The organism is Pseudomonas sp. NFACC02, from assembly GCF_900110765.1.
GTDB lineage: Bacteria > Pseudomonadota > Gammaproteobacteria > Pseudomonadales > Pseudomonadaceae > Aquipseudomonas.
Genome location: NZ_FOEO01000018.1, coordinates 56,563 through 113,966, shown reverse-complemented (window position 1 = coordinate 113,966; position 57,404 = coordinate 56,563). Strand labels below are relative to the sequence as shown.

At 56.3% G+C, this 57,404-nt stretch carries 51 protein-coding genes and 1 pseudogene (1 of these 52 running past the window's edge); 29 read left to right on the top strand and 23 right to left on the bottom strand.

Annotated elements, in window-relative coordinates; all coding sequences use genetic code 11:
* Together BMY73_RS16370 and BMY73_RS16365 are read right to left on the bottom strand one after the other, a co-directional pair.
* A pseudogene (locus tag BMY73_RS16370) lies at positions 1-314 on the bottom strand (transposase); the annotation flags it as partial.
* 102 nt (positions 315-416) lie between these two features.
* Entirely contained in the window at positions 417-1,313 is an 897-nt protein-coding gene (locus BMY73_RS16365) for an AraC family transcriptional regulator (protein WP_062383919.1), read from the bottom strand.
* Positions 1,314-1,451: 138 nt separating this feature from the next.
* On the opposite strand from BMY73_RS16365, the gene BMY73_RS16360 reads away from it, so the two are divergent.
* The 3 genes from BMY73_RS16360 to BMY73_RS16350 are packed head-to-tail and all read left to right on the top strand — an operon-like array spanning position 1,452 to position 3,605.
* Positions 1,452-2,195, top strand: coding sequence for an SDR family NAD(P)-dependent oxidoreductase (locus tag BMY73_RS16360; RefSeq protein WP_092408375.1), 744 nt, complete (start codon positions 1,452-1,454; stop codon positions 2,193-2,195).
* Between the two features lie 34 nt (positions 2,196-2,229).
* Positions 2,230-2,631 (top strand): VOC family protein, encoded by a 402-nt coding sequence (locus tag BMY73_RS16355; RefSeq protein WP_092408373.1) that lies wholly within the window; start codon positions 2,230-2,232, stop codon positions 2,629-2,631.
* Positions 2,628-3,605, top strand: a complete 978-nt coding sequence (locus tag BMY73_RS16350) for a saccharopine dehydrogenase family protein (protein WP_092408371.1) — start codon at positions 2,628-2,630, stop codon at positions 3,603-3,605. Before BMY73_RS16355 ends, BMY73_RS16350 begins: the two co-directional genes overlap by 4 nt.
* A 20-nt stretch (positions 3,606-3,625) precedes the next feature.
* On the opposite strand, the gene BMY73_RS16345 is transcribed toward BMY73_RS16350, so the two are convergent.
* Positions 3,626-4,492, bottom strand: a complete 867-nt coding sequence (locus tag BMY73_RS16345) for an AraC family transcriptional regulator (RefSeq protein WP_175500198.1) — start codon at positions 4,490-4,492, stop codon at positions 3,626-3,628.
* Between the two features lie 203 nt (positions 4,493-4,695).
* Between BMY73_RS16345 and BMY73_RS16340 the strand changes: the two genes are divergently transcribed.
* Entirely contained in the window at positions 4,696-5,445 is a 750-nt protein-coding gene (locus tag BMY73_RS16340) for a glucose 1-dehydrogenase (RefSeq protein ID WP_092408367.1), read from the top strand.
* Positions 5,446-5,544: 99 nt separating this feature from the next.
* Here BMY73_RS16340 and BMY73_RS16335 read toward each other — a convergent pair whose 3' ends face one another.
* A complete protein-coding gene (locus BMY73_RS16335) occupies positions 5,545-6,138 on the bottom strand; it encodes a TetR/AcrR family transcriptional regulator (protein ID WP_062383904.1) in 594 nt (197 codons plus the stop codon).
* Between the two features lie 175 nt (positions 6,139-6,313).
* Here BMY73_RS16335 and BMY73_RS16330 point away from each other — a divergent pair, with 175 nt between their 5' ends.
* The 3 genes from BMY73_RS16330 to BMY73_RS16320 all read left to right on the top strand — a co-directional run bounded on the left by BMY73_RS16330 (position 6,314) and on the right by BMY73_RS16320 (position 8,625).
* Positions 6,314-7,054 carry an SDR family NAD(P)-dependent oxidoreductase gene (locus tag BMY73_RS16330; RefSeq protein WP_062383901.1) on the top strand — a complete coding sequence of 247 codons (741 nt, stop codon included), beginning with the start codon at positions 6,314-6,316 and terminating at the stop codon, positions 7,052-7,054.
* Positions 7,055-7,270: 216 nt separating this feature from the next.
* Entirely contained in the window at positions 7,271-7,756 is a 486-nt protein-coding gene (locus tag BMY73_RS16325; protein WP_062383899.1) for a nuclear transport factor 2 family protein, read from the top strand.
* Positions 7,757-7,896: 140 nt separating this feature from the next.
* Complete coding sequence (locus BMY73_RS16320) at positions 7,897-8,625, top strand: SDR family oxidoreductase (protein WP_175500196.1); 729 nt, start codon at positions 7,897-7,899, stop codon at positions 8,623-8,625.
* A 149-nt stretch (positions 8,626-8,774) separates the two neighbouring features.
* On the opposite strand, the gene BMY73_RS16315 is transcribed toward BMY73_RS16320, so the two are convergent.
* Genes BMY73_RS16315 through BMY73_RS16300 form a run of 4 tightly spaced genes read right to left on the bottom strand, consistent with a single transcriptional unit; the run spans position 8,775 to position 14,740 of the window.
* Positions 8,775-10,721, bottom strand: a complete 1,947-nt coding sequence (locus tag BMY73_RS16315; RefSeq protein ID WP_256571189.1) for an amidase — start codon at positions 10,719-10,721, stop codon at positions 8,775-8,777.
* A gap of 12 nt (positions 10,722-10,733) precedes the next feature.
* Positions 10,734-12,197 (bottom strand): N-acyl-D-amino-acid deacylase family protein, encoded by a 1,464-nt coding sequence (locus tag BMY73_RS16310; protein WP_062383890.1) that lies wholly within the window; start codon positions 12,195-12,197, stop codon positions 10,734-10,736.
* Complete coding sequence (locus BMY73_RS16305; protein ID WP_062383887.1) at positions 12,190-13,434, bottom strand: MFS transporter; 1,245 nt, start codon at positions 13,432-13,434, stop codon at positions 12,190-12,192. The genes BMY73_RS16310 and BMY73_RS16305 overlap by 8 nt, the downstream gene beginning before the upstream one ends.
* A gap of 58 nt (positions 13,435-13,492) precedes the next feature.
* Positions 13,493-14,740: a D-amino acid dehydrogenase gene (locus tag BMY73_RS16300; RefSeq protein WP_092408363.1), complete on the bottom strand. Its 1,248-nt coding sequence runs from the start codon at positions 14,738-14,740 to the stop codon at positions 13,493-13,495.
* 105 nt (positions 14,741-14,845) lie between these two features.
* Between BMY73_RS16300 and BMY73_RS16295 the strand changes: the two genes are divergently transcribed.
* Positions 14,846-15,754 (top strand): LysR family transcriptional regulator, encoded by a 909-nt coding sequence (locus BMY73_RS16295; RefSeq protein ID WP_062383881.1) that lies wholly within the window; start codon positions 14,846-14,848, stop codon positions 15,752-15,754.
* On the opposite strand, the gene BMY73_RS16290 is transcribed toward BMY73_RS16295, so the two are convergent.
* From BMY73_RS16290 to BMY73_RS16275, 4 genes are read right to left on the bottom strand one after another with little or no spacing between them, the layout of a single operon-like run.
* Positions 15,740-17,107: an amidase gene (locus BMY73_RS16290; RefSeq protein ID WP_092408361.1), complete on the bottom strand. Its 1,368-nt coding sequence runs from the start codon at positions 17,105-17,107 to the stop codon at positions 15,740-15,742. The genes BMY73_RS16295 and BMY73_RS16290 overlap by 15 nt on opposite strands.
* 3 nt (positions 17,108-17,110) lie before the next feature.
* Positions 17,111-18,103, bottom strand: a complete 993-nt coding sequence (locus tag BMY73_RS16285; RefSeq protein WP_062383876.1) for an alpha/beta hydrolase — start codon at positions 18,101-18,103, stop codon at positions 17,111-17,113.
* Positions 18,100-18,444, bottom strand: a complete 345-nt coding sequence (locus BMY73_RS16280) for a RidA family protein (RefSeq protein WP_008054649.1) — start codon at positions 18,442-18,444, stop codon at positions 18,100-18,102. The genes BMY73_RS16285 and BMY73_RS16280 overlap by 4 nt, the downstream gene beginning before the upstream one ends.
* 24 nt (positions 18,445-18,468) lie before the next feature.
* Positions 18,469-19,347, bottom strand: coding sequence for an MBL fold metallo-hydrolase (locus BMY73_RS16275; protein ID WP_092408359.1), 879 nt, complete (start codon positions 19,345-19,347; stop codon positions 18,469-18,471).
* A 68-nt stretch (positions 19,348-19,415) separates the two neighbouring features.
* Between BMY73_RS16275 and BMY73_RS16270 the strand changes: the two genes are divergently transcribed.
* On the top strand, positions 19,416-19,985 hold the full coding sequence (locus BMY73_RS16270; protein WP_046817460.1) for a TetR/AcrR family transcriptional regulator: 570 nt from the start codon (positions 19,416-19,418) through the stop codon (positions 19,983-19,985).
* A 117-nt stretch (positions 19,986-20,102) separates the two neighbouring features.
* Here BMY73_RS16270 and BMY73_RS16265 read toward each other — a convergent pair whose 3' ends face one another.
* From BMY73_RS16265 to BMY73_RS16245, 5 genes are all read right to left on the bottom strand, one after another.
* Positions 20,103-20,453 (bottom strand): RidA family protein, encoded by a 351-nt coding sequence (locus tag BMY73_RS16265; protein WP_062383871.1) that lies wholly within the window; start codon positions 20,451-20,453, stop codon positions 20,103-20,105.
* A 38-nt stretch (positions 20,454-20,491) separates the two neighbouring features.
* Positions 20,492-21,826 carry an MFS transporter gene (locus BMY73_RS16260; protein WP_092408387.1) on the bottom strand — a complete coding sequence of 445 codons (1,335 nt, stop codon included), beginning with the start codon at positions 21,824-21,826 and terminating at the stop codon, positions 20,492-20,494.
* 34 nt (positions 21,827-21,860) lie between these two features.
* Positions 21,861-22,868 (bottom strand): succinylglutamate desuccinylase/aspartoacylase family protein, encoded by a 1,008-nt coding sequence (locus tag BMY73_RS16255; protein WP_092408357.1) that lies wholly within the window; start codon positions 22,866-22,868, stop codon positions 21,861-21,863.
* Positions 22,869-23,018: 150 nt separating this feature from the next.
* Complete coding sequence (locus BMY73_RS16250) at positions 23,019-23,909, bottom strand: LysR family transcriptional regulator (protein WP_092408355.1); 891 nt, start codon at positions 23,907-23,909, stop codon at positions 23,019-23,021.
* A gap of 247 nt (positions 23,910-24,156) precedes the next feature.
* On the bottom strand, positions 24,157-24,900 hold the full coding sequence (locus BMY73_RS16245; protein WP_256571188.1) for a hypothetical protein: 744 nt from the start codon (positions 24,898-24,900) through the stop codon (positions 24,157-24,159).
* A 358-nt stretch (positions 24,901-25,258) separates the two neighbouring features.
* Here BMY73_RS16245 and BMY73_RS16240 point away from each other — a divergent pair, with 358 nt between their 5' ends.
* The 7 genes from BMY73_RS16240 (at position 25,259) to BMY73_RS28000 (ending at position 33,222) form a co-directional block, all read left to right on the top strand.
* Positions 25,259-25,477 carry a hypothetical protein gene (locus BMY73_RS16240; protein WP_092408353.1) on the top strand — a complete coding sequence of 73 codons (219 nt, stop codon included), beginning with the start codon at positions 25,259-25,261 and terminating at the stop codon, positions 25,475-25,477.
* A gap of 307 nt (positions 25,478-25,784) precedes the next feature.
* A complete protein-coding gene (locus tag BMY73_RS16230) occupies positions 25,785-27,221 on the top strand; it encodes a hypothetical protein (protein WP_139214244.1) in 1,437 nt (478 codons plus the stop codon).
* Between the two features lie 191 nt (positions 27,222-27,412).
* Entirely contained in the window at positions 27,413-27,670 is a 258-nt protein-coding gene (locus BMY73_RS28005) for a tetratricopeptide repeat protein (RefSeq protein ID WP_139214243.1), read from the top strand.
* A 1,129-nt stretch (positions 27,671-28,799) separates the two neighbouring features.
* Positions 28,800-29,333, top strand: coding sequence for a hypothetical protein (locus tag BMY73_RS16220; protein ID WP_139214242.1), 534 nt, complete (start codon positions 28,800-28,802; stop codon positions 29,331-29,333).
* 542 nt (positions 29,334-29,875) lie between these two features.
* A complete protein-coding gene (locus tag BMY73_RS16210; RefSeq protein ID WP_175500195.1) occupies positions 29,876-31,618 on the top strand; it encodes a retron Ec67 family RNA-directed DNA polymerase/endonuclease in 1,743 nt (580 codons plus the stop codon).
* Positions 31,619-31,691: 73 nt separating this feature from the next.
* Positions 31,692-32,294 (top strand): hypothetical protein, encoded by a 603-nt coding sequence (locus BMY73_RS16205; RefSeq protein WP_092408341.1) that lies wholly within the window; start codon positions 31,692-31,694, stop codon positions 32,292-32,294.
* 64 nt (positions 32,295-32,358) lie between these two features.
* Positions 32,359-33,222: a hypothetical protein gene (locus BMY73_RS28000; protein ID WP_139214241.1), complete on the top strand. Its 864-nt coding sequence runs from the start codon at positions 32,359-32,361 to the stop codon at positions 33,220-33,222.
* Between the two features lie 452 nt (positions 33,223-33,674).
* Here BMY73_RS28000 and BMY73_RS16200 read toward each other — a convergent pair whose 3' ends face one another.
* Complete coding sequence (locus tag BMY73_RS16200) at positions 33,675-34,448, bottom strand: helix-turn-helix transcriptional regulator (protein ID WP_175500194.1); 774 nt, start codon at positions 34,446-34,448, stop codon at positions 33,675-33,677.
* 103 nt (positions 34,449-34,551) lie between these two features.
* Here BMY73_RS16200 and BMY73_RS16195 point away from each other — a divergent pair, with 103 nt between their 5' ends.
* Positions 34,552-35,631, top strand: a complete 1,080-nt coding sequence (locus BMY73_RS16195) for a quinone oxidoreductase family protein (protein ID WP_092408339.1) — start codon at positions 34,552-34,554, stop codon at positions 35,629-35,631.
* A gap of 389 nt (positions 35,632-36,020) precedes the next feature.
* Here BMY73_RS16195 and BMY73_RS16190 read toward each other — a convergent pair whose 3' ends face one another.
* The gene (locus tag BMY73_RS16190) at positions 36,021-36,521 is read right to left on the bottom strand and encodes a P-loop nucleotide/nucleoside kinase family protein (protein WP_092408381.1); all 501 of its coding nucleotides are present in this window, start codon (positions 36,519-36,521) and stop codon (positions 36,021-36,023) included.
* A gap of 259 nt (positions 36,522-36,780) precedes the next feature.
* Here BMY73_RS16190 and BMY73_RS16185 point away from each other — a divergent pair, with 259 nt between their 5' ends.
* Both BMY73_RS16185 and BMY73_RS16180 read left to right on the top strand, forming a co-directional pair.
* On the top strand, positions 36,781-38,436 hold the full coding sequence (locus tag BMY73_RS16185; RefSeq protein WP_092408337.1) for a GGDEF domain-containing protein: 1,656 nt from the start codon (positions 36,781-36,783) through the stop codon (positions 38,434-38,436).
* A gap of 687 nt (positions 38,437-39,123) precedes the next feature.
* Entirely contained in the window at positions 39,124-40,113 is a 990-nt protein-coding gene (locus BMY73_RS16180; RefSeq protein ID WP_062383857.1) for a protein NO VEIN domain-containing protein, read from the top strand.
* A gap of 275 nt (positions 40,114-40,388) precedes the next feature.
* On the opposite strand, the gene BMY73_RS16170 is transcribed toward BMY73_RS16180, so the two are convergent.
* On the bottom strand, positions 40,389-41,489 hold the full coding sequence (locus BMY73_RS16170; RefSeq protein WP_092408333.1) for a low temperature requirement protein A: 1,101 nt from the start codon (positions 41,487-41,489) through the stop codon (positions 40,389-40,391).
* A gap of 1,108 nt (positions 41,490-42,597) precedes the next feature.
* On the opposite strand from BMY73_RS16170, the gene BMY73_RS16160 reads away from it, so the two are divergent.
* The 5 genes from BMY73_RS16160 to BMY73_RS16140 all read left to right on the top strand — a co-directional run bounded on the left by BMY73_RS16160 (position 42,598) and on the right by BMY73_RS16140 (position 49,871).
* Positions 42,598-44,808 carry an EAL domain-containing protein gene (locus tag BMY73_RS16160; RefSeq protein ID WP_092408330.1) on the top strand — a complete coding sequence of 737 codons (2,211 nt, stop codon included), beginning with the start codon at positions 42,598-42,600 and terminating at the stop codon, positions 44,806-44,808.
* A 265-nt stretch (positions 44,809-45,073) separates the two neighbouring features.
* The gene (locus BMY73_RS16155; protein ID WP_092408328.1) at positions 45,074-45,376 is read left to right on the top strand and encodes a putative quinol monooxygenase; all 303 of its coding nucleotides are present in this window, start codon (positions 45,074-45,076) and stop codon (positions 45,374-45,376) included.
* 362 nt (positions 45,377-45,738) lie between these two features.
* Positions 45,739-46,284: a redoxin domain-containing protein gene (locus tag BMY73_RS16150; protein WP_092408326.1), complete on the top strand. Its 546-nt coding sequence runs from the start codon at positions 45,739-45,741 to the stop codon at positions 46,282-46,284.
* 8 nt (positions 46,285-46,292) lie between these two features.
* The gene (locus BMY73_RS16145) at positions 46,293-46,832 is read left to right on the top strand and encodes a DsbA family protein (RefSeq protein WP_092408324.1); all 540 of its coding nucleotides are present in this window, start codon (positions 46,293-46,295) and stop codon (positions 46,830-46,832) included.
* Between the two features lie 282 nt (positions 46,833-47,114).
* A complete protein-coding gene (locus BMY73_RS16140; protein WP_092408321.1) occupies positions 47,115-49,871 on the top strand; it encodes an ATP-dependent Clp protease ATP-binding subunit in 2,757 nt (918 codons plus the stop codon).
* Positions 49,872-50,231: 360 nt separating this feature from the next.
* Here BMY73_RS16140 and BMY73_RS16130 read toward each other — a convergent pair whose 3' ends face one another.
* Positions 50,232-51,215, bottom strand: a complete 984-nt coding sequence (locus tag BMY73_RS16130) for an LLM class oxidoreductase (protein ID WP_092408317.1) — start codon at positions 51,213-51,215, stop codon at positions 50,232-50,234.
* A gap of 646 nt (positions 51,216-51,861) precedes the next feature.
* Between BMY73_RS16130 and BMY73_RS16125 the strand changes: the two genes are divergently transcribed.
* A complete protein-coding gene (locus BMY73_RS16125) occupies positions 51,862-52,353 on the top strand; it encodes a phosphate-starvation-inducible PsiE family protein (RefSeq protein WP_218190158.1) in 492 nt (163 codons plus the stop codon).
* Between the two features lie 96 nt (positions 52,354-52,449).
* On the opposite strand, the gene BMY73_RS16120 is transcribed toward BMY73_RS16125, so the two are convergent.
* Positions 52,450-53,310 (bottom strand): LysR family transcriptional regulator, encoded by an 861-nt coding sequence (locus BMY73_RS16120; protein ID WP_062383829.1) that lies wholly within the window; start codon positions 53,308-53,310, stop codon positions 52,450-52,452.
* 203 nt (positions 53,311-53,513) lie between these two features.
* On the opposite strand from BMY73_RS16120, the gene gloA reads away from it, so the two are divergent.
* Positions 53,514-53,909, top strand: a complete 396-nt coding sequence (gene gloA / locus BMY73_RS16115; RefSeq protein ID WP_062383826.1) for a lactoylglutathione lyase — start codon at positions 53,514-53,516, stop codon at positions 53,907-53,909.
* 354 nt (positions 53,910-54,263) lie between these two features.
* On the opposite strand, the gene BMY73_RS16110 is transcribed toward gloA, so the two are convergent.
* Positions 54,264-55,151 (bottom strand): LysR family transcriptional regulator, encoded by an 888-nt coding sequence (locus BMY73_RS16110; protein ID WP_082060872.1) that lies wholly within the window; start codon positions 55,149-55,151, stop codon positions 54,264-54,266.
* 102 nt (positions 55,152-55,253) lie between these two features.
* Between BMY73_RS16110 and BMY73_RS16105 the strand changes: the two genes are divergently transcribed.
* The 3 genes from BMY73_RS16105 to BMY73_RS16095 form a co-directional block, all read left to right on the top strand.
* Entirely contained in the window at positions 55,254-56,252 is a 999-nt protein-coding gene (locus BMY73_RS16105) for a zinc-dependent alcohol dehydrogenase family protein (protein ID WP_062383819.1), read from the top strand.
* A gap of 231 nt (positions 56,253-56,483) precedes the next feature.
* Complete coding sequence (locus BMY73_RS16100; RefSeq protein ID WP_062383817.1) at positions 56,484-56,777, top strand: putative quinol monooxygenase; 294 nt, start codon at positions 56,484-56,486, stop codon at positions 56,775-56,777.
* A gap of 10 nt (positions 56,778-56,787) precedes the next feature.
* Positions 56,788-57,404: the 5' portion of a zinc-binding alcohol dehydrogenase family protein gene (locus BMY73_RS16095; protein WP_062383814.1), read on the top strand. Its footprint extends 403 nt past the window's final position; the window shows 617 of its 1,020 coding nt (coding positions 1-617); its start codon is at positions 56,788-56,790; its stop codon lies off the right edge, out of view.

Here is a 57,404-nt window from a genome sequence, read left to right as displayed (position 1 = left end):
GCGGAAGTTGGCGATGGTTTTGAAATCCGGCATCAGGCGCCCGGTCAGCCACATCCGCTCGACATTGCGCTGGGCTTCCCGCTCATGCGGTTGAGATAGCCGTAGATGTAGATTTTCAGCATGACGGCAGGGTGATACCCCGGACGACCCGTTTCAGCCGGTTCGGCGTTTTCAAAGCCCAAGGTGATCAGGTCAAGTTCATCGACGAAGACATCAACAACACGCACCGGGTTGGTGTCGCTGACGTAATCGTCCAGACTTTCGGGAAGTAAGGTGCTCTGACCTCGATGCTCACCTTGGATGAAGCGCTTCATGGGCAATCCTTGCGATGAAATCTTTGGGAATCATAGCAAGGGTTTGGGGGGGGCACACTCTGGGCCGATAGCTGCCAGCCAGAGCTAGCTGCGGCATTCCGCTCAACTTCCTGCTATCACTCTCGCCTGCCCATGGATCCTGCTCGCATCCTGCGACGGAGGCAGGCCAAACACCTTCGCGTAGTCACGGCTGAACTGCGTCGCGCTTTCATAGCCGACCTCGAAAGCAGCCGCCATGACACTCTTCGCATTGGCCACCATCAGTGTTCTGGCCTGGAGCAGGCGCACGCGCTTCTGATACTGCAACGGGCTCAGGTTGGTCACGGCCTTGAAGTGGCGATGGAAGGCCGAGACGCTCATCGACGCCCGCTCGGCCAAGCGCTCGACTCCAATGGGCTGGGCGAAGTCCTGTCGGATCCACTGAACCGCCAGGTTGACACGGGCCATCGCGCTGTCGGGCGCCGCGATCTCTCGCAACATCCAGCCAAGAGGGCCCTGAAGCACGCGGAAAATAATCTCCCGCTCGTACACCGGGGCCAAGGCTGCGATGGCATCGGCGTCACCCATCAGCCTCAACATTCGAACCCAGGCGTCCATGAGTTCAGTGGTCATCGATGCAACCGAAAACCCGGAGTGGGCGTCGACGCGATTGGCAGGTTTGGGCAGCTCGGCGAACAGGGTAGACAACACCGTTGGGTCGAGTGTCAGGCTGACGGCCAGATAGGGCTCCCCAGTTTCGGCGGGGTGCACCGAACCTACGGCAGGCAGGTCGATGGACATGACGAAGTAGGTCGCAGGGTCATAGCGCAGCGTGCGGTCGCCCACGGTCATGCTTTTGCTGCCTTGCAGAATCACGTTGATCATCGGGTCATAGACCGCCGCGAGCATGTGTTCGGGGATCTTGCCCTTGACCATGGCCACGCGAGGAATGCCGGTTTCGGTTCGCCGATTTTCAGCCTTGGCCGCGAGTGACCTGAGTTCGTTCAGTTGATTGTCCATGCCAGGCATGCTGAGGGCAGACGCAAGTGTGCTGCAAGTAAAAAGCAGAAACAGGCAGGTTTTGAACAGAAACGGGTGCGTTCAGTGCCACGGTGATCAGTACGCTGAGTTCCCATTCGAAGCACTGAGGGACAGCACATGAGCGTTATCGTCATTACAGGAGGAAGCCGCGGCATCGGGGCCAGCGCCGCCGAGCATATTGCTCAACGGGGCATGGGCGTCATCCTGACCTACAACAGTCATCCGCAAGCGGCCGCTTCTGTCGTTGAGCGCATTGAGCACGCGGGAGGCAGGGCGGTTGCGCTCAAGCTCGATGTGTCTGACGTTGCAAGCTTCTCCGGGTTTCGCGAGTCGGTGGCACTTGCCCTGCGTGAAACCTGGGACGTCACCACGCTGAATGGCTTGGTCAACAATGCCGGGTTTGGCCTGTTCAACCCCTTGGCCAGCGTCAGCGAAGCGCAGTTTGACGGCCTGTTCAATGTGCATCTCAAAGGCCCGTTCTTCCTCACGCAGACATTGCTGCCGCTGCTGGCGGACGGCGCGAGTATCGTCAACCTCTCCAGCGCGACCACCCGCGTCGCCACGGCGGGTGTGGCGCCTTACGCAGCGTTCAAGGGCGGGCTGGAAGTGCTCACCCGTTACATGGCCAAGGAGTTTGGCGAACGACGGATTCGGGCCAACGCCGTGTCCCCCGGCGCCATTCGCACGGAGCTTGGCGGCGGCTTGAACGACGAGTTCGAGGCCTTGCTGGCGGGGCAGACTGCGCTCGGCAGGGTAGGTGAACCGGAGGACGTCGCACGCGTGATAGCCAGCTTGCTGTCACAGGATGGCGGCTGGATCAACGCCCAGACCATCGAAGTCGGTGGCGGCTACAACATCTGAGCCGCCGGCAGCTACACCATTTGAGGAGTACGCAGTGCTGGATCATGTCTTTTTGTCGGTCAGCGACATCACCCTTTCCATCCGGTTCTATGAAGCGGCGTTGACCCCGTTGGGCATTACCGCGCGCCTCGACTACGACGGCAAGGACGGCCCGCCCGGCCATCCCGACCTCAAAGGCTTCGGCGCCAATAGCCGGATGTTTTTCTGGCTGCGTAAGGGGATCGTTGAAGGACGGGCCGCCCATGTAGGTTTCGTCGCCAAGAGCAAGGCTGAGGTGGACGCCGCCTACGCCGCAGCGATGAAAGAAGGCGCGATCGATAACGGCGCGCCAGGTGTGCGTCTGCATTACGACCCGGATTACTACGCCGCCAATGTGCTGGACCCGGACGGGTACAGCCTCGAATTCGTTTATAAGAAATGGCAGCACGTCCAATGAGCATTCTTCTGATCTACGGCGCCACCGGCTATACCGGTCGCATGGCCGCTGAACGGGCGATGGCGTTGGGCCTGCCGTTCGAAATCGCCGGGCGCGATCACGTGCGTCTTACCGAACTCGCTGCACAACTGGACGTGCCGTTTCGGGTGTTCGATGCCGACGCGGATGCGACAGGCGCGTTGTCCGGTATCTCTGTCCTGCTCAATTTCGCCGGCCCTTTTGCGCACACCGCAGAGCCGTTGATGCGTGCCTGTATCAAGGCCGGGGTCGACTACCTGGACATCACGGCCGAGATCAACGTCTATCGGCTGGCCGAGCGGCTGGGCGCAGAAGCCGCTTCACATCAGGTCATGCTCCTGCCGGGGGTGGGTTGGGACGTCGTGCCGACCGATTCGCTGGCAGTGCATGTCGCCAAGCGTGTCGAACAGCCTTTCGCGCTGAGCATTGCGCTTCAGGTGCCAGGCTCGATGTCCCGTGGCTCGGCCATGAGCGTCAGCGAAATCATGGCGGCAGGGGTGCTGGCGAGGATCGACGGCGAGTTGGTCGCGACACCTGATGCAACGCCGCGACATTTCGACTTCGGTGACGGCCCGGTCCTCTGTGTGCCGCTGTCGTTTGGTGATCTGGTGACGGGCTGGCATTCGACCGGCATCCCGAACATCGCGATGTTCGTGCACATCTCAGGGGATGCGTTTCCAGAAGGCGATCTGTCGCAACTGCCCGATGGCCCGACTTCTGAGGAACGGGAGGCCCATCGCGCCCGAGCATTGGTTGAGGTCATTGGCGTTGACGGAGCAATCGCGCGATCTGTGATCGAGACCGTGAACGGCTATTCCTATACGCCACTGGCCGCAGTGGAGGCGGCGCGGCGGGTGTTGGAAGGTGAACGTCTGTCGGGGTTCGCCACACCCGCTAACGTCTTCGGCGGTGGGTTTGCCGAGAGTATTCGAGGTACGCAGATCAGCGATTTCTGAGGCGGCTCAACCGAGCGCTGTCAGCCTGTGGCCGGTAGGGGAGACTTGAATCTCGCCGCATCCCGCGCAGGAGGCAGGCCAAACAGTCTTGTGTATTCACGGTTGAATTGCGAGGCGCTTTCATAGCCCACGGCATAGGCGATTGACGTCGCGTCCAGCGTGTCGAACAGCAGCAGCCAGCGCGCCCTGAGCAAGCGCAGGCGTTTCTGGTACTGGATCGGCGTCATGGCCGTCACTGATTTGAAGTGCCGGTAGAAAGCGGCAACGCTCATGTCTGCCATGAGTGCCAGCGGCTCTACCCGAAACGGCTCTGTGTAGTGGTCACGAATCCATTGGGTGACGCGGCGGATCTGCGTCATCCGCCCATCCGGACGCGCGACGTCGCGCAAAATACCACCCAACGGTCCCAGCAAGGCGCGGAACAGGATCTCCCGTTCGATCATCGGCGCCAGGATCGCAGCCTCGTGGGGATGATCCATGAGACGCATCATGCGCAGCCACGCATCGATCATTTGTGCAGGCGCCAGAACGCCTTCAAAACAGGTACTCTGCGCTGGCCTCGGCGTCTTGCCTTCGTCCATCAACAGCGTGGCGATCACATCCGGGTCCAGCGTCAGACTGACCGCCAGATAGGGCCGGTCGACCGCGTCTGCATGAATCTGTCCCGTGGCAGGCACATCCAAAGGCACCAGAAAATACTGGCCTGCCGAATACCTGGAAACTTCCTCCCCAATCGACAAGGTCTTGGTGCCCTGGAGTACCAGATGCAGCATCGGTTGATAGACCTGACTCGCACAGGCCTCGGCACGCACCATCGCTACGCGGGGTAGCCCGGTCTCGGTCCACTTGTCTTGCGCGCGCATCACGATGCTGCGCAGTTCTGCCATTGATTGTTCCATGCCGCCCACCGTGAGCCATATCCCAACGCATGGCAAGCCAACTGAGAAGAATAGGCAAGCATGTGCGATTAACCGGCAAACGTCGGCGCCCTCGCTACCTGAATACTGATGGCAAGCGGCGCGTTGCCTTACGGTTTTCATGACCCAAGCGCGACGCAGCCACCTGTCAGGCAACTTCAAAAGGGCACGTCATGAAACTCGAAGGAAAAATAGCGGTGGTCACTGGCGCATCCAAAGGCATCGGCGCCGGGATTGCCAAGGCTTTGGCTGCGCAGGGCGCAACTGTCATCATCAATTACGCCACCAGCCAGGCGGATGCCGATGCTGTGGTTGCCGGGATCGAGGCCAACGGCGGATCAGCGCTCGCCGTGCAAGCCGACATGAGTCAGGCGGCAGATGTGGTGCGCCTGTTTGAAACGGTCCGTGCGACCTACGGCACGCTGGATATTCTGGTCAACAATGCCGGTGTGGCAGTGTTCGAGATGATCGATGACCTGACCGAAGAAGCTTTCCATAAGCAATTCAACCTGAACGTGCTGGGCTATCTGCTGGCGGTGCGCGAGGCGGTCAAACTGCTTGGGTCGAACGGCAGCATCATCAATATCAGCTCGATTCTCAGTACCGACCCCTATCTGGCGTCGAGTGTGTACTCGGCGACCAAGGGCGCGGTCGATACCTTGACCTTCGCACTGGCCAGAGAGTTGGGCGCGCGCGGCATCAGGGTTAATTCGATTCTGCCAGGGCACACGAACACCCCGGCGACTGATGGGAATTTTGCCGGTGAGTTCGGAGAAAAACTGGTGGCTGGAACCCCGCTGGGACGTTTTGGGGAGCCTGAGGACATCGCACCATTGGCCGTTTTTTTGGCGTCCGAGGACTCGCATTGGGTGACGGGCGAATCCATTCGAGCTTCGGGCGGTGTTCGTGGTGTGGGGTACTGACTTGCATGGCTAAATCTGGGTGATAAACATCTTCTATCTAGAGCAAGCGGCGTTGGGTTCGCCAGTGACATTGTCGGGACTATGATCCCGGACTGGCAGCTATCCAGCCTGCGAGCTAGCCAGCTCTTGAGCAATGAAACGCCCCGCCGTCTGCGCAACCTCAATCAGCCGTTTGCGGGGCATGCCATTGCACGCGGCGGCTGATAGCCCGCGCAAGGTGATCGAAAGATAATCGGTAAGGCATTGCGCTTTATCGGGAAGCGCTCGGTCAAGATAATCCCGGATCGCTTTAACGCCCCCATCGGCCAAGGTTTGCGCCATATTGCGGGCGACCTCGTCGTCCGCACGCATACCCTCCGTGATCATGCAGCCTCGCAAGACAGGGTCTTTTCCGTACTGCTTCGCTGCCGCGACCAGCAAAGCGGCAAGAGCTTCAGGCACTGGCCGATCAGGTGCCAGCAGTTTGTCGAGCGGCAGGGCATGCTCGCCGGCGTAACGCAGCATCGCCTTCTCGAACAACTCGGCCTTGCTGCCATACGCAGCGTAGAAGCTGGGCGGTTTGATATCCATAGCTTCGACCAGATCCGTGAGGCTCACCGCGTCAAAGCCGTGCTCGTGGAACATGGCCTGGGCGATGGCGACTCCAGCCTCTCTGTCGAAAGCTGGACGGCGTTGGCGAATTTTGTCGGTCATGGCGATCTCATCGGTGTGGTCGCGAGTGTAGCGGTCGCTATATGACAGAGCAACTGCACTGGCGCTGAATGCCGGACTTATATAGCAATCACTAAATAGCTTGCGTTGCTCGCTGGCGCTATGTAGTGTTCGCTATATAAATTCATCCTTCCTCAGCACACGCAGGAGCATCAGCATGCAGTTCCAGGACAAAGTCGTTCTCGTCACCGGAGGGTCTTCAGGATTGGGCCTCGCTATCGCCCAAGAGCTGGCGGGGCAGGGCGCCACTGTGGTGATTACGGGGCGTCGGCAGGAGCAGCTGAACGAGGCGCTCTCGAAACTAGGAGAGCGGGCCAGCGCGGTGGTTGCGGATGTCTCGGTATTGGCCGATCTGGCGGTGTTGTTCGCCGAAATCAAGCATCGTCATGGTCGGATCGATGTGCTAGTCGCCAACGCCGGTATGGGCGAGATCGCCCCGCTGGGCAGGATCACCGAAGCGTATTTCGACCGCGTGTTCAGTACTAACGTGAAGGGCGTGACTTTCACCGTTCAGGAAGCGCTGCCGCTCATGGCAAAGGGCAGCAGTATTGTCATCATCGGTTCAACGGCTTCCATCGATCCCGGCCCCGGCTTGAGTGTGTACGGCGCGACCAAAGCGGCGCTGCGAACGCTGGTGAGAAGCTGGACGCTCGACATCAAAGGCAGCGGGGTACGCATCAACCTATTAAGCCCCGGCCCGGTGGATACGCAGTCGCTGCGCAATATGCTCGCGGAGCACGCTGATGAAGTGATCAAGTCCCTGAGTGAAAAAAGCACTATCGGGCGTATCGGCCAAGCCCATGAAATTGGCGCCGCCGTGGCGTTCCTTGCCAGTGACGCAGCCAGCTATGTCAACGGCGTGGAATTGTTCGCTGATGGTGGGGCGTCGCAGAGCTAATCCGCCTCGCAGCTAATTGCTCAACGTTAACACAGGTGTACACGCGTCTAGCGTCGAGCTGCTCCCCGCTGGCCAAGATGTTGGCGACCCACGCACCAAAACTTGAGTTCTTCAGAAGTCGTATTGGCTCACAGCCAAGGCCCTGTGCTGAGCGCGTCAACCGTGTGGCCAACGCTGCACCTCCTCTATTTAAGAGCTATTCCCTTGGAGAAAGTCATGAGTAATCAACCGGAACTCCTTGCACGCCTCGCAGCTGAAAGTGCAATTCATCGCTTACATGCCACTTACATCCATCATCTCGACAGCGGAGATTTCGCTGGTGTGGCCGAGGTGCTTCAGCATGCGGTGATTCATGTTCTTGGCAACGAAGCATCCTCGGTAGAGGGGCTTTTGAGGTTCTTCGAAGCGGGCCTTCAGGTTCATGCCGACGGCACGCCTCGCACGTGGCATTCGATCACCAATGTGCTGATCGACGTGTCTTCTTCAGGCGATAAGGCCACTTCGGCAAGCTATTACACGGTGCATCAGCAACTCGACGGTTTTCCTTTGCAGCCCATTTGTGCGGGCAAGTACCTCGATCAGTTCCAGTTGCATGATGGGGAGTGGCGATTCACTCGTCGTGAGGTGACGTTGCGCTTTGCCGGTGACCTACAGCACCACGTCAAGGTGCCTCAAAGCGAAACTGCTGCGCAGCCTGCGTAAAAGCAGCCTCGGCTCATGCCCGTCTTGGCTGAATGGGCGGGCATGAGACGAGTAGTCACATCCTGGTCCGCATTGAGCGCGAAAGCCAAAGTGCCTGTTTGGCAAATGCAACAAGCACGAGTCCATTGAGGAATTACAAAGTGAACAACAAACGACAAGCGTTAGTCACCGGCGCAAACAAAGGGATCGGTCTGGCCATCGCCCAAGGGCTCGCCAAAGCTGGTTTTTTTGTATGGATTGGCGCTCGTGATCGTCTCCGGGGAAAGCAGGCCGTGGCTCAGTTGCGTGGTGAGGGACTCTGCGCAGGAATGCTTGAATTGGACGTGGCAGACGAGGCGAGCGTACAGCGTGCTGCTGTGAAGCTTGCCTGCGAGATTAGTGCGCTAGATATTCTCGTTAACAACGCAGGGATCGCGGTCGACATGACCAAAGCGCCCAGCGAGGTACGGATGGAGGATATGAAAGCTGTTTACGAGGTCAATCTATTCGGGCCTGTTCGTGTTACGCAGGCGTTCTTGCCGCTATTGAAGGCTGCTGTTCAAGCCCGGATCGTAATGATGAGCAGCGGAGTGGGTTCTTTGGCACTGATCACCGATCCGACCTCAATCTACTCCACCGTTAATCTACTCGACTACACCTCGTCCAAAGTCGCACTCAATGCTGTGACGGTTTCCTTCTCAAAGGAACTGGAGCCGTTTGGTATCAAGGTGAACGCAGTTGAGCCAGGGCACGTCCGAACTGATCTCAATGGTAACTCGGGCGTACTATCGCCTGAAGAAGGAGCGGCTACTGCCATCAAGATGGCATTACTTGGTTCTGACGGCCCTACCGGTGGATTTTTTGGAAGTCATGGTCGGCAGCCTTGGTAGTTCCAGCGATGGCCACGGGCTTTCGATAGATCGTTTGTGCGACCCGTACTGAAGAGATACGGGCGTCCGCTTTCGACCTGATTGCTACCTGTCGCGTAAGACTGGATTCACTCAGCGCGCGAATCACTGACATTCAGGATTCATATCACCTACTTCTGCGATATCTGCAATTCACGCACCGCCATTGCCCCCACCCCAAGGGGTGAGTCCAGGGTATAAAGCTGCACACGCAGGCGTCCTGCCAACAGCTCTTCTCGATCCCTTGCCTTGAGAATCAAGCTGTCGCTCGCATAGGTCATATGCGGTTTAAGCAAGTTCCATATAATCGGCCCAGGCCTTTCGTCGAGGCTGCGTGCAAGCGTTACACCTATGACCTGATCGCGGGGAATGTTGCGTGCATGAGCGGTGTAAGCGAGTTTGCCCGTGAGCCTGTCGTAGTCGAAGTTCACTTCGACAGAGGCAATGCGGGTGGTGAGTGGGGTTGCCTGGAACTTCATCAGCGCAGGGGCTTTTCCCGCCTCCAGCGGCGGGGTGGTGAAGGGCGGGTGACGTGGCTGGGTGCTGCGCTCCCAACCATAGGCAAGATTCAGCAGTTCGGACTCGGAAAATTCGTTTCCCAGCAACTCCAGTCCCACCGGCAACTGATCGGTTGTCCAGCCCGCTGGCAGCGCGATAGCGGGTAGACCGGTGCTGGCACTCAGCTGGCAGTTCGTGGCGCCGAACTGCGGTTCTCCGATCAGCGCAGGCTTGCGTTGAATGGTTGGGTAGGCCAAGGCATTCAAATGCTGGTCATGCAGATGCCGGGTTATCAGGAGCTTTAGCGCCTCGCGTTTTTGCAGAACCTTTTTCAACGCTTCCTGGTCACTGGCTTTTTCCAGGTCGACAGCATCGCGAACCCGCAGGCCAGGATCGAGCAACAGATGATCCATGCCTTGAGCAAGTATCTGGCTCAGGCTGTTCACGGGAGCTCCGGGATGCTTGGCGAGATAAGCGGCCAGGTCGTACTTGAATTCGTAGGGGATAATGCTGCTGTCACGCAGCAATTCGTCCAGCTCCGGGATCGAGATTTCGACCACGGTGGCGCCCTCGGTCTTGAGTTGGTCCAGCGCCTTGTCAATGACCTGAGCCACCTCCATGTCCTCGGGGGCGTTTCCAAATAGCCCGCGAATCACGCCTATTCTCGCACCTTTCAAGCTATCGGCCTTGAGTGCCTTGAGATAGGACGGGGGAATATGCCGATTGGCATCAGCGGTGGAAGGGTCGCTGGCATCGCTGCCGACAGTGGCGTCTAGCATGACTGCCAGGTCCGAAACAGTGCGCGCCATGGGACCTGCTACATCCTGCGTCGAGGACAGCGGCATCACGCCGCTGCGGCTGGCTAGACCTCGGGTAGTGCGCAGCCCCACCAGATTCTGATAGGCCGCGGGAATCCGTATGGAGCCGCAGGTATCACTGCCCATACCGGCGGCAGCGAAACTGGCGGCCACTGCCACGGCGGTGCCTCCGCTGGAGCCTCCCGGTGCGCGAGTCGGGTCGTAGGCGTTGCGGGTATAACCCGTCAAGGAAGACACCGTGGTGACACCGGCAGCCAGCTCGTGCATCGTCGTCTTGCCAATGATGACCGCCCCGGCCGCGCGTAATCGCTGCACCTGGTAGGCATCGGCGGTGGGCCGTAGATTGGCGAGTGCTAGGGTGCCGCCGGACGTTGGCATGTCAGCGGTGTCGTAGTTGTCCTTGACCACGATAGGGATCCCGTGGAGCGGGCCGCGCGGCCCTTTCGTGCGGCGTTCTTCGTCGAGGCGCTCTGCGTCCAGCAGCGCGTTCGGATTGAGACTGACCATGGCATTGAGCGCCGGCCCCTGTTGATCGTAAGCATTGATCCTTGCCAGGTATTGTTCCACCAGCTCATGCGAGCTGATCGTGCCGGCGCTCATTGCCGCCTGCAACTCGCTGATCGAGGCTTCATATACAGAAGGTGCCGGACTCGCTTTTACCGCTTGGGTATTGGCTGCCAGCCCGAGGCAGGCAATAGCGCAGAGTGAACCCGATGTTCTGCGTGTAAGTGAGAAGGCGTTTGTCACGCGCAGTGTTTTCATGAGACTCAGCCCTTATGCCGTGAGGTCGCTATTGCGCCGGGTGATCACATGTCCGGCCCGGGCGCCCTGGTGCCGGCCTTCTCTCCAGGTGACCTGACCGTTGACGATGACGACCTCTATGCCTTCGGCAGGTGCGGTGGGGTGGTCATAGTCGGCGACGTCGCGCACGGTCAGCGGGTCGAACACCACGATGTCGGCTTGGTTGCCCACGGCAAGAATGCCGCGCTTGTCGAGGTTGAAATTGCGCGCGGTCAGCCCGGTCATCTTCCAGACTGCCGTTTCCAGCTCAAACAGGCCGAGGTCACGGCTGTAGTGCCCTAGGATTCGAGGAAAGGTGCCCCAAAGGCGCGGGTGCGGTTTCTCGCCCGTTGGGATGCCGTCGGAGCCGATCATGGTTTCATCGAAGGCGAGAATATTCTGCACGTCTTCTTCATCCATGCCGAAGTAGATCGCACTGGCTGGCTGCAGGCGCGCGGCCGCCTCGACCTTGCTGACACCCCACTCGGTGGCGATGTCGTCGAGGTCGCGGCCGGTGTGTTCGGGATGCGGCTCGCTGGAAGCAATCAATACGCGCCCCTGCAAGCGATTCGGATCGGTATGGAGCATGGTCGAACTGGCGTTGTAGGGGTAGCAGTCCAGAGCAATGCATTGGCACTTCATTGCTTCGCGAATGATCGGCAAGGTAATTACCGATTTGCCGAAGTTCTGCCGGCGTTGCAGCTTGTGGTGGGAGATCACCACCGGGCTGTCCAGTTCTCGACCGATATGAAAGCTCTCCTCCAGTGACGCCAGGGTGTTGTCCGCCTCATCGCGCATGTGTGTCACGTAGAGTGCTCCACTGCCGGTTAGCGGCCTGCAGACGTCGATGATTTCCTGGGTCGGGGCGTGTGCTGCCGGTGGGTAATAGGTACCGGTGGAAATGCCGATTGCGCCCGCTACCAGGGCCTCCTCCAGCAGCGCCTGCATGGCACCGATCTCTGTAGGGTCCGCGGCGCGTTCAAGCGAGTCCATGGTCATGACGCGCAAGGTGGAATGCCCGACCATGGCCGCGACGTTGACCGCCGAGGGGGACTGGCGCAGCGCGTCAAGATAGCCCTTGAAGGTGGAAAAGCGCGCGCCGTCGGTGTCATCTAGCAGGTTGAGCGGCGAGGGCAAGTCACTGTCCTGGCGCAATGGCGCAATGCTGATGCCGCAGTTGCCGGTGATCACGGTGGTGACCCCTTGGGACACCTTGAACGTCATGTCGGGCTGGGACAGCACGGCCTGGTCATCATGGGTGTGGGAGTCGATGAAGCCCGGTGCGACCACCTTGCCCGTGGCATCGATACGCTGGTTGGCCTGGAAGGCCGACAGGTCCCCGAGTGCGCTGATACGCCCATCGATAATGCCCAGGTCAGCGCGGTAGCGAGGTGCCTTGCTACCGTCTATGACCATGCCGCCTTCAATGATGAGGTCGAACGGGTGATCGTTACGCATGTGCTTGTCCTGCTTGTTGTTGGAGGATAGGTGCGGGATTGCGCCAGGTCAGGGCGATAACAAAGGCCGTCATGGCCGCGGCGACAAGGAACCAGAAGGCCGCCATGTAGGAACCGTTGAAGGCTACGATCAGGCTGCCCATGATGATCGGGGCGACGGAGCCGGCCATCTGTCCGCCGAAATTTATCAGCCCCGTGGTGCTGCCAATCAAGTGCGAGGAAAAGCGTTTGAGCGGCACGGAAAACACCGTGGCATAGATGAAGTTGAACGACAGCAGGCAGAGGGTCCAGTACACCACCAGCAACGTGATTGAAGTGGTGCTGATCATCAGCGAGAGAAAGATGGCGCAGCACAACGAGCCGCCCATCATGAAGTGTCGTTCACGGTCTTGACCGACCTTGTCGAGCAACCAGCCCACGGCGTTGGTACCCAGGAATGCGATCAAGTAGGGAATCGCGGAGGCCAGGCCGATATGCAGCAAGTCGATCTGGTATTGCTTCGTGAGGTAGGACGGCATCCAGGAGATCATGCCAATGTAGAGAATGCTGGTGCAGAACCAGATTGCCGTGAGCTTGAGCGCCGCCGGGTTGCGGATCAGTTCGCGCAAAGGGTTGCCCGTCTGGATGGTTTTGGTTTTGGTTTTCTGTTGCTGTGCGATGCCGCTCCTGAGTGCCAGCCACAAGACCACTGACACCAGCAGGCCCACGCCCGCCAGCAACTGGAATGCTTCACGCCAGCCCCAATAGACGACAACTAGCGCCACCAGCCCTGAGCCGACCGCATTGCCAAGAAATACCGTGGAAATCAGAAAGGACTTGGCTCGTGCGCGCTCCTGCTTGGGGAACACTTCGGCAACGGTCACCGAACTTGCCGGTGAAAAGCAGCCCTCACCCATACCGAAGAGAAAGCGGATCAACAGTAGCGACGCGAAGGACCACGCCACACTGGTCAGGCCGGTGAACACCGACCATGCGATTACACAACCCACCACCACGAGGCGTGAACCATAGCGGTCCGACATCCAGCCACCCAACAGTTGCGTGAGTGCGTAACTGACATAAAACGCACTCAGCACCATGCCCGCTTGCCGTGCATCCAGTGCAAATTCCTGGCCGATGGGGATGATCGCCGTGCTCATCACAATCCGGTCGGCATAACCGACTGCCCACGCCAGGAACAGGGCGCTGAGGCAAATTAGCTTCTGCGTTTTGCTGCTTGTTTCACTGAGACTCTTCATACGTTTTCGCTCTACCTGGATGTTGTTTTAATAGGCAGTGAAGGTTGAAACGCTTGCGCTACAGCTGTTGTTTTAGGGGAGTGGGTGTTACATCACACCTGGATGTTTTCGTGGCCGCGATCATCTCGCTCAAGCGCTGGGCGCTGGCACAGGCAAGGGTGAAGCCCAATGCGCCGTGGCCCAGGTTCAGCCATAAATTGCGGTACGGCGTGGTGCCCACCATGGGCACGCCGCTGGGTGTTGCCGGGCGCATGCCGGCCCATTCCAGTGCCTGCGAGTAATCGCCGCCGTGGGGAAAGAGTGCTGAAGCGGCCTGGCGAATGCTGTCGATTCTTCGGCGGTCGATGCAGGGATCGAAGCCGACGATGTCGACCATGGCGGCGACGCGCAACTGCTGGCCGAGGCGTGCGAAAACGACTTTGCGGTCATAGTCGGTGACACTCACCTCGGGCGCTTGATGCACAGGCAGAATGGGGACGCTCAGGCTGTATCCCTTCAGCGGATAAACCGGAATTCGCATGCCAGGCAGCGCCAGTGCCGCGCTGCGATAACCGGTGCTCAACACCAGCTGTTGCACCGGCAGCACCTGATCACCTAGTTCCACCGCCTGCACCTTGCCCCCGACCTCGCGGATGCGCGTTACCGCTTGGCCGAGGATAAAGTTGCACAGCCCAGAAGCCCGCAACCGCTCTGCCAGCAACAGGCAGAACTGATGGCAATCGCCGACTTCTTCATCCGGGGTAAAAATGCCACCCACAAACGGCGCGTTTGCCAGCGTCGGCTCGAGATCGAACAGTTCGTTCGGGCTTAGCACCTGCTGGGTCTGGGGTTCGCAAAGCCGGGTGCGGGCATGGGAAAAACTGCTCCTGGAGCGGAACGTCACCAGCTTGCCGTTGCGTCGCCAGCCGAACTCCCCCAGTGCGTCTTCTTCGCGCCAGGTGTTCAGCACCTGCTGGCTCTGCAGCGCCAGGCGGTAAAGCTGTTCTGCATTGCGACGGTTGACCGAACCTCGGCAGGCGCCGAGGAAAGCCATCATCCAGCGCCACTGCCGCAGATCCATGCGCGGGCGCAGCTTGAGCGGTGAGTCACCTTGCAGCATCCAGCCCAGGGCCTGCAACGGCACACCAGCATCGGCCAGTGGCGCCACGTAGCGATAGGACAGTTGCCCGCCGTTGGCAAAGCTGGCCTGGCGGGCGAGGTCTGGTTGCGCATCGATCAGGTTTACCCGCAGTCCTTGACGCACCAGGGCATAAGCTGTCGTCAGGCCAATCACGCCACCACCGATGATGCACACACGCTGAGTCATGAGCCGTTCCTTATCTGCAAGCAAGCTTCACAGTAATGGGCATGACAGCGGGCCGATAATGAATAAAGATAGGCCGGGTATAGATAAAGGTTATGGGTTAAAAACATGCGACTCAGACATATCGAGGTGTTCCAGGCGATTCGCCAGGCGGGCTCCATCAGCGGGGCGGCCCAACTGCTGCATATCAGCCAGCCCGCGGTGACCAAAACCCTTCAGCACGCCGAATCGCAGCTGGGTTTCGCTTTGTTTTTGCGGGTCAAGGGCAAACTTCTGGTGACGCCCGAAGCGCTTGAGTTGGAGCGCGAAGTGAACAAGGTGACGGCCAGTGTCGACGGTGTGCGGCGGCTGGCCGAGAACCTGCGCCACCAACCCGGGCAGACCTTGCGCATCGGTGCAACACCGGCGCTGGCGTTTTCGTTGTTGCCGACCCTGATCAGTGAATGGTCTCGGCGCTATCCCGGCACTTCGTGCGAGTTGGCCAGCCTGCACAGTCAGGAGCTGGTGCAGAATCTTTTCATGCGTGAAATCGATATCGGCCTGACCCTGCGCTACCCCGATCATCCGGGCTTGAATGTGCAACCCCTGGCCGAGAGTTTCCTGGTGGCGTTGGCGCCACGGGACTATTGGACGCCCCAACAGCAAGCATTGCCGTTGCCGGTCGAGGAGCTCAGTAATGCGCCGCTGATTGGGTTGTCCCATGCCGATCCTCTGTTTGCCCAGCTGGGTCTGTACCTGAACACCATTGATCCGCCACCGCGGACGGCCATTCGCGTGCAGACCTACTCGTTGGCGAGCGCGCTGGTGGCGTCCGGCACGGGGCTCGCGGTCGTTGACCCGTTCACCGCCCTCAGCGCGCCGCCCGAACGCACGGCGATACGCACCCTGACGCCTTCATGGCCAGTGACGCTGTTCGCCATGACCCGGGCCAATGAGCCACACCCTCATATCCTCGACAGCCTGATCGCGCTGTTGGGTGAACAGGCCCGTCGCCTCCTGGCGTCAATCCGCCAGTGAGGCGCGATCTTGCTGATTGAGCAGGCGCTCCACTCGACGGGCATGGTGCAACAAGACCTGATCGACATTATTGCGGCCGGATAGCATGAAACCGGTCGGCGCGTGGCCGGGGCGGTGCATGGGCAGGGAAATCGAGCATCCGTCGAACAGGTTGACCATCGCGGGATTTCGCAGCATCAGGCGATTGAACCGGGTATACGCCGGTTCATCTTCCAGGGCGCTGATGGCTGGCGCTACGATCGGAGTCGTGGGCATTGCGAACAGGTCGAAGCCGCTCAGTGACTGGGTAATCTCGGCGATGAACCGGTGACGCAGACGGTGCAGTTCGCGGTATTGCTCTGGCGTGATGTGGCGGCCCGAATCAATGCGCGATAGCACGCGTGGGTCGTATCGAGACCGATCCAATCCTCTACGTTGGGCATGCCAGTGCCAGGACTCATAGGCGCTGAAGCCGCCGTTGGCATGCAGGGCAGGCACGCAATCCAGGGCTGTCAGTTCTCGCCGCTCGACCTGCACGCCATCGGCCCGCAGCCGCATCAGCGCCCGTTCGAAATCGTCCGCGACGGTTTGATCAGTGTCCAGCGAGGCCAGCGATTGCGGCACCAACAAACGCAACGGCCGCTTTTCATCGATTGGTCGAGGTTCGATACTTCGGCCAGACATGATCGAATAAAGAATCTCGCAACAGTCGACACTCATCGCCAACGGGCCGACGCTGTCCAGGGTCGTGGACAACGGCAGGACGCCCTGCCTGTTGATATGCGCGGCGCTGGGCTTGTAGCCCACCACGCCGCACAGCGCTGCCGGGATACGGCAGGAGCCGCCGGTGTCAGTACCGATCGCCGCCGCGGCCATCTGGTCGCTGACGGCGACCGCTGCCCCCGAAGAGGAGCCACCCGGGATCAGGCCGATTTCCCGCTGGAACGGGTTACTCGCCGTGCCGTGATGAGGGTTGAGTCCCACCCCTGAGTAAGCGAATTCGCTCATGTGGGTTTGCCCCAGCACAATGAACCCGGCGGTTTTCAAGCGAGTGATCAGCGGCGCATCGGCTTTGGCGGGCGGGACGTCGTTCAATACCACCGAGCCTGCCCGCGTGGGGTGGCCGAGGAGGTCCATGTTGTCCTTTACACAGATCGCAATGCCGGCATAGGGTGAAGGGCACAGACCCTGGCGACGCAGTGCGTCCTGGCGACCGGCCTCGGCCAGCGCGGCCTCGGCCTGCACCTGTCGAAAGACTCTCGGACCCTCGCCCTGGGGATTTGCGATTCGCGCGAGGCATTGCTCCACCAACGCGCGACTGGTTGTCTGGCCGTTGGCCAATTGCTGCGCCAGGCTGTTCAGCGTCTGTCTCATGGATCAGTCCTCATGAGGGCCGAATCCATGATCAATGGCGGCGTGGAACGCGGCGTCCAGCGCACAGGCGATTTCCCCGATCAACACGGTGGTTTCAGGGATCAAGCGACCCATGGTGATAAAGCCATGGATCTGACCCGGGAAATGCCGCTCGATGACCCTCACGCCGGCCTCACGCAAGCGTTCTCCATAGTCGCGCCCTTCGTCTTCCAGCGGATCGCAGCCGCAGGTGACCAGGTAGGTCGGTGCCACGCCAGTCAGGTCTGTCGCCAGCAGCGGTGATGCGCGCCAGTCGAGGCGATCCGCCTCGGTGCGCAGATACTGGGCTTGGGTCCACGCCAGCGTGGCAGCGGTGAGGGGGGGCTCCAGCGCCAGTTTCTGTTGCGAGGTATGGCTGCCGTGGAAGTCGGTGGCCGGATAAATCAGTGCCTGCAGCGCCAGGGGCGGATGGTCGGCGTCCTTGGCCATCAGCGCGACTACGGCCGCCAGGTTACCCCCGGCGCTGTCTCCGCCAACCGCCAGCTTGCTTGCATCAATGCCCAGGTGCGGGGCCTGTGCACGGACAAAATTCAAGGCCGCGAAGGCGTCGTCAACCGCAGCGGGAAACTTGTGTTCCGGCGCCAGTCGGTAGTCCACGGCAATCACAATGCAGCGAGCCAGCAGGGCGAGTTGGCGGCAGACCACGTCGTGGGTTTCCAGGTCACCGACAACCCATCCTCCCGAATGAAAGAACAGCAGCGCGGGCAGGGCACTGCCGGTTTGCGCCTCTATGCCGCGATAGAGCCTGAGCGGGATGTCGCCACCCGGTCCAGGTGCTACCAGATCCTCAATCGCCGCAATCTGCGGTGCTGGCGAAGCAAGGGCGAGGCGGCTGTTGCGAAACGCCGCTCGGGCCTGTTCGGCACTGGGCTCGCCCGCAACGGCAGGTGTCTGGCGCATCAAGGCCACCACCCGCGCTGCGCCAGGGTCTAGCTTTCTGCGCGCAATGCTACTCATGTCCGCACCTGGGCGATGGCTTCGATTTCTACGAGGGCGTTGTCGGCTGCCAGGCCGGCGATCACCGTCGAACGGGTGGGTTTGTGCGCGCCGAATGCCTGGGCATAGGCTGCGTTGAAGGCTGCAAAGTCTTCGCGGCGGGTGATGAATACGGTGGTCTTGACGATGTCTTCGAGACCCAGGCCATGGGGTTCTAGAATGCTTTGCAGGCGTGCGATGACGGTCAGGGTTTGCGCGGTGATATCACCTTCGATCACGCCCTGTTGATTGAATGCCAGTTGCCCGGACGTGAACACCAGATGATGGGCTTGCAGGGTCGAGGAGAGGTGCGGGGTCGTCATGGGAGTGTCCTTGGGTCGGGAAAATTATTCGAAATGCCAGGCAAAACCACTGCCCAGGCGCTGCACGCGGCCAGCCGAGGTGCCGGCGAAATGCGAGCTGAAATACAAGGCGTTGTGGTCGGCGAGATAGTTCAGCAACCACTGACGCGAGCGATTTGCCGCTTCCGGCAGGTCGCAGAAGCACGATGCCCACAGCGGATGTGCCACCTGTATGGGGTGGTGCATGACATCGCCGCCGAACATGGCCGTTTCACCGCCCGAATGCAGGCTGATGGACATGTGCCCGACGCTGTGGCCCTGGGTCGGGTGGAAGTGGAAATCATCGAGAAACGGCCCGCCGTCGACACCGATCATCACCGCCTGACCGGCGTCGATGACCGGTAGCACGCTGTCGACGAAGGCCGCATGACCGATGCTCTGGCGACCGGCGTCGCTGAGAAAGTATTCATACTCCGCTTGCGGGAACACATATTTGGCATTCGGGAAAGTCGGCACCCACTGGCCGTCGACCAGTCGGGTGTTCCAGCCGATATGGTCGATATGCAGGTGCGTCAATAATACGAAATCGACCTCTTCGGGCGTGACACCCGCGGCCGCCAGGCGTTCCAGCCACGGCTCGTCGAGCTGGTGGAATATAGGCAGTTCCGGGCGCGGCTTGGCGTTGCCTACTCCGGTGTCGACCAGCACCGTATACTTCGGTGTTTTGATCACCCAGGTATGCACGCTGATGATCAGCTTCTGGCCTGCGGCGTCGAGATTGTCGGGCACCAGCCACGGCCGGTGTGTTTCCACGGTCTCGTGGTTCCACAATGGAAGCAGGGCATTGGGCGAAAAGTCGTCGAACAGCTTTTCCGGGACCCGGGTGATGCTCGTCGTTCCTAGTGTGTAGTAACGGTCAGTCATGTTAAAGTCTCGATGATACTGGTCGGTATCATAATGATACTGGTCGGTATCATCGTCAAGAGGAGCCTATGCCAAAAGACCTTCCCAAGTTGCCGCCACGCGAGCGAATCCTGGCCGCCGCCGATGAGCTTTTTTATCGGGACGGTATTCGCGGTGTCGGTGTTGAAGCCATTGCTGCCCATGCAGGCACCACCAAAATGGGCATTTATCGGCATTTTGCGAACAAGGATGCGTTGGTCGCAGAGTGGCTGCGGCTTGAGTCGCAGGCCTATTCGGATGTGCTGGATCGCCTCAAGTCACAGCATCCAGAGGACGCCAAGGCGCAGTTGCTGGGGTGGGCACAGTTCATTGCCAGTCGGTTGGCGATCGAGGCGGATCGGGGTTGTTGTTTCGCCAATTCGGTGGCTGAGCTGCCGGACCGGGCTCACCCGGCCTGGGTGGTGATCGAGGCGCATTCCCGCGACTTGAGCGAGCGTTTGATTGACCTGTGTACGCAAGCCGGGCTGGCTGAGCCCGAGCACGTCGCCAGCGAAATCATCTTTATTCTCGATGGTGCTCAACTGGCGGCCCAGAGCCGCGGTGATGCGCAAAAAGTCGGTGAGCGCCTGGTGAGTATCGTCAGGCGCCTGGTGCAATAGGTGCTGATTCTATAGCGCTATCGAATAGCTCAGGATCAAGCGGTTCTGGGTGACTGGATTCAAGGGCAATCATAAAAGCTTCAAGTGCAGGGCTGTCGTTATTGGAGGTTCAAGCCTTCAGTTCGCCAGGGCGGCGATGACCTGAATCTCGACCCGGTAGGCCGCATTGGGAAAGCGGGCTTGCACGCAGGCGCGAGCCGGTGGCTCGAAACCTTCTAACCAGGCGTCCCAGACACCGTTCATGGCGGCAAAATCCTCTACGTCCGCCAGCCAGATTTGTGCTGACAACAGCTGGTGCCGACCCGAGCCGACAACCTCGAGCAGCCCATCGATCTTGTCGAGAATGTCCCGCGTCTGGGCTTCGATGCCTTCCTTGAGTTGTGAGGTTTGCCCTGAGAGATAGACAGTGTTCTGGTGCACCACGGCTTGGGTCAGGCGCGCGCCGATGCCCACTCGTTGAATGTTCATGCTTGGGATTTCCGTTTGCTGCGACAGTGAAAGGAGCGTCAGGCCTGGGCCCGGCGGGCGGCCATGAAGTAGAGCAGGGTGCTGAGCAGGGCGGCCGTCACACCGACACCGCTGAGGGCGATACCCAGGCTGTTTTCGACACCCGGCATGGACTGGGTAAGATAACCCACGGCGAATGGGCCGATGCCGCCACCGACGATGTTGGTCAGGAACACCAACAGCGCAATGGACCGGCCACGCATGCGATTGGGGATGGCGACCTGCACCGGGATCGGCGCCAGCGCCATGACGATACTGGCCGAGAAGGCACAGAGTGCGTAGGCGCCAATGTTCCAGCCAAACGTGGGGAGCAAGGGGGCGAACAACGCCAGGGGGATCAGTGCGCAGGAGGCGAGGGCAGACGTCTTGAGGGCTTTGGGCACGGTTTGCTGGTCACTCATCCGGCTGCCCAGATAACGCGCGAACATCACGCCGCAAATCCCGCCGAGCATGTACAAGGGCCCTGCGAGTTTGCCCACTTGACTGGCTTCCATCGCATACTTGCGAATGAGCAGGGTGGCGAACCAGGCTGTGTGGGAATAGAACAGCGTGATCAGGCTCATGTAGGCCAGGAAATACGGCGTACAAAAGCGATTGCGTACAAACAGCTCCTTGAGCACCTCCATCATCGGCGGCGCTTGTTCCGCCACCTCGGCGCTCGCCAGGGCCCTGGTTTCGGTGCGCGCCGGTTCGCGCACGCTGAACGCCACCAGCAACGCCAGCGGCAGGCCCGCAAGGCCCACGGTCAGAAAGATGAACTGCCATGGATGCAGGGCGACGCCCAGCACACTGATCACACCCTCGGTATGCGACAGCCAGCCCAGCAGCAAGCCGCCACCTGCCAATGCCACGCCGCTGCCGATGTAAGGGCCGAGCATGAAGATGCTGGTGGGGCGCGAGACTTTGCGCGGCGAGTACAGGTCGGCGAAAATCGACAGCACCGCCGGGCTCAAGCCCGCTTCGGCAATCGCGGTACCGGCGCGCCAGAACAGCAGTTCGCTGAAACTGTCCGCGGTCGCGCACAGGGCCGTGCAGAGTGCCCAGATGGCCACACAGGCCGCGATCAGTCGAACTCGATGGGTACGGTCAACCAGTCGGGCCACCACGACACCCGCGGTGGCGTAGCACAAGGTGAAGGCAAAGCCCTGCAGCAGGCCGATCTGGGTATCGCTCAAGGCCAGCGTGGCTTTGATCGGCTGCACCAGGATGCTGACGATCTGCCGGTCAATATAGGAAAACACGAAACACAGGAAGAACAGGCCGACGGTGTAACCATTGCGCAGGGCGCTGGCTGAACGCGCAGTGTCGACGTCGAGCGTTTGGGTAATGGACATGATCATGCTCCAGGCTCAAGGACGGTCGGCAGGCTCACTGCCATTGCGACGGGGCGGCAAGGACAGCAATGCAATCGCCGTGTTCGACCGTGGCGAAGGTGCGTGTGCACACCACCTGGCCGGCCTTGGTGAAGTGCAACTGCAGCGGCGCTTCCCAGGGGGCGTGAGGGTCGAACAGGCGCCCGGCCAATTGACCGCTCTGTACGTGCTCGCTCAGTTTGAAGCAAGGCTCGAACACCCCGGCGCGCGTGGCGAACAGGTAATGCTCCGGACCTTCGACCTTGATCAGGCGTGTGGGCGAAGGCGCTGGTGCGGGCTCATCGATCACGCCGAGGCTGCGCAGTACCCGCGCTAAGCCGTCCTCGACAATCCGCAATCCCTCGGGATCGCAACTGCCGCCACCGCCGAACTCCCCGCACAAAAACAACTTGCCCTGGCGCTCGGCGGCTGCACCGTAGGTGCGGTCTTCGCCCAGCAGGTTCATGATCATTGTGGTAGGCGCGGCAAAAGCGTTCACCAGGCGCAGGTATTGATCGTGCTGGGCGGGATCTTGGGGCAAGGCCGCGAGCAGCGTCGGGTAATGCTGGAAAGAAGCGCCCCCTGCGTGCAAGTCGAGGATCACATCGGCGCGGGGGAAGAGTTCGGTGTCGACGTAGTGGGCGATCATTTCAGTGATGCTGCCGTCGCGCCGGCCGGGAAACATTCGGTTCAGATTGCCCTTGTCGATGGGCGAGGTCCGCGAGGCGTTGAGAAAGGCCGGAAAATTCAGCCCCGGCACCACGATCAGCCGGCCCTGGATCTGCATCGTCGGCAAGCGCTGCAGCAGTTTCATCAGGGCTACCGGCCCTTCGTATTCATCGCCATGGTTGCCACCGGTCAAAAGCACAGTAGGGCCGGTGCCCTGCTTGAGTACGGCAATGGGAATCAGGATGCGCCCATAGGCAGAGCGGTCATGGGAGTAAGGCACTTTCAAACTGCCGGTTTGAAAGCCCTCCTGTTCGAAGTCGATATCGGTGCTGATCAGTGATCGAGGAATGTTCATGAGTGGGCTCACCTGCTTTTTATTTTGGGCGGTCAAGGCGCTGTCGGCGCGCCTTCGATACCATCATTGCGCAAGTGTCGATGTAGCGATAATGCCGATGTCTAGCACGAGCGATGCCTTTAAGGCATCGCTACGCGGGTCGACTGATGGCTAGGGTTGCTTGATCATCTGCTGCAATTTTTCCAGGAAGTGCTGCAGCAACGGGTTCTGATTGCTGGCCTGCCAGGCAAACGACAAGGGCATCGAGATGGAAAAATTCTTCAGCCGGATAAACCGCACCAAAGCGGGCGGCCGTCCGGCATTGGCCGAATTGACGATGGCCGCTCCCACGCCGGAAGACACCAACGCCAGGATGGCCGATTCAGTCTGTTCCTGCTGAACGATGCGCAGGCTTACCCCGGCTTGGTGGCAGGCACCGAGCAGGCAATCGTAGTAAGCGGGGTAGACGTAACGGGGAAAGGTCACGAAGGGCAGGTGTGCGACCTCTTTAAGCTCGATGACGTCATCAGGAAGTTGCCAACTGCTGGGGACCGCCAGCATCACATCGTGGTTGACCAGCGTCAGCACCTGGCAAGCTGTCATCAGTGGGGCAAAGGCATAGATGAAGCCACCGTCCAGCGTGCCCTGTTCGATGGCTTGCAACTGTAGCGGGCTGTTGACCGGCATCAGCTCGATGCTGGCTTCGGGTAGTTCGTCCTGGAACGCGCGCAATGCGCTTGGCATGAAACCATCCCAGCCAGCATTTTCGACAAAACCCAGGCGCAGATGCCCCAACCTGCCGCCCGCTACGCGTTTGGCGCTCAGCACGGCGTTGTCCAGGTCGTCGAGGATTTTTTGCACCGAGGCGTGAAAGTACTCACCCGCCTTGGTAAGTTTCAAGCCTCTAGGCAAGCGTTCGAAAAGACTGAAACCCAGCTCTTGCTCAAGGTCCAGCAGTTGCCTGGAAATGGCGGGCTGAGTGATGAAGATGCGCTCGGCTGCCAGACGAATGCTTTTGTATTCGGCAACAGCCATGAAGTAACGCAGGTGGCGCAGTTCCATAACGGCTCTCACAGACACGGACTTTTAAGGCTGCGACTTTGCACGTGGATGGAGATGGCGTCGAGTGGCCCGGGGTGGAATTCAGCAGCAACTTGAAGTTGTCCATTTGAGCGTCATCCGAAGTTCACCGACTGCTTTTGGCCGAATGCTGCCTGTCGCGAAGGGCTGAAAATCGACCCAAAGCTGACGGTGGAGACGGAGCGGTAACGAGAGGAAATGTGCCGCGAGAAAAAATCGTAGTTGCATTTCAACTACCTGCGTTGAGCTTGAGCCTCTCAATTGCCCTGGCGCATCCGTGCTCGGCGGCTTTATTGAGAAAGCTGAGCTGTTCTTGTCTAAGATTATGCGTGGACATTTGAGTCGCAAAATTCATATAAAGGTTGGCGCGAAAGCTTTTTTCGTCGAGCGATACGATTGTATTGCTATTAGAGCGACTGTTGGTATCGCAACTCGGCGTCATGGTGGGTTGGGGGTAGTACCTGCTATACAGAGTTTCATTATTAGGCAACGCATCGATAATTGAACGGAATTCAGGTGTTTTGACTTCATCGAAGCAGTAGAAAAACATCTGCAAACCCGCAGGGGTAAATCCGTTGCTAAAGCTGGATCTCAGGAGAGTGCAGACTTTTTCGGCAACTTCGCTCCGGGATGCAAAGGTCGACGATATCAATGCCAAGCGGTACTGTGCAGCTGGGTTGCCTTCCTCAGCTGAACGCTCGAGCAAAGGCATTCCTTGTTTTATCAGCGTCAGCATTTCATCCCTGTATTGTTCTTTTTTCTGATCAGGGAATTTTTCGTTGGCGGATAGCTGATTTCGAATATTGAAGATATTGTTTTGTATTTCGTCGATCTTGTCTAGATAAGGTAGCGCTTTGAAATACAGCGCTTCGCCGTCGGCGGGTCTTTTGAGATTGTCTTCATTCGCGTTTGTGAGTGTTGCTAAAAAAACAGAAACAATTGCGGAAAAACTCTTGAGGGAAGCTTTTTCCACCTGGAACGTCCTTCTATCTTCGTTGGAATTACGACTGTACCTGAATCGCCCATACGTTGGTAGAAGGCAGAATGACCGCTTTTGGCCGATTCTGTTGAAAAAGTCGAGAGTGGCTTTCAGGGCAGAAAAGTACGCGCCTGAGCTTGAAATCTAGAATCGGCGCAGAGGTATTCAGACTTAGATTTCACCTGGCAGCGCATAAAAAAGACGCTCTCACCGATACTTATTCTGGCAGTTTGAGAAACCCGACTTTTTCAACAGAATCGGCCGAAAGCTGACTATCTGATTGGAAAGGCCGAGCTTGAAGGGTTGATAGGCAGTTGGTACGTTTGGGAACCTCTACTGGTGGGAGCCTGACATGGGAACTGATTCCTCGCTACAGATCGAACGCGCTGCTTATGAGGAGTTTATCTGCCTCTGGAGCCAAGGAAGCTTCGAGCATCAGCGACTGGGGCAAGCGTTCTACAACCATTTCAAGCTACACAAACTCACCGATCAGGCCCGATTGCACGGTCTATACGAGGCCGACGGTGAGAAAGCTTCGGGCTTGATCTTGAGGCTTTTCCACCTTCACTGAGTGGCAGCTATCGACCGATTCTGTTGAAAAAGTCGGGTTGCCCAAAACGCTCGAATATTGATGGATGAAAACACCTCTTTTGCACGCGGTTACGTGAAATCCGACTCCTAAATCTTCTGCCCAAAACTCAGATTTCAATCTCAAGCGCGTACTTTTCTAGCGTGGAATTCGAAGTCGACTTTTTCAACAGAATCGACCCAAAGCGGCCAGAACATGATGTCCGGCCGCGCCAATAAAAGTTAAAGTGCCATCTTTATCACCAAAGAAGTCTGCTCGCATGGATGCTACGTTCTACCGCCTTAGCCGTTTGCCTGTGCTGGGTTGTGCCCTGTTTCTCTCCGGATGCCAGGCTGTTGCACCTGGCAGCGACGCTTCAGCTAAGCCGGACAACGCCCCCGGCGTGAGGGTGTTCAACGCGCTTTTGAATGAACAGCCTTTACCCGCCTCGATCGTGCGCGACGATAAGCGGATCACCTATATCGTGATGACGCCGGAAGGGCAGGCTCTGCGCTACATGGCGAGATTCGATATCAACTGCAGCGGTCCATTCGTGAAAATGGCCTACCGTGGCGAAAAAGGTATGGTGGAGTTTGCTGATCACGACCTCACTGACCTAGACACCTATCTGCAAATTCCCGAACCGCAGCGCCAGCAATTTCTGGACAGTGCCCGGTTCAAACAGATGTGTACCCCTACGGCTGCCGCGGACTGGCGGGTGATCAGCGCGCCCGATCGGCAGGATTGGCATTTGATCGACCTGTCAGGGCTGACACGCACTGCCAGCACCGTAACGTTCTGGACGGCGCAAGTGTTTCCGGTCGAGCAGTTGCAACCAGGGGGCGTCCGTCCATTGTCGCAAGTACGTCGTCAAGTGCTTGCCGACTGCGCCCATCAGCAACTGACGGCGCTCAGCTCGTTCAACATGAGCCTGCAGAACCGGGTGGTCTCAGGCAACGTGAACACCGATCCGCACCCTATGGCCGTAAAGGACTTGCCCATGGAAGATCGCAAGCTGTTCGATGCCGCCTGCTCAGGGCCGCAAGCCTTGGCAGGGTATGCGCCGTATGAGGGCCGCAAACAGGCGTTTTTCGATCTGCCCACTCCCGAGATCGCAGCGTCAGTGGCGACCGCCATCGACACGCTGCAACTGCCGGCGCCGCGCAAAAGCCTGACTCGGCTGCAACTCAGTGCTCGGGAATTTGCTAACGGGAAGTGGTTGGAAGAAACAGGCCGGGGACGCCTGGCGATCAGCAGAAGCTATGTGCCTTTTCAACCCGGTAAACAATTGACCGAAATCGTCAGTACCCGGCAGCTTCAGCTCAGAGAAACGACCTTCCGTGGTTTGATCGAGCTTGCTCAAAACTTAGCCTCGGGCCCGGGGAGAGGCCCTGTATCCGTTAAAGAACGGATGATCACCGATCTGCACTTCTCTGGCGACTGGACATCTATGCCATTGGGCAGCCAGCTGCGTTACACCGTGCAGGAACCACAGTCGCGCTATGGCAAGGCCGATGAGCGGGTCGATACATCATTTACCTGCGATATCGACTCCCGGAGCCCCGCCAGTGCGTTCTATCCAACCCTGTCCGGGAATGCCAAGCGGATCAATTGCTCCGGAAACCACGACCATTGGGGCAAAGGCGTTGCCGTTTACGCCTACCTTGAAGACTATGGTCTGTTCGTCCCGATGCAATTCTTCGGCACGGGCTCTCAGGTGAAGTGGACCATCGAGCTGGCGCAATGAGGCCTGCCGTAAGGTGAACCTGATGTCCACCTCTTCAGCTCCTCTTTGAGCGATTGCGATGTCGGCAGAGAGTCTGTCGTCATACACCACAAGGACTGCCATGCGCATTCGGAAAAAAACTGCTGCCTTGGTCACTGCTGTTCACACTACTCAGTTCTGAAGTGGCGTTGTCGGCTTCAGTCGACAACGCGTTGAGCCTTTTTGAAACTGAGCAGTACAGAGCGTCCATCCATGAAGCGGGTCAGGTATTGGCCGTGTCTCCTGATGACAGCGAGGCCCTTAATATCAAGGCGCTGTCAGTAACTACTCTGGGCGATGACGAGACTGCAATACGCTTGGTATCGCAGGCACTTGAGGCTTCCCGCAAAAATGGACACGCATCGATCGAGCAACAATCGAACTATTGGAACAACCTCGGCTTCTTCAGTCATATGACATTATGGAGCTAGTGTTCCTTGGGGTCGGCCCCTCGGGTGAGCTGTTGAGTGTCTCCTTCTGGCCGCTAGCAGCCGATCATGGCTGACCGCTTTCGACCCTTAGCAGACGTTCGATCGACGATCGCGACCGCCCACAAGTGGAGGCTTGGCCGTCTACGAAACCGGGGGCGATTCAGGGGAACATCTTGCTCACTGCTCCCGAGCATCAGGTCTACCCTGCTGAACGGCGGTATCTCCGCTCGAACAGCTCTACTCAAAGCCCACATTCTCTTGTGACCGGCTCAACAAAGACCGTTGATGGGGGCGTCCCGGTTTGGACATCAACTATTTCCAATGAGCAGCCAGCCTGGGGCGCTCGATGAGTGATTTGGTAGGTCGCTCCAGCCTGGGGGATGAAGCTGCTAACGCTCACACAGCTCCTACGGATAATCGGCTGCGCGACACTTTCTTGCTGCTTAATGCCAGAGCTGAGCGCAGTCAGGTAGATGCGACGATCAGGATCGATAAGAAATGTATTTCTTCCAGTCGAATTTAGATGCACCGCACCGAGGACTCCAGTCCGGTCAGTATCTTGGCAATGTGCGTCATAGAAGGCCCAGTATCCTTGTGGTCCGCCATCGATGAGATTGTTGTCGCCCCACTTGGCTTCAAGCGTCGCATGGGGTGCGTTCGATGCAGGCTGCTGATAATGACCAACACACCCGCCGAGCAATATCAAACAGCACAAAAAAAATATCTATTCAACGGCACATCCCTGGATTAACAATCGGATGTTCCGTTATCGGCCCGCTCAGCTCAAAAAATAGGGTCTTGGTACGCCTGACCAAAACTCAAACCTCGCGCAAGGCTTTGCTCGTGATGGACGAGCCAGTAATGCTGTCTTAGACAACGTGTACTGGCAGCTCTCGGCCAAAAGCGGACGGTTTGAGTCAATTATTGTGGCTGGAGATATCGGAACGTCTGCTTTTTCGGAAGTGGATTGAGCATAGCTTGCTGTCCGCACACCTCTTTGATTGCCGGAAAGGCCTCCTATTGTTACGCAGCCTCGAAGTTACGTAGCTGAAGCACATCTACAACTTCTTCATAGTCGCCTATGCTAGCGTCATGCCTCATTTTTCGGAGACCCGAAGACGCTATGCCTATGGAGTTTGATCGCCTCTATCACGAACTCGGCTACCTGATTGCCGGAATGCCGGACATGAACACTAATCAATGGCAGACCCCTGAAGGGCAACGATGGCTAGGTCGTGCTTCAGCCCTTATTGAGCAGGGTGGCAATCTCATGGATACAGCCACTTTCAACCTTACTGCAGAAAACCTGCACTCCATACGTAGCTACCCTGATTACGTGCAGCAAATAACCGTTGTCCTTAATCGTGCATTGGCCCGTGCGGAACTACAGGCATCACCCTCCGCCCGCGGTGCCTTCATCCCAGTTGGCGAGGCTTTTTCCGCGTTCACCGCCTTATCGAAGATCCTGAGTGAAGCCCGAAGTACAGTTATGTTTGTCGACCCGTATGCGGATGCTAATCTTCTGACCGACTTTGCTGTCCTCGTACCTGAAGGCATCGCAACGATGATTTTGGCAGATGCCAGTGGACGCAAAGTCGCGTTAGCACCCGCGGTAAGACCTTGGTCACAGCAATATGGGGGGGGGACGTCCACTGGAAGCTAGGTTGGCGCCTGATCGATCGCTTCATGACCGGCTGATCATCGTCGATGAGCGGGAGTCTTGGAGCCTTGGGCAATCATTTAATGCTCTGGCCGCCAGAGCGCCTACCAGCATTCTTCGCGCGGCCCCAGAAACGGCTCAACTCAAGATTCAAGCCCACGCGCAGATCTGGCAGACAGCCGATCCGATTCACTGAGATCGCCTGATATGCACTAGATAATCGTCGGTCTTTGGTTTTGTGCTTGATAGATCTCTGCACTTATTTGGTGGCTGCAATCGGCAAGACGTGGTCATTAAACGTCCACAGAATGAGTAGATTCGGGGGGGAGATGGCGCCTCCCAAAAATATCTTGACTGTACCGGGTAGCCTTATGATAGCTTTGAGTCAGAGCTTATAGATAGATTTTTTGTCATGTTTCGTGACATTTGCAAATCTTGTGTGAGTGATTGCTCATACAGTTATCAGCAGTCTTGGCGCCAAAGTAAATGTCTGGCGGACGCTAATGAGTATCTATAAGCTCTCTTTTTTTCATGGATGAATGAATTTGTCTAAATTAGCCATTCTTCGATCCGCGCAGGGCCTACATGACCTTGCGACGCTGCTTACATATGAACCTAAAAAGCTTTCTTATGTAATCTACAAAATGCCGAATCGTTACACCCAATTCACCATTCCGAAAAGTTCCGGCGGCACGCGCTCAATTGCCGCCCCTAGGGAAGAACTAAAAGCTCTACAAGTAAAGGTTTCTAAGTTGTTGCAGCAGTGCATTCACAACATGAATGCTGATCTCAATATAACAACATCACTTTCGCACGGATTTACAATAGGTCATTCCATAATGACCAACGCAGACTTGCATAGAAAAAAACGATATGTTTTCAACATAGATATAGAGAATTTTTTTGGCTCAATACATCGAGGTCGTGTATTTGGCTTTCTTACAAAGAATAAAAGCTTCTCGCTTAATCCAAAAGTAGCACGTGCTTTAGCTCAAGTCGCGTGTCACGAAGATGCTTTGCCTCAGGGGGCACCTTCCTCCCCTGTGTTTTCAAATCTAATAGGCCATCTAATTGATATACGTCTTGTAGAGTTGGCCGCAAAGTTAGGCTGCTCATATTCAAGATATGCTGACGACATTACATTCTCCACTAACAAAAAAACATTCCCAAAAGAAATTGCACTGGTATCGCCAATAAATGGATGGGTGGCCAGTCCTACACTTATAAAGATCGTAGCCAAGTGCGGCTTTACACTCAACCCAAATAAAACCAGAATGCAGTATCAAGAGTCTAGGCAGTCGGTAACAGGACTAACGGTTAATCGAAAAATAAATTCACCTGCAGTGTATCGACACCAAGTTAGGGCGATGGCGCACAATTTGTTCAATACAGGATCTTTTTCCGTACAAGACAAAGATCCAAAACTTAAATCAAAAACTCCAGGCACCATAAATCAACTCGGCGGAATGCTCAGCTATATTTATATGGTGAACAAATTTAATAGATCAAAGATTGTAGAAAATAGCGCAATACGAGAGGAAGATATCAAGCTTAGCGCAATGGAGAAAGTTCACGCCGACTTCTTATTCTACCAAAACTTCTATGCTAACCAGAAAATAACGATACTTTGCGAAGGCAAAACAGACAATATCTACCTGCAGTGTGCAATGAAAAGCCTTGCGAAAAAATATACCATTCTTGCAAAGCTAAATACGGAAGGCAAAGCAGAACTAAATGTTAGATTTTTCAAATATAGCGGCCTTACACACAGATTGCTCGATCTTTATGGCGGAACCGGAGATATTGGGGAATTAATAAAGCGCTATGTCAGCTGCTGTGGCAAATATAAAAATCATCCGTTCAAACACCCTACAATTATTGTGGTAGACAACGATGAAGGTTCCCAAAAAATATTTACAGCACTAAAAGTAGTGACGGGTAACAAATATGTAGTCGGTACAGGAAAAGCGCAAAAATTCGACAAAACCCTTGAGTTTTATTACGTTGCCCAGAATTTATATGTAGTTTTCACGCCATTAAAAATATCTGGTGAAGACACGATGATGGAAGATTTTTTCACCCCGGAAACCCTCAACTCAATCGTGGACGGGCAACGATTTTCTGTGGTTCACAAAGCACCAAATCAACTTGTATATAGCAAGCACACCTTTTCACAAAAAGTTGTAAAGGCAAACCAGAGCAATATAAATTTCATAGGGTTTACCCCTGTCCTAGATCGAATCCAGAACGCAGCCAAACACTTCTACTCTTTGTCTCCATGGAAGTAAGCTAAAACAATAAAACCAATATCACAAAGGTAAAAAAATCAAATTTATTTGGCCGAATTGGAATGTGATAATAATGAAAAAACACGCTGACATTGAAAAAGATTTTTTTAACTTAATTGACATTGAAGATGAATATCTTTCCTTGGTAGTTAAGTGTCACTACTCAATAGATAAAATGCTTGACAAAGCGCTCTTTGAGTCGCTCCCGCAAGCCAGTTCAATCGAGCTTAAACGTATTTCACTACTTCTAAAAGTGGACTTCCTTACCGCAATTGGTGGTCTCAGGCCTCATACTAGAAAGATATTTGAGCTGGCAAATACGGTGAGAAATAAATTTGCTCACGATCCTTATGCGGAATTTGATTATAAGACCGCTGAAAAAGCAAAATTACTATTGTCTTCCCATCAGCCAGTATTGGTTCCCGGCTCCTTTAAAGATGAGAGTGATCCAAAAAATATACTTAAGACCGTCCTTTCTGTATGTTTTTTACAAGCTTCTGTCGCTTATGAAAATTCCTGCCGACAAAAGATATCAAATATCGTTGCTCACCAATTTGTGAAAGAGGCCCTTAATCCTGCGCAACGGAGCGCGCGAACAATAACCGTTGAAGACGATTTCAAAGCTAGATGCGAGAATATGTTGAGTGAGCGTTATCCAGGAATAAGATTCGTCTAACACAAGCTGAACTTATTGTTGAACTTATTAAATCATTACCTAGTGTTAAAATTAAGGTACTGCTATGACATCTCTTATAGCTTGGGTGGCTGTTGATAGTGTCGGGCCAAGTGCGTTGTATTTTGCGAGCGACAGCCGCATCACTTGGTCGGGCCAAACACGATGGGATTTTTGCAAAAAAATATTCAGCTCGAACTCTCAACCTGAGATATTGGGTTTTTGTGGGGATGTTCTTTTCCCCGTGCAGGCGCTCGCCCAGATCACTTCTCTGATTGACTCGGGATGTCTTTATGAAGAATCCGATTCAGCACAAGAAAAATTCATGAAAATCGCAAGTGTGATTATGGATATTTACTCCACATACCCGGCCCCACATTCTGCACCATTCACAATTATTCACGGGGTCAGATTGGGAGAAGGGAACTCGACAAAATTTGAGGTGAGAAAGCTTTCTTGGTCGACGGATAAAAGGTTCAGCATAGAGGTAGTACCAACCAAAGAGAAATATGATAAAGCCGACCCAAAATTACTTATTGCTTTGGGTAGTGGTAAAGGCGTTATCAAAAATATAGAACACTTATGGGAAAAGTCTGATATTGGAGGGACAAGCCGCGCGGTGTTCTCAAGCTTTTGTGAGGCTGTCAATAGTGGCGCAGATATTTGCACTGGAGGAGCGCCACAACTTAGCGTTCTTTATAGGAAAGGAGTCGGCAGGACTCTTGGGTACGTAAGCACTGATGCTACTTACTTTTCGGGGGTTATAATTAATAACAACTACAACTTAAATCATATAAATTTCTATAACTCTTCATTTGAAATTTGCGACCCCGTCACGAGAGTCCGAAAAGATGGTGCCAAACGCCAGCCCAAACCAAAAAATTTAAAAACTTCGGACTTCATGCAAAATCGACTCGGTAAAGAATTCTAAAATAAAATTCTTTACCGAGTGGGTTTCGCCCCCACGATCTTCCGCTTATCAAGCGGTTGCTTTGACTGTCTAAGCTACCGGTCCGATGGTTTTATATCTTATGAATGCTGAGACAGCAAGGACTTTATCGCCATTTGGATCTTTGAGCACATCTGCAGTCAGTGGTTTTAAAAAATTACTCTGGGGAAGCTTACAAGTACAGCTTGACCATTTTCTCTTAATAGTATGCATCTTGGCTGAATTATCCCGTCGGCCATTGGCCGGAAGCTGGCGCTCACAAACGCCCGCTTTTGGCCGCTAGCGGTCGCTTGTGAACGTCCGCTAATGGCCGATAACAGACTCTTCAGTCAGTTGTTCGATTTAGGGAAAGGGTCAACGGGTAGAAGCAGAAAGAAAGATCAGACAATAGAGCGCTCGATTGACGATTGCCGCTGGCAGATTCTGCCTGTCGCTCAGACCGTCGGCATGTACAGCGTCAGGCGCAGGTGAGGCGTATCCGCCGGGTGCATGCTGAGGTATTCAAACGCGCGTAGGGTACCGGACTGGTCGATCAAGTGTTTACGTCCTGTCCCCTGTGTGACGATGTCGTGCCTCTGCCACCAGTTGGCGAAGCACGCAGAGGCATCACTAAGGTCGTCGATCAGGGCATCGAACTCCTTCTTGCCGGCATGCTGGTCGTACAATCTGCGGAATTTGCCAACCATGCGCTGCGCTTCCTCGGCCCAGGTCTCACCGAAAACCGACTGGGCGGTTTTATCCAGCAGCATGTAATGCAGCAGGTTGGCGCGTCTGGTACGCAGGCTGCCGAAATCACCAAAGACCGCTGTCGCGGCGTCATTCCAGGCCAGCAGATCCCAGCGCTCATTCAGTACGTACGCAGGGTATTGCCACTGTTCGATCAATCGCGTCACCGCAGCAGGCGCCCGTTCAGCCAGCCAGGCGGGCACAGAGTGGGACTGAATGAGCAGTTGCAGATGCGCGTATTCGGCGGGGGCCAGTCGCAGCGCGCTGGCCAGGGCATCGAGCGTGTGCATGGACGGCGAGCCAACGCGGCCCTGCTCAAGCCGCGTGTACCAGTCAACACTGATACCGGCAAGCTCGGCAACCTCTTCGCGGCGCAATCCGGGGGCGCGGCGTCGGACGCCGCTGGTCAGACCCACGACTTCAGGCGTCAAGCCCTCACGGCGGGAGCGAAGAAACAGGCCCAGTTCTCTGCGTCGGCTCATGGCGGGGGTGTCGAAGGGGGGAGTGCGCAATCCTAGGCTAGGCGCCGCCCTTGTTACAAGCGCCACCGCGCGCACACTGGCCCTTTCCCGGAAGGAGATGACCATGCGTGCCGCCATTTTGAAATCCCTGAATCAGCCCCTGATCGTCGAGTCGGTCCCTGCGCCCATTCGTGGCAGCGGTGAAGTACTGGTGAACGTCGTCGCTGCTCCCGTTCTGGCCTATGCCAATGAAGTGTTCAACGGGGCGCGCCGATACAACATCGAGCTGCCGCTCATACCCGGGTGCGGAGCGATCGGCCAGGTGTTGGAGGTCGGGCCGGACGCAACTCGGTTGCGCCCGGGAGACTGGGTGTTCTGTGATCCCACAGTACGCTCCCGGGATGATGCCCGCATGCCTGACATCGTGTTGCAGGGCTGGAGCGCCCGTGGTGAGGGCGGCTTGCATTTGCATCGTTACTACCACGATGGGCCATTCGCGGAAGTCATCCGGGTGCCCACTGAAAACGCCGTCCCTATCGGCGATATCCGGGCAGAAGACGCCCCGGCCTGGTGTGCGCTCAACACCTTGCTCATTCCCTACGGGGGCTGGCTTGCGGCGGGTCTGGCACCCGGTGAAACGGCGCTGGTCAGTGGCGCGACGGGGCATTTCGGCAGCGCCGCGATCCTGGTGGCGCTGGCGATGGGTGCGGCGCGCGTCGTGACACCGGGGCGTAATGCCGACACCCTCGCTGACCTCGTACGGCGATTCGGCGACCGGGTAGTGCCGGTGATGCTCAGTGGTGATGAGGCGGGTGACCGAGATGCGATAGTGGCTGCCGCGCAGGGGCCAATCGACTGTGTCATGGACATACTTCCTCCTGCCGTCACCACGACCACGGTCCGCGCTGCTGTCATGGCCGTGCGGCCTTATGGCAGAGTCGTACTGATGGGTGGAGTTGGCATGCTGGGCGGCGATGACTTGGCGCTGCCCTATCCTTGGCTGATGCGCAATAACATCACTCTAATGGGCCAATGGATGTACCCGCGTACTGCAGTGGCCACGCTCCTCGGCCTCATCCGCGCGCACCTCTTGCCGCTGAGCCACTTCGCGATCAGCACCTACCCTCTTGCGTTGGTGAACGAAGCTGTCGGACATGCCGCAAGCAATGCAGGAGCGTTTCGCATGACGGTGCTTCAGCCGTGAGGATTATTGGCGTCAACCAACTCAGTGGCCAATCACTCCTGTCCAATCGGAAAGATACCCATGCCCGCCCTCAACTTCGACTGCCAACCTCCTCTGTGCGGAAGCCCCCTGAGTCTTAAATCTCTGGCAGACAGTGATCTTGAAGGTACGTTTCAGGCCGCGGCTGATTCAGACATCTGGGGCGAACATCCGCCACGAACATTTGTTCGCAGACGTCCAGGATGAAGTTGGGTGCTGTGCGCGTATATGACGCCGAACTGAAAGTATCCGCCGTGCCAGCCTTGGCGAAGTGTTACGGACTTACGCACACTCGATGGACGGCGTCGCGGGGGTAAAAGGGGCGGTCACTCATCCCGAGCCTCGATCAATAGCGATCAGGTTGATTTCATTCACCGGTAAGCACACTCCATGATCAGCGACACAGCCTGTGCCGCTGAAACCATCGCAGTATCGATGCAAATGCGTGCTTCAGCCCACGGTTCATATTCGTGAGCCAACACCGATTGCCAGGTGGGCGGCGTTAGTCCTGGAATATCACCCCGCCTGGACTCCACCCGACGACGATGCTCATCCGCATCCGAGCAAATCACTTCAACATTCAGCAGTTGAACACTCGCTGTTGACGCTGTCTCACGCCACGCGGCACGGCTTTCGGTGACTGGGTTCACGCAGTCAGCGATCACCGTTTTCCCTAGGCGAAGATTACTAAGCGCCAGCGCATTGGCGACCTCATAGCCGCTGCGTCCGACCCCTTGAGCCAATGTGCCGGAGTTTCGGAGGGCTTGCTCGATAGTGTCGATCCGCAAGTAGACGCAGCTTGTTGTTGCGACGAGCTGCTGGGCGATGGTGGTTTTTCCAGTGCCAGGAAGGCCGCTGAATACGATGAGCATTTTCTGTCCCTTGAAGCATGTGTTAGCTAAGTGCAGCACGTCCGGTAGCCAATGGTGGCTTGCACGCGGAAGGCTGGCGGCTGCTGCCTCATCTTCTTGGCAGATGAAAGCTCGGGCAATTGCCTGAGCGTAACTAGAAAATCCATCCGGGCGACTGATCATGACCCCATTACGTAATTGCTGGTACTGCATAACTGGTGCCACAATGCCACGTTAAGCCTGCACGCTAAACGATACGCGCGATTCACGGACCCTCATTATGCCCAGCCTCCGTAGCTGCTCTAACACGCTAGGCCAGCCGGAGAGACGTCTGTTGCTTCGGCTGCGTCGACTGCTGTGTTTGGTGTTGCTCTCGGCTCAGGCGGCGTGGGCGGGCCCGGTCACCCAGCAGAATGGCGTCGTGCAGGTGATTGATATGCAACTGCGCTGGAAACATCAGTTTCAGTTCGCGGGCTACTACGCCGCCGCCGCACAGGGCTACTACCGGGAAGAGGGCCTGGAAGTGCGTATTCACGAGGGGGGCCCTAATGTCACACCCGTCGAAGAAGTGCTCTCCGGACGTACCCAATACGGTGAGGCCAACAGCGAATTGCTCCAGGCGCGCCTGCATGGAAAGCCGTTGGTCGCGCTGGCGGTGATTTTTCAGCATTCGCCCTCCGTGCTCCTGGCGCGTACCGACGAAGGTGTTCGCACGGTGCACGACCTGATCGACAAGCCGGTGATGCTGATGGGGGCAGACACCGATGCCGATTTTCTAGCGATGTTCCGCAGCGAAGGTATCCCCCTCGATAAACTGAAACTGCTGCCCAGCAGTTATCAAATTGAAGATCTGGCCAACGGCAAAGTGACGGCCTTCAACTCGTACCTGACCAACGAGTCTTTCTACCTGCAACAGCGCGGCGTGGACTACAACGTGATCTCGCCTGTCACCTACGGGATCGATTTCTACAGCGACATCCTGTTCACCACTCAGGCCGAGATTGACGAGCATCCACAACGGGTCGAGGCGTTCCGCCGCGCCACTTTGCGTGGCTGGCGCTACGCGATGGATCACCCCGAGGAAATCATTGACCTGCTGATCAATCAGTATTCAGTGGAGAAAAGCCGCGCGCACTTGGAGTTCGAGGCTGAAGCCATGCGTCCACTGGTGCAGTCTGACTTGATCGAGATCGGTCATATGAATCCGGGGCGCTGGCAACGTATGGCGGAAACCTTCCTCGAATTGGGCATGGTCGACAGCATCGACGGTCTGGAAAACTTCATGTACGACCCCAACCCGCCACAACTCGTCGAGCGGCTGCGCAAGACGATTGTCCTGATCAGTGTGGGCGGCGCGCTGGTTCTGATGTTCACGCTGGTGCTGTTGAATGCCCAGCGCCACCTGCGCAACGAGATCAAGTTACGCAAACTTGCCGAAGAGGAAGTCCGCAAGCTGGCCTTCTATGACAGCCTGACGGGCTTGCCCAATCGCAACAGTTTTATTCCCTTCGTCAGCCAGAAGCTGCTCGGCGCCAAGAGCCGTGGAGAGCATTTGGCCCTGTGCTATATCGACTTGAACAACTTCAAGCAGATCAATGACTGTTTTGGCCACCAGGCGGGCGATGCCGTGCTGATCCACGCAGCCTCGGCCATCAAATCCCATATCAGCGAGTTCGAAATCGCCGCGCGCATGGGCGGCGACGAATTCGTCCTGTTGCTTGACGGTGCGCATCACAAACACGATATCCAGCGCATTACTCAGGACATCTGCAAAGCCGTCGAGCTGCCCATGCCTTGGAAAGACACTAAGATCAAAGTCAGCGCCAGCCTGGGCGTGGCCTGGTATCCGGAAGATGGCGAACTCCTCGACGAGCTGATGTTCAAGGCCGATACTGCCATGTTCCAAAGCAAAGCCAGGAACGCTGCTCAAGCCTGAGCCTTTTTACGAGCTGCTCTGCGGTAAAGGCGTTGATGGCGGTTAAAAGCGAGTGCTCTGCGGCGGCTTGCGTGCGCGGATTTTTTTGCATCACGCTCAGCGTCGTGAAGCGCCGCTGTTTTTGTAGGGGCTGAGCGTCCGCTTTCGACCCAAAGCGGACGGTCATTATCGACTGCTAAAGATAGATGAACCACGCAATGGCACCCGCAAAAGGAGCGAGCAATACGAAGCCCCAATAGCAACCGCCACGCCCATGCGGAACCGCTCTGCCGCGAGGCGGCCGTCAGTTAGCAACGTCTGCGCAGAAGCGCCTACACAATGCGCGAGTAAATTGATTACCACATCTGATATGAAGTCCGTCTACTCACTCACCCTTCTTAGATTTTATCGATCCCTTGTTGCGGTGCCTCATGACGGGAGTCGCCGCTCTGGCGCAGCAGTGAGGCCGTAATTGGAACTCTTCCGGACACGCGTGGAATGAGCTAGGGCGGAGGGCCAGGTTGCAGATGGGCCACCCCGGCGCGTCTCAAATTATTGGTAGAAATCGACCCGTTCCAGTAAAACAACTTCGGAAATCAACGCGCTGAAAGCGGCTAGGAGCTTCCCTTCACTGGAGCGTCTGGCCGCACCACTGCCGCAGCTCGCCCGACAGGGTGTCTGCCACTGACGCTAAGAAGGGATTCTAAAATGGATGCTCCGATTATCTTTGTAAATATTGGCTGGATGGTGTCTTACCAAGGCCCAGATAACGATCCAACCATTGGTGGACATGGATGGTTAAAAACACATGCTTATGGCCATGAAGCATGGAATTTCCAGCCTGCGCGCAAAAAGTTGTATGGGTACATCCCCCGGTCTGCTCGAATAAATTTGAGGAGGCTTGGTGCTGCCAAAAACGATGACAAAGTCGAAGGCGTGACTGTGATCTGGGTTGCCAGGAGTCCAAGGGATCAGGTCACATACGTGGTTGGCTGGTACAGAAGTGCTGTGGTTTACCTTGAGTCAGGCCATTTCGAGATCAAGCGATCAAGTGGCGACGTCGTTGGGTATCAGATTGAAGCGCCTATTGCTGGCGCGACCTTGTTGGCACCAGACCAGCGTGTTCTTAAAGTACCTACAGCGAAAGTTAAGGGTAACCTCGGACAAAGCCCAGTCTGGTATGGCAATCCAGAGTATGTGGCAAAGGTGAGGTCGTATCTGGACGCAGGTGGGAGCTTCTCCAAGATTGCGTCGAAGAAGCAGGTGAATTCTCCTAGGCAACTAGATCCCGAAATGAGAAAACTCGTGGAGCTGGCGGCGGTACGTCATGCCATCAAATATTACGAATCCGCTCAGGGCGGGAGCCGGGTTGTAAGATCGGTAGAAAAAGACAATGTGGGCTGGGACCTTACGGTCTCTAGTAATGACGTAGATCTGAAGGTTGAGGTCAAAGGGCTGTCAGGAAGCGATCTTTGCGCTGAACTAACTCCCAACGAATACAAGCAAATGCTAGCCGCCGAACATCGCAGGTCTTACGTAGTCTACATCGTCACTAATGCCCTAGACTCCTCAGCTCGTTCTCATGTTTTTTATTATAATTCCGAGTTGAGTAACGGCGGCAGGCATTGCTGGCTCACTGAAGACGGGAGAGTACTGAGGATCAAAGAGCTAACCGCTGCTCGGCTCACGATTGATTGATCAGGCATTTCACAACGATCTCGACGCCAGTCTGGAGTATCTAGGAAAGCGCTGCGACCGTCCGCTTCTGGCCGAAAGCAGTCAGCCCACGGTCGGCCGCTTCCGACCCAAAATAGCCCTTCATGAAGGGCAGGTTCTTGCACCGCGTACGAATTACCTAGGGCAGTTGGATTGGTACATCGATCAATCCACTTTCTTGCTCTCGGGCGGGTTGCTCGACTTTGTCGGCAGGGTTTCGCGGAACTCCTCCCAAGCTATGGTTTAACAAGAATGACTTAACGGTACCTGAAATTCAGCAAAACATATCCGATCATGGTGAATGTTAGACCGATCAATATGTACTCGACACGAGGCAGAAATATAGCTAAGCCACCTAAAGAAAACACGATCAACGTGTTTTGAAGAATGTATGTCCTTATCTTGGGTACGGCTATGAAGTAGCCATATTGCTTGCCCAGGAAAAATAAGATCATGCCGATGACTGACACAATTTGGAAATCATGTATCGCAATGTCGTTCAAGATCGCATGCCTGATCAAGTTGGCGAGGAGGGCCAGCCCTAAAAACAGGAAAAGGTGCGAGTAGATTAAGGAGTGGCCACTCATGCTGCTTTCATTTTTGCTCAGCAGATAAAAGCTATCAAAATAGATCCACCATATACTGCAAATCATGATAAACCCGGTGATTGCCGCCATTACATTGTAAAGATTCCATTGAATGTCAGATAACCCTCCAGAAAGGCTGATTACTGACTCGCCCAACAAGATGAGGGTGAGCAAACCTAGTCGTTCAACCAAGTGTTCTGTATGCGCTGGCAATGGTTTTGTTTTGCTCCAGGAAAAAACAGGAAGCAGAATATCAAGAAAAATTCCAATGTAAGCTACGAGGTAACGCATGGGTGGGTCAAAAATAATGGATGAGAGACTGATAGCTGAGCTGACTAAAAGGGCGAAGCCAAGCCTGGAGGCGAATTCGCTACGGTCGTCGACAGTATTTATGGTCGAAATGTACATGATGCTGATGATGGCACGTATACCCACATAGCAGGTGATAACAAGCGGGTAGTACACTTCTAGTGTTTCGCCAATCCGCGCGGATAGCACAATGAGTAATAACATTATAAATAATGTTGAAAGACGGTGAAGGTTGCCGTCTGTATCAAACCTGTTGGAGTAAATAGTATGGCTTGACCAGATCCACCATAATGGAACAAAAAGCAGTAAGAAACTCCATAATTGCTCACGTTCAAAGTGGCCTTGATGAAGATGTCCGAGCGTATGCGTCACCTTGCCTATTGTAACGACAAAAATCAGGTCAAAAAACAACTCCAGCCATGTGGCGTGTCGATTTTTTTCATAATACTTCAAAGATTTCATTCGCTGCTGGCTCCGCGCACACCTCTTTAATGTAGAAGGGAACTAACGTTGGTTAGTCCTCAGCCCTGGTGTAGATGATGGCCGGCCGACGTCACTGTCCGGCATCACCCACTCACTAACGAAAGCTCAATCATCTGACTCATTGCGGTGAACTCTGGAACCCCTTTACAGCAAGGTCCGTCAGTGTAAAGCGCTGGGATGCCATTCACGCGGCTTAATACGGCGCTATTAGGTCATTTAGTCGCCGCAGACCGCTGGCAGCGGCCCCCGGACCAGATCGTCTTTCGCTTCTTTTGCATCACCAAATGCTGAAGTATCCATTGCCTGAACCTTGATAGATGGGTGGTGGGGGCGTGCTTAGCGGGATACAACGTGCCCGGCGGGATAACTCAATCCACCATCAGTGGATTCACAAAAGAAACGAGGCCTTTATCTCAGCCTGAACCTAAGTGTTTTCGGCAGCCAGAACGTAGAAATTTCGCATGAAGCAGCACGAGGAAATCCTCCGTGTCTTCGCGGTATTGGATTGAAGGCCAAGCTTGTAACATAACGGCTGGATGCTCCCTGGCTCACCAGTGACTATAGTCGTATTTGGCACTTACCGTAGCCGTAGAACGAATTTTCGGCATCCGAGACCACCAGCAGTTCGCGCACTTATGTTGCTGCAGTTTTAGGCGGCTTTTTTCACTCGATGGTTTTTACGGTTGTTGCGCTACTAAAGTCGAGGGTGCTTCTGCTTTTCTGGGGGACAATTGCTGCCCGTTACGACACCCAGAAATTGACCAGAGCCACGTCTCGAACATGCGACGATCAGGTAAAACCCTGGGCCAAGGTGAGGAAATTCGCGCACCTCTGCCTTGTTCCTTCGATAGTGCGCTTCACGATGAACGTTCGGGCAGAGGGCGATCACATCGGCGGAATGGTCGTGGTCCGTTCACGGCCAAACGGCATCAATCTGACACTGCTTTTTATGTCACCTCTGAGCCTTTCTTCAGCGGGGAGCAGCTGCCTACAGTGCGCGACCGACGCACTAGTGGACAGTGATCGGCCGCCCGCTATTTCTGGCTCTCTGTAGACCGGACGACCTCGAGAGTCTTCAGGAACCACCATGAATACTCGTCCCGATTTTCACAGCAATACGTTCCCCGAGTCGCAACGTGACATTCTCGGCATGATCGCAAGCGACCAACATCTGGACGAAATACTTAGCGCTATCTGCCAGATGCAAAACGCCCAGAGCCCCGATACGTTCTGTTCCATTCTCCTCACTGACGCCGAGGGCAAGCACTTGCTGAGCGGCGCAGCGCCCGGCCTGCCGGCCAAGTACAGTGAGGCGATTCATGGAATGGCGATCGGTCCACGGGAAGGCACCTGCGGCACGGCAGCGTTCCGGCGCGAAATGGTGGTCACTGAAGACATCGCTCAAGATCCGAATTGGGAGCGTTTCCGCAGCCTGGCGCTTGGGCATAACTTGCATTCCTGCTGGTCGGTTCCTTTGCTCTCCCATGAGGGCAGCGTATTGGGCACATTTGCCCTGTATCAGAATCGCACCCATACGCCAGACGAATTACAGATTCAACAACTTGCCTGCGCCGCCCAACTGGCAGTCATCGCAATCCGCCATGAGCGTGACGGTCAGCGCCTGGAGGAGAGCGAGCAACGCTTTCGTTCACTGTTCACCTATAACCCCAACCCGGTGTTCGCGCTCGATCTGCTCGGCAACATCCAGAGTGTGAATCCCGCAGGCCTGAAGCTTAAGCCGCAGACTGCAACCCAGTTCATTGGCCATCACTTTTCCCGTCTGGTGCCTGAGGAAGACCTGATGCGGGTCAGTCAGCATTTTTCCGCAGCGCGCGCCGGAGCCCCTCAACGCTTCGAGGCACGGCTTCGAGACGAGAATGAAAAACTGTTGACCATGGACATTTCGAACCTGCCCATCATGGTCAACGGCGAGATCGTTGGTGTGTTTGGCATTGCCCGTGACATCAGCGATCAGAAGCATTTCGAGCGCCAGTTGAGTTTCAACGCCAGCCATGACCAACTGACCGGCTTGCTTAACCGTGTGTCGCTTGAAGACCAGCTTATTCTGGATTGTCACCTCAGTCGTCTGCGAAAGCGGCTGCTGGCGGTAATGTGCATTGATCTGGATGGATTCAAATCCATCAATGATTCTATCGGGCACTACTTTGGCGATCAGGTGCTGATCGAGGTAGCGCGACGCATGGCAGAGCAGGTTAGGCCCGCTGACACGATCGTGCGCATGGGCGGTGACGAATTCATCGTTCTGCTGCCGGACCTGCTGCGTGATGAGGACGTCGTGCCAGTGGCCGAGCGATTGATGGCCAGCATTGCCAGACCCTACTGCATCCAGGGCATCGACCTGCACGTGAGCGCAAGTGTCGGTATCACCCTGAGCGATGGTCACCTTGAGCAGCCGATGCAGTTGATCCAACAGGCTGACATGGCCATGTACAAAGCCAAACAACAAGGGCGCAACAATTTTCAGTGGTACACCAGCGACCTGAATCAGCGCGTTTGCGAGCACGCCAGGCTGCGCAATGACCTGCAAAAGGCTATCGAGACTCAGTCGTTACAGCTGCATTATCAACCGCAGATCGACGCACGTACCGGGCGTGTGGTCGGGATCGAAGCGTTGCTGCGCTGGGAGCATCCGGAAAAGGGATTTATCCCCCCAGCGGTGTTTGTTCCGGTGGCCGAGGACAGTGGTCAGATCATCCCGCTTAGCCTTTGGGTGCTCGATACGGCCTGCGCTCAGTTGCGCCAGTTGGACGAGCAGGGCAACGCGGGCATCTCGATGGCCGTCAATATTTCACCAATGCATTTTCAGCGTGGCCATTTCGTGCAGTATGTCCAGGCCACGCTGAAGAAACACGGTCTGCGAGGTGAACAACTGGAGCTGGAGATCACCGAGTCGCTGCTGTTACATAACGCTGAACAGGCGATCGAGACGTTGCACCGGCTCAAGGTATTGGGGGTGCGCATTGCACTCGATGACTTCGGGACCGGTTTTTCCAGCCTCAGCTACCTCAAGCGTTTGCCGATCGATAAGATCAAGATCGACCGTTCGTTCATCCGGGAAATCGCTACCGATCATCACGATGCAGCGATCACCCAGGGCATTATTTCCATGGCCCACCACCTCAGCCTCATTGTGGTCGCCGAAGGCGTGGAAACGGCATCCCAAATGGAATTTCTGAAAGGCAGTCGCTGCGATATTTTTCAGGGTTATCACTTCGCCAGACCGATGCCGTTTGCCGCCCTCGAAGCGTTCCTGAGCCATCCAGAGCTTCATCGCTGACCGGCCGTTCGGTTGGTCTGCGTCTTGAACATCGGATGCTGAGGGAAGGGCGCCGCTGTCGAGTAAATGGGCTGGGTGCAGCTAATGACGGGTGACGAGGCAGTCCGGCGTCTGCTTCTGGCCGTTTGCTCTGCCGGCGGAATGACTCGACGCCACCTTCCATCCCCACGACGCTGGGGCTTGCTGGCAAGTCGGCAAATATCCCGTTGGGCTTACTGGAAAGCATGGCGCATGATGACCTGGTCATAACAAGAGGACACACGTCATGGTCAACGTAGCGTTGTTCGTTCGTCTCGAAGCAAAACCCGGGAAAGAGAAAGAGGTTGAGAGCTTTTTAGTGAGTGGTCTTGCAATCGTGGCGGAGGAGCCAGCCACCACGGCCTGGTTCGCCATCCGCTTGGGACCTTCCACCTTTGGCATCTTTGACGCCTTCCCGGATGAAGCAGGCCGACAGGCTCATCTTTCGGGCAAGGTCGCCGCCGCGCTTATGGCAAAGGCTGCCGAGCTGTTTGCCGAACCGCCGTCAATCGAGAAGGTGGACGTCCTTGTGGCAAAGCTGCCCGGCTAAGCAAGCCCGACGAGGCATTCCGACCCGTCCCTGCCGCCGTTTGCCGCGTCAGGGACGTGGCTGAGTCTGGACGTTACCGCGGGTCTCTTTTCGCGGGGCAGGTGCTAACAGCGACTATAGTCATTGGTACGTCAGATCAAATCAGCCGTTGCGCTGCCAACCTGGCCTCAACCCCATTCCGCAAAAGCACGGCGGATCGCCTCGTGCTCGTTGATGCGGACCATAACCCTCGCAGCCGAAGACACTCAGGCTTGTATCGAGGCCTCTTCGCCACTCTGAATCCCTTGACGGTGGATGGAGTTATCCCGCCGGGCGAGTCGTATCCGGCTGAGCAGACCCCCCCATCTATCAGGGCTCAAGCAATGAACACTTCAGCATTGGATGATGCAAAAGAAACGACCGACGGCCCGGTTCAAGGACCACTTCCAGCCGGCACTGTCGCCCCCGATTTCTCCCTGTACGCGACCCCCGATCAGCGGCTGTCTCTGCGCGAGCTAAAGGGAAGTCCCGTAATATTGGCGTTCTATCCCGCTGACTGGAGCTCGGTGTGTGGCGACCAACTGACCTTGTACAACCAGGTGCTCCCCACATTCAGAGAGTACGGTGCGACGCTGCTGGGTATTTCCGTCGACAGCGCATGGTGTCATCAGGCCTTCGTCAAAGATCGTGGGTTTCACTTCAGCCTGCTTGCCGATTTCGAGCCCAAAGGAGCGGTGGCGCGACAGTATGGCGTGTACGATTCCCACCTTGGAGTTTGTAAGCGTGCGTTGTTCGTGATTGACAAGGAGGGGGTGGTCGCCTGGAGCTACGTTTCACCGATGGCAATCAATCCTGGAGCGGACGGCATTCTGGATGCGCTAGATGCTCTGGCAGATTCCCCACACAGCACGCCCGCCAAAAAACAGTAGGTGATCACATGGCCACTCTCAAAGTCCCGGTAACTGCAAACGACCATCGCCAGGGAAGGGCGGATGCCAAGGTCACACTGGTGGAATATGGCGACTACGAATGCCCCTATTGCGGTTTGGCGTACTGGGTCGTCAAGCAGCTGCAGCAGCATTTTGGCGAGGATCTGTTGCTTGTGTTTCGCAACTTTCCACTGACCACTGCTCACCCGCATGCGCTGGGCGCAGCTGTCACCGCTGAATATGCCGGGAGTCGAGGATTCTTCTGGGAGGCCCACGACGAGTTGTATGAAAATCAGGATCGATTGGGCGTGCCGCTGTATGGCGCCATCGCACTGAGACACGGCCTTTCCAGCGATGAACTGGTTGTTGCGATGCAAACCGATATCTATCTGCCCAAAATACAATCCGATTTCAATGGCGGCGTACGTAGCGGGGTAAACGGCACGCCTGCGTTCTACATCGACGGGCTTCGCTATGACGGGCCTCCCGAGGTCACCGAGATGAGTCAGGCGATTGAGCTTTCCTCAATGCGTGGACTCAATCGCTAGCTAGCGCCTGGGTTGATAGCTAACGACAGGTTGTTTATTCACACGAAATGTCTAGACGTCGTTCGTCGGTAATCAAGTAGCCGTGGCGCGCTGTCATGAGATCGCGACTATGTTGATCGGGTGGCATCGTTTTCCCAAAGCTGCCATTCCCTCCCACGTCATCGTCTTCCCGACCAAGCTCAGCGTATTGCTGGTCTCATGCCCCTGTTTCCTGAGCATCGTTCAGGGCACGTAGATCCATCTGTATGAGTCCGTGTTATCCATTTTTGGAGACAACTCATCATGGCTACTCTCTGTGAAATATGTAACGCCAGACCGGCTGTCGCGCGAGTGACCGTGTCGCAAAATGGTCAGGCCAGAACAATGTCCATTTGCGACCACGACTACCGTCAACTTTTACGCCATAAAAGTATGTTGAACCCCTTCGACTCTTTGCTGGGCGGTGGCGTGTCCCGCTTTTTCGACAACATGGGCGGAGCAGCGGATCAGGGGGGTGATGACTTCAGGCTCTCTGCGCATGTGCCTCGCGAATCTGTCGATGCAACCGATGCATTCAGCTCCCAGACGCTGGAAATCCTGCAACGCGCTGGAGAGAAAGCCCATGAGTTCAACCGCAGCGAGCTAGATACTGAGCATCTGTTGTATGTGCTTGCCGATACCGACGTAGGCACAGCGTTGCTCAAGGAATTGAAGCTTTCTGCGGACGACATCAAAAGCTACATCGATCAACACGCTCAAAGGGGCGCAGCGCAGGCGCAGGCTCCGGTGGATCAGATGAGCATCTCGCCTCGACTGAAAAAAGCGTTCAATTTTGCGTTCCAGGCATCTCGTGATTTAGGGCACTCATATGTTGGCCCCGAGCATCTGTTGATCGGGCTTTCCTCGGTGCCCGAAAGCATTGCCGGAACGCTGCTCAAAAAATACGGCGTGACCCCTGAAGCCTTGCGGCAGAAGGTGGTCAAGGTGGTGGGTAAGGGGGCTGAGGACGGGAGAGTCGATACCCCCACGGGAACACCGACACTCGACAAGTTCGGTCGCGACCTGACGTCATTGGCTCGTGAGGGCAAGCTGGATCCCGTATTGGGCCGCGCGCAGGAAATCGAAAACACCATCGAGGTGCTGGCCCGCCGCAGGAAGAACAATCCGGTCCTGATCGGTGAACCCGGCGTCGGCAAGACAGCCATCGTCGAAGGGCTTGCCCAGCGCATAGTCAAGGGCGATGTCCCGGAAATTCTGCGTGGCAGACGGCTGGTTGAAGTCAATCTGAACTCAATGGTCGCGGGCTCCAAATACCGGGGCGAATTTGAGGAGCGCGCCAAGCAACTGCTCGATGAAGTCTCTGCGAAGACCTCGGAGCTGATTCTGTTCATCGACGAGCTGCATACGATCGTTGGCGCGGGGCAGGGAGGTGAAGAAGGCGGCCTGGACATTGCCAACGTATTGAAACCCGCACTGGCACGCGGGGAGCTCAGTCTGATCGGTGCGACGACGCTCAATGAGTATCAAAAGCACATCGAAAAAGATGCGGCGCTCGAAAGACGTTTTCAGCCCGTCCTGATATCCGAGCCCACCGTAGAACAGACCATCATTATCCTGCGTGGACTGCGCGACAAGCTTGAGGCGCACCATCAGGTGACGTTCGCCGACGAAGCATTCGTGGCAGCGGCGGAGCTGTCGGATCGTTACATTACCTCGCGCTTTCTGCCGGACAAGGCCATTGACCTGATCGACCAGGCTGCGGCCCGCGTGCGCATCAGCGCCTCCTCAAGGCCCGCTGGCATTCAGGAGCTGGAAGCAGAAATCACCCAGCTCAAACGCGAACAGGACTATTCATCCTCGCGTAAACGCTTCGATGAATCCAAAGGCTTCGAAGAGCGCATCGGTCAAAAGCAAGCCCAATTGGGAGAGGAGACAGAAGCCTGGGAGCGCAAAACGGGTTCCGAAACCCTCGAGGTGACCCTTGAGTCGATTGCCGAAGTACTGTCCCGTCTGACCGGTATTCCGGTAACCGAACTCACTCAGGAAGAGCGTCAGAAGCTGCTGAATATGGAAGACACTTTGCGTGATCGGCTGGTCGGGCAGGAAGATGCTGTGCTTGCGGTCAGCGATGCGGTTCGTCTGTCTCGCGCCGGCCTTGGACAAGCCAACAGACCGATTGCCACGTTTCTCTTTCTTGGTCCAACCGGCGTAGGCAAAACCGAGTTGGCCAAGGCGTTGGCAGAGACGGTGTTTGGTGACGAGCAATCGATCATTCGCATCGATATGTCGGAGTACATGGAGCGTCATGCGGTTGCCCGGTTGATCGGTGCGCCACCCGGTTATGTCGGATACGACGAAGGCGGTCAGTTGACAGAGCGCGTCCGCCGCAAGCCCTACAGCGTGATTTTGCTCGACGAGATTGAGAAGGCGCATCCCGATGTGAGCAACGTATTGCTGCAGGTGTTCGATGATGGTCGTCTCACGGACGGCAAGGGACGAGTTGTGGACTTCAGCAATACGATCATCATCGCCACCAGCAATCTGGGCTCTCCCGTCATCATGCAGAATCTTGGGCGACCAGAAAATGAACGCCTTACGGATAAAGCGTTACGTGATGAATTGATGGGCGTCTTGAAAGGGCATTTTCGTCCCGAATTCCTGAACCGTATCGACGACATCATCGTGTTCCATGCCCTTACTCGGGACAACATCCGATCGATTGTGGGCATTCAGCTTGATCGGGTCATTCGAACCGCGGCTGCGCAGAACATCACAGTGAAAGTGGCTGACACCCTCATTGATCATCTGGCGGATGTTGGTTATCAGCCCGAGTTTGGCGCGCGAGAGTTGAAGCGTCAGATTCGCCAGACCCTCGAAACGCGGCTCGCGAAGGAAATGCTCGCTGGCAAACTCCAGGCCGGCGACAGCGTTGAACTGGGTTACGACAAAGCCCGTGACGTAGTGCTCTTCGATAAGCTGGATGCGCCAAACGCCTCAGCAAACATGAGTCCGCCCGACCAGCCTGATGATCGCGTGTCGATCGCGGGGACAGGGACTTAGCTCAACGCGCTCCCGTCATTGGGTAGCAGGACTGTTGATGACGTCGTGCAATGAAGCACTGGATCCCCAGATGCCTGGACGAGCCCGGCAGACGAAGATGCGTTCTTGATGCAGGCTCAGGAGGTGCCTGGTCCTGAAGGTCCATTGATGGCACAGGGCGGCGAAATTGCGTTTGTGCCATTGCCATGCGCTCAAACTCAGGGGCATCAGTACCGAAGTCAACGCCAGCATGACGGCTATCTTGGTGCTCTCCATGGCGCTGGAACAGCGCCAGCCTGGCAGGCTTCGCCTTCGGGTGAAAGCAACTCATGGTCACCCAGCCGTAGATCACATCGGCCGGGCGTGGCGCTGGTGGGTGTATCAGTCCGCTTCAGGACGCGGCTGTACTGCGAATTCCGGAACAATGTGAGTACCCAGCTCCTCAATGACTTCCTCAGCAGGGCGCTTTCCGTATTTGAGATTCAGGATAACGTGGTCCACCCCGATCTCCTCAAGCGACTCCAGCAAAAACCGCAGATGGTAGCGTCCCAGTTTGAACCCTAAATGAATGCGGGTGGGCGGCGTGGATGGCGTCTCGTCAAGGTCGATATAAAGCGACTGAGCGAAGGGCTTATAGACGGCGCCACATTGCTTCATGACCTCACGTCGCCAGTCTTCGACGATCAGCCGCTGCATGTTCGGTATGCGTGGATAGTTGATCCATCCGAGGCTTTCGCGCGCGATCCAGTCCAGCGACTGGCGACTGTTTCCAGTCACAAGCATTGGAATGGATTGGGTTGTGGGTTTGGGAATCAAGTCAGCGCCTTGCATCTCACCACCGCTCCAGCGGATGGGTTCGAAGCTGGTGCTGTGGGCGCGGCGGATCACCTCATAGTGCTCTCGAAAGATCTCTCCGCGCCTTTCGGGATCGACGCCGAAAGCTAAAAACTCCACCGGACGATCGCCGGAAGCCACCCCCAGAATCAAGCGACCTGCACTCAGTTGATCGACGCTGGCAGATGCCTTGGCGGTGTGCAACGGATGGCGCAACGGTATGGCAATGGACGCAGTGCCAAGCGCAATCTCAGACGTATGCGCGGCCATGTAGCCCAGATAAACCCAAGGGTCGAACAGTTGGCCAACATCGCCGAAACCGGGATCCCGAAGAGGCACATCACGAAACCAGAGCGCGCAGAAACCCAACGCCTCCGCTCGTTTGGCCAAAGCGACCTGGTTGAGCATGCTGGGCATGTCCCCATCGAAAGCCTCCAAAGGGAAAAACAGTCCAAGGCTCAAATGCCCCTGAGTGAAGGTCCGGCTGAACCCTCGATGCTGCTGATAAGTAATGGTACTCGGCCGATACATACTGATTTCCTCAATGGGAGAAAGTGAACAGCGGCCTCATTTCCAGCGGGGCTGCGGCATAGGTCGCTTGAGAACGACAGGTGGGGAGTGCTTAAAACGTTTACCCGTTGTGCGGTAAATGTTGGTCGGGCGGGACGTATTAAGGGGCCAGTGGCTGGCGATACACGCGGGCAGGTCCAGATCGCGGCGAACGGACAGTCAGAAGGGAATCTGATTGCCCCAGCCTTTGCCTCAACTGAGTAAAGGCGTGGGGTCATCCAACAAGCGTAGGCGGGTTTGCAATGAATCGCCATGCTGGTTGTGACGATGATTGATACGCGTCGATGAGCCTGCCGCGATCGCTGGCGGCAATACTGGGGCAGGGGATTGAGCGGGTTGAACAGATCACGCTCGCAATCATCGAGCGCAACAATAAGATCTCCATTATCAGTAACTAGAACCCAGACCAGCTCACTTCAACAGCCTGTGTTCACTGTTGCCGAGGCGGTCCGGCAGACTGCGATGCGGGTAGCGCATCGAGATCACTGGGAATGATTCGGCCGTACCCCCGAAACTCTGCTTCACTCAACTATCTGGCGCGCTGGATCAGCGGCTACAGGCGAGCCATGCCGACGGCTGAAACCACACGTGCTGGAGCAAAAACCTAATGAAGAATCCAGCCCCCTCAGCGCCACTGCCTCCGAGATCGACGTTGAAAAGCCTTCGTGTCCAGTGGTCACTGATGAACGCCTATGAGCGATTCGAGCAGATCATCGTGCTGGCGCTTGGCGTGATGATCTCGTGCGTCATCGTCATTGCTTTGATCCAGCTCTATAGACGAGTGCTGCCGCTGGTGGTAGGCGGCGCGATTGATCCCTTGGATCACGGCGATTTACAGTTACTGTTCGGTTCGATCTTCACTGTGTTGATCGCCTTGGAGTTCAAGCACTCCATCATTCGTCCCGCGTTCAGGCACGGCAGCATCGTGCAGCTGCGAACAGTGATTCTTATCTCGCTCTTGGCTCTGAGTCGCAAATTCGTGATTCTTGATTCCGCTTCAACGCCCGCCGCCACTATCGCTGCATTGGGGTTTGCAACGCTGGTCTTGGGGATCATCTATTGGTTGTTCACAAAACCGGGTAGATGGCCGGAGGAATAGACGGCCCAGCCCTATTTCGTTGGGGATTACCACCATCCCCCGCCAAAAGACGCCGTCGGGGTTTGACGAGTTCGAATCGTTTAGACGTGGTTGCAATTAAACACCCTGACTGTCGATGACCTCGATGAAGTTTCTGATCAGGGTGGATTGCTGGTTCTTTCTCCAGACGAAATAGATATCGCTTGAATCCAGACTGGGCACCTGGTCAGCCTGAAACGTGTGCGCCTGACTGGCAAAACGATCCACGTAACTCTCTGGTATGCAGGCGAAACCTATCCCTTGCGCGATACAGGCGAAGATACTCGGATACGATTCGATTTCCAGAATAGCCCGAGGCTGGATACCGCTGCTTTCCAACCAGTTATCGACCTGTTGTCTGTAGTGACACGTGCGACCGAATACATATAGTTCGAGCCCCGACAAGTCTTGGGGAGTGGGCGAGGAAAGAGCTTTGGGCACTACTCTGATCAAGCGCTCACGAAACGCTAGTCGGCTATCCAGCAAAGGATGCTGGATCGGGCCGTCAGTAAGAATCAAATCAAGCTCGCCATCCATCAAAAGTCGCTCAAGGAATAGCGAGTGCTCCGGGCGAATGTGAAGTTCTACCCCCGGCGCCTCAAGGCGATAGCGTACGAGGCGCTCCGGTAGATGATTGGCCAGTGCTACATCTAGTGCTCCGACGCGAAGCACTCCCTGCATGGAATCGTTTGAGAACAACGAGCGCGTTTCAGCTGCCAGGTCAATGAGCTGTTTGGCTTTTCGGTATACCAACCTGCCCTCGGGAGTGACCAGCAATCGGTTATTTTCGCGGTTGAACAAAACGACGCCGAGTTGAATTTCGAGCTCTCGCAGTCTTGCCGTGATGTTCGACGGCACACAATGCAGCGATGCGGCTGCTGCGGCTATCGTGCCGTGGTCGACGACAGCGCAAAAAAAGCCGAGCTGCGAAAGTTTCAAGATAATCTCCTTTTGTGATGGTCTGGCTCACAACTGATCACTTTTAGTGATTGTTTTGGCAGCTTAACATTGTCCCGTCAAACGCATCCAGCCTTAAACAGACTGGCTTTTGGCTGAGCACCAGAGCTGACATCGAGCTTACGATGAAAGCCTTTTTAGAGATGTTGGCTATGCAATGGGCCGACGCTGCCGCGGAGAAGTAGATGCGCATACTGCATACTATGTTGCGTGTAGTGAACCTGGACAAATCCATCCACTTCTACACGAGGCTGCTTGGCATGAGCCTCTTGAGACGCAAAGACTACCCAGAGGGTAAGTTCACGCTGGCTTTCCTTGGTTATGGTCCGGAGACCGAGACGGTTGCCCTAGAGCTGACGCATAACTGGGAACAAAGCAGCTATGAGCTTGGTGATGCTTACGGGCATGTCGCCATTGAGGTTGAAGATGCAGACGCATTATGCATCCGTGCTGCGATCATGGGATATCGCGTTCCGCGACCAGCGGGTGTTATGAAACATGGGGGTGCGGTCATCGCGTTCATTGAGGACCCCAATGGATATAAGGTTGAGCTGATTCAAAAAGGTACGCAATTCGACTGAGCGAGCGCTGCGCGCGCGACTGGCAATTGCATGTACTTGAATAGCTTTGGTTGCGCGATTTCGGCTGGGTGTATTCATCGCTACCTCGATGATCCGTACGCCGATCGAGGACGTGGCGAGAGCAGTGTGTCCAACGGGAGGAACCACGTTTCCGCATGTCAAACAATGGCGTTGCAGCGTAATGAGCGACCATGGCCCAGTGCGGAAGAGGTGCCATCGAGGTTGCGTGTTTTTTTGCTAGCGATGAAGGCTAGGCATATACCGACGAGCGAAATCAGAGCAGTGAGGGCGAGGGTCCATCTGGTCTTCTTACTCCATCCAGCAGGATTTATCGTGGCGGCACTGTCGCTTTCTTTAAATGGGGTGGGCCGCGACCCACTCTTTGAGATGAGCAACAAAGCTCAGCACAGTCGGAGCAATGTTTTCTCTTGATGGGTAGACCGCATACATTCCCACCGGCGGCTCAATGGCCCAATCGGACAATGCCTCCACCAGCGCGCCTGAATCAAGATCATCTCGTACATGCCAGTCCATGAGCAGCGCTACTCCATGTCCATCTATCGCCATCTGGCGAACCACTTCCCCAAGACTGGATGAAAACCGTTTGCGTATTTTGCAGGTTTTTTTGACGCCTCCCCTGGACATGGCCCAGCTGGAATCCTTACCAACGATGAGCCCGTCCAACATGGCCAGTTCTTTTGGAGAGATAGGCATGCCCTGTTTTTCCCAATACTGGGGGGCGGCGCATATCAGACGTCGAGAGGCCGCAATTCTTTGCGCGATCAGGGACGAATCGGCCATTACGCCGTGCCGAATCGCAAGATCGGTCCCATGGGCGGCCAGATCAACCAGTTGATCCGTTGGATGGAGATCGACGATGACGCCAGGGTAGCGTTTGAGATAACTGCTTACGACGCTCGATAAATAACCTTGGGCAAATGTCGCGGAAGCGGTTATGCGCAGATGACCGGTAATCTCGGTCTTCTGGAAAAATCCTCCCTCGGCCTTCTCGACGCTTTCGAGGATGCTCAGGGCATGCTGATAAAGCTTCTCACCGTCAGAAGTGGGGCTGAGTTTGCGGGTGGTTCGGTTAAAAAGTCTCCGGCCCACGCTGTCTTCAAGGGCCAGAAGACGTTTACTGCCGCCCGCAGCTGTCATCCCCAGTCGTTCAGAAGCCGCACGGATGGATCCCTCCTCAAAAACGGCAACAAACAAACGCAATTCATCGATGGAATCCAGCACTTATTACCAACCAACAGGACCGAAAGATTCAACAACTCTAACGTACTTATCCAATTTTATTGATGATAATTTTGTGGCCTATAGTTCCTCGGAGTTAAACCTTTGAAAGCCATTGTGATAAATCAGCATGGTAGCTCAGACCTTTTTGTCGAAATTCAGACGGACAATCCCCGCGCGCGAGCAGGTCATGTGATTGTTGATGTGCGGGCGACAAGCGTGAATCCAGTGGACACGAAAATTCGTCGTGGCAGCGAAGGTACGGCTGGTCTGACTTTCCCGGCCACTCTCCACATTGATGTTTCAGGGGTAGTCAGCTCCGTCGGTACTGGTGTGACGCGCTTCAACCCAGGCGATGAAGTCTATGGCTGTTTCGGCGGCATCGTGGGGATTCCCGGTGCGCTGGCAGATCAGATGGAGGTCGATGCCCAGATGCTGGCGCTAAAACCCAAGTCGCTCTCTTTTGGCGAAGCAGCAAGCCTGCCGCTGGTGGCGATTACGGCATGGGAGGCGCTGATCGACCGTGCTTCGATCAAACCCAATGACAATGTCCTTGTACATGGTGGCACCGGCGGTGTCGGGCATATAGGCATTCAATTGGCCAAGGTCCTGGGAGCCAGGGTATCGACGACGATTTCCACACCGGAAAAAGCGGAAATTGCCCGTCGGTTGGGCGCCGATGAAATTATTTTTTATAACAGCGAGACGCCTGAGGAATACAGTCAGCGAATCACCGAAGGAAAGGGATTCGATACGGTCTTCGATACCCTGGGCGGCGAGGTCTTACAGAACTCGCTGAAAGCCGCGAAGCTCAAGGGCCACGTCGTCTCGATCATTGGTTACGACACCTACGATCTGACCGAAATGCACTTCAAGGCATTGAGACTCGACCTGGTATTCATGGCTGTTTCGATCATTCATAACCAAGACCGCAAGCACCATGGCGAGATCCTGCAAAGACTGGCTGCCCTAGTTGATCGCGGCTTGGTCAAGCCACTGATCGATGAGCGCCATGATTTCACTGCTGCGGGTGTCAGTGCGGCACATGATCGCCTAGAGTCAGGTCGTGCCATTGGCAAAGTCGTCATTGAGCGAAAGGCTTAGTCACGCCGACACAGGATCGTGTGCACCGGGCCCGGAAGACACTGACCCAGTCTTCCCCTTCGACGAGTTCATGTGTGTCGTGCCGATAACCTGGATCTCGACCAGGCCGCCATCTCGCAGCACCGCAGATTCAAATTGTTGGCCGCACGGCCGACGGCATGGATATCTTCGATACACCCGTGCCAGCCAATGCGCTCTCTCTTTATTAAACGCCCACAAGCAGGAGGTTTGATGACCACCCCTCTGACACTGATTGCCACTTTGATCGCCAAGGCCGGGTTTGAAGCCGAACTCGAGGAGACGCTGCAGCGCCTGCAAGGCCCGAGCCGAGTCGAAGCGGATTGCATCCAGTACGACTTCCATCGTGATGCCGATCAGGCTCGCACTTTCCACATGATCGAACAGTGGCGCACTGAAGCGGCGCTGACTGCTCACGAAGCGACACCGCATTTTCAGGCTGCGCTCCCTTTCATCGAGCGTGCTGCTGAAAAACTCACCATCACGAAAATGTATCGCATCTCCTGAGGTTCTTCGAATGAAAGCCATTGCACACTTCAAATGCCTGCCTATCGAACATCCCGACGCCTTGGTGGAGATCGATATACCCGAGCCAGTGCCGAAGCCGCGCGACCTGCTCGTAGAGGTAAAGGCCGTATCGGTCAATCCTGTCGATACCAAGGTGCGACAGGGCTACGTACCGCACGAAGACGAAAGCCAGCCCCGTATCCTCGGATGGGACGCTACCGGCGTGGTCAAGTCGGTCGGCAGCGACGTGACGCTGTTCAAGCCTGGTGACAGGGTCTGGTACGCCGGATCGTTGATCCGCCCGGGAAGCAACAGTGAGCTGCAACTGGTGGACGAGCGTATCGTCGGTTCAATGCCCCAGTCGCTGGATTTCAGCCAGGCTGCGGCATTGCCACTGACTTCCCTGACCGCCTGGGAGTTACTCTTTGATCGCCTCGGTGTTGCACGTGATACCACCGACCGGGGCGAAACGCTGCTCATCGTCGGCGCTGCGGGCGGGGTGGGTTCGATCCTGACTCAGTTGGCGCGTCAACTGACCGGACTAACAATCATCGGCACGGCTTCGCGCCCGGAAACCCAGGCCTGGGTCACCGAGCTGGGTGCGCATCACGTCATCGACCATACCAA

Bases quoted from the DNA above. Each gene is read 5' to 3' on its own strand.
- BMY73_RS16280 (WP_008054649.1), bottom strand. From the start codon at position 18,444: ATGACGACCCCGCACCTCTCCTCGACCCTGCAAGCCCATCATCTGGTG.
- BMY73_RS16195 (WP_092408339.1), top strand. From the start codon at position 34,552: ATGCGTGCCGCCATTTTGAAATCCCTGAATCAGCCCCTGATCGTCGAG.
- BMY73_RS16315 (WP_256571189.1), bottom strand. From the start codon at position 10,721: ATGAAAACACTGCGCGTGACAAACGCCTTCTCACTTACACGCAGAACA.
- BMY73_RS16170 (WP_092408333.1), bottom strand. From the start codon at position 41,489: ATGAAATCTTTGAAGTATTATGAAAAAAATCGACACGCCACATGGCTG.
- BMY73_RS16220 (WP_139214242.1), top strand. From the start codon at position 28,800: ATGGAGTTTGATCGCCTCTATCACGAACTCGGCTACCTGATTGCCGGA.
- BMY73_RS16185 (WP_092408337.1), top strand. From the start codon at position 36,781: ATGCCCAGCCTCCGTAGCTGCTCTAACACGCTAGGCCAGCCGGAGAGA.
- BMY73_RS28000 (WP_139214241.1), top strand. From the start codon at position 32,359: ATGACATCTCTTATAGCTTGGGTGGCTGTTGATAGTGTCGGGCCAAGT.
- BMY73_RS16340 (WP_092408367.1), top strand. From the start codon at position 4,696: ATGAAACTCGAAGGAAAAATAGCGGTGGTCACTGGCGCATCCAAAGGC.
- BMY73_RS16270 (WP_046817460.1), top strand. From the start codon at position 19,416: ATGCCAAAAGACCTTCCCAAGTTGCCGCCACGCGAGCGAATCCTGGCC.
- BMY73_RS16200 (WP_175500194.1), bottom strand. From the start codon at position 34,448: ATGAGCCGACGCAGAGAACTGGGCCTGTTTCTTCGCTCCCGCCGTGAG.
- BMY73_RS16190 (WP_092408381.1), bottom strand. From the start codon at position 36,521: ATGCTCATCGTATTCAGCGGCCTTCCTGGCACTGGAAAAACCACCATC.
- BMY73_RS16295 (WP_062383881.1), top strand. From the start codon at position 14,846: ATGCGACTCAGACATATCGAGGTGTTCCAGGCGATTCGCCAGGCGGGC.
- BMY73_RS16305 (WP_062383887.1), bottom strand. From the start codon at position 13,434: ATGAAGAGTCTCAGTGAAACAAGCAGCAAAACGCAGAAGCTAATTTGC.
- BMY73_RS16265 (WP_062383871.1), bottom strand. From the start codon at position 20,453: ATGAACATTCAACGAGTGGGCATCGGCGCGCGCCTGACCCAAGCCGTG.
- BMY73_RS16350 (WP_092408371.1), top strand. From the start codon at position 2,628: ATGAGCATTCTTCTGATCTACGGCGCCACCGGCTATACCGGTCGCATG.
- BMY73_RS16345 (WP_175500198.1), bottom strand. From the start codon at position 4,492: ATGGCAGAACTGCGCAGCATCGTGATGCGCGCGCAAGACAAGTGGACC.
- BMY73_RS16255 (WP_092408357.1), bottom strand. From the start codon at position 22,868: ATGAACATTCCTCGATCACTGATCAGCACCGATATCGACTTCGAACAG.
- BMY73_RS16145 (WP_092408324.1), top strand. From the start codon at position 46,293: ATGGCCACTCTCAAAGTCCCGGTAACTGCAAACGACCATCGCCAGGGA.
- BMY73_RS16330 (WP_062383901.1), top strand. From the start codon at position 6,314: ATGCAGTTCCAGGACAAAGTCGTTCTCGTCACCGGAGGGTCTTCAGGA.
- BMY73_RS16130 (WP_092408317.1), bottom strand. From the start codon at position 51,215: ATGTATCGGCCGAGTACCATTACTTATCAGCAGCATCGAGGGTTCAGC.
- BMY73_RS16150 (WP_092408326.1), top strand. From the start codon at position 45,739: ATGAACACTTCAGCATTGGATGATGCAAAAGAAACGACCGACGGCCCG.
- BMY73_RS16155 (WP_092408328.1), top strand. From the start codon at position 45,074: ATGGTCAACGTAGCGTTGTTCGTTCGTCTCGAAGCAAAACCCGGGAAA.
- BMY73_RS16140 (WP_092408321.1), top strand. From the start codon at position 47,115: ATGGCTACTCTCTGTGAAATATGTAACGCCAGACCGGCTGTCGCGCGA.
- BMY73_RS16125 (WP_218190158.1), top strand. From the start codon at position 51,862: ATGAAGAATCCAGCCCCCTCAGCGCCACTGCCTCCGAGATCGACGTTG.
- BMY73_RS16205 (WP_092408341.1), top strand. From the start codon at position 31,692: ATGAAAAAACACGCTGACATTGAAAAAGATTTTTTTAACTTAATTGAC.
- BMY73_RS16250 (WP_092408355.1), bottom strand. From the start codon at position 23,909: ATGGAACTGCGCCACCTGCGTTACTTCATGGCTGTTGCCGAATACAAA.
- BMY73_RS16365 (WP_062383919.1), bottom strand. From the start codon at position 1,313: ATGGACAATCAACTGAACGAACTCAGGTCACTCGCGGCCAAGGCTGAA.
- gloA (WP_062383826.1), top strand. From the start codon at position 53,514: ATGCGCATACTGCATACTATGTTGCGTGTAGTGAACCTGGACAAATCC.
- BMY73_RS16360 (WP_092408375.1), top strand. From the start codon at position 1,452: ATGAGCGTTATCGTCATTACAGGAGGAAGCCGCGGCATCGGGGCCAGC.
- BMY73_RS16310 (WP_062383890.1), bottom strand. From the start codon at position 12,197: ATGCGTAACGATCACCCGTTCGACCTCATCATTGAAGGCGGCATGGTC.
- BMY73_RS16325 (WP_062383899.1), top strand. From the start codon at position 7,271: ATGAGTAATCAACCGGAACTCCTTGCACGCCTCGCAGCTGAAAGTGCA.
- BMY73_RS16300 (WP_092408363.1), bottom strand. From the start codon at position 14,740: ATGACTCAGCGTGTGTGCATCATCGGTGGTGGCGTGATTGGCCTGACG.
- BMY73_RS16100 (WP_062383817.1), top strand. From the start codon at position 56,484: ATGACCACCCCTCTGACACTGATTGCCACTTTGATCGCCAAGGCCGGG.
- BMY73_RS16240 (WP_092408353.1), top strand. From the start codon at position 25,259: ATGGGAACTGATTCCTCGCTACAGATCGAACGCGCTGCTTATGAGGAG.
- BMY73_RS16335 (WP_062383904.1), bottom strand. From the start codon at position 6,138: ATGACCGACAAAATTCGCCAACGCCGTCCAGCTTTCGACAGAGAGGCT.
- BMY73_RS16160 (WP_092408330.1), top strand. From the start codon at position 42,598: ATGAATACTCGTCCCGATTTTCACAGCAATACGTTCCCCGAGTCGCAA.
- BMY73_RS16180 (WP_062383857.1), top strand. From the start codon at position 39,124: ATGGATGCTCCGATTATCTTTGTAAATATTGGCTGGATGGTGTCTTAC.
- BMY73_RS16275 (WP_092408359.1), bottom strand. From the start codon at position 19,347: ATGACTGACCGTTACTACACACTAGGAACGACGAGCATCACCCGGGTC.
- BMY73_RS16285 (WP_062383876.1), bottom strand. From the start codon at position 18,103: ATGAGTAGCATTGCGCGCAGAAAGCTAGACCCTGGCGCAGCGCGGGTG.
- BMY73_RS16260 (WP_092408387.1), bottom strand. From the start codon at position 21,826: ATGTCCATTACCCAAACGCTCGACGTCGACACTGCGCGTTCAGCCAGC.
- BMY73_RS16290 (WP_092408361.1), bottom strand. From the start codon at position 17,107: ATGAGACAGACGCTGAACAGCCTGGCGCAGCAATTGGCCAACGGCCAG.